The sequence below is a fragment of the Streptomyces griseosporeus genome (genome assembly GCF_014656055.1).
GTDB lineage: Bacteria > Actinomycetota > Actinomycetes > Streptomycetales > Streptomycetaceae > Streptomyces > Streptomyces griseosporeus.
This window is the reverse complement of the sequence record NZ_BNBR01000002.1, coordinates 251,164-308,371: the sequence shown is the minus strand read 5'-3', so window position 1 is coordinate 308,371 and position 57,208 is coordinate 251,164. Positions and strand designations below refer to the sequence as shown.

General features: G+C 72.0%; 51 protein-coding genes (1 of these 51 cut by a window edge). 33 read left to right on the top strand and 18 right to left on the bottom strand.

Annotated features, from left to right (window positions below; genetic code table 11):
• Positions 1-448 carry the 5' portion of a carboxymuconolactone decarboxylase family protein gene (locus IE308_RS10430; protein ID WP_190217641.1) on the bottom strand. The gene continues 62 nt to the left of window position 1, outside the view, so the window shows 448 of its 510 coding nt (coding positions 1-448); it begins with the start codon at positions 446-448; the stop codon falls past the left edge of the window.
• Positions 449-488: 40 nt separating this feature from the next.
• Here IE308_RS10430 and IE308_RS10425 point away from each other — a divergent pair, with 40 nt between their 5' ends.
• The 6 genes from IE308_RS10425 to IE308_RS10400 all read left to right on the top strand — a co-directional run bounded on the left by IE308_RS10425 (position 489) and on the right by IE308_RS10400 (position 5,304).
• Complete coding sequence (locus IE308_RS10425; RefSeq protein WP_229908816.1) at positions 489-1,049, top strand: MarR family winged helix-turn-helix transcriptional regulator; 561 nt, start codon at positions 489-491, stop codon at positions 1,047-1,049.
• A gap of 111 nt (positions 1,050-1,160) precedes the next feature.
• A complete protein-coding gene (locus IE308_RS10420) occupies positions 1,161-1,691 on the top strand; it encodes an SRPBCC family protein (protein ID WP_190217639.1) in 531 nt (176 codons plus the stop codon).
• Positions 1,684-3,303: a phytoene desaturase family protein gene (locus IE308_RS10415; protein WP_190217638.1), complete on the top strand. Its 1,620-nt coding sequence runs from the start codon at positions 1,684-1,686 to the stop codon at positions 3,301-3,303. Before IE308_RS10420 ends, IE308_RS10415 begins: the two co-directional genes overlap by 8 nt.
• A gap of 69 nt (positions 3,304-3,372) precedes the next feature.
• Positions 3,373-3,825: a hypothetical protein gene (locus IE308_RS10410; protein WP_190217637.1), complete on the top strand. Its 453-nt coding sequence runs from the start codon at positions 3,373-3,375 to the stop codon at positions 3,823-3,825.
• Positions 3,826-3,920: 95 nt separating this feature from the next.
• Positions 3,921-4,808 carry a short-chain dehydrogenase/reductase gene (locus IE308_RS10405; RefSeq protein ID WP_190217636.1) on the top strand — a complete coding sequence of 296 codons (888 nt, stop codon included), beginning with the start codon at positions 3,921-3,923 and terminating at the stop codon, positions 4,806-4,808.
• A 10-nt stretch (positions 4,809-4,818) separates the two neighbouring features.
• Positions 4,819-5,304 carry an MSMEG_6728 family protein gene (locus IE308_RS10400; protein ID WP_190217635.1) on the top strand — a complete coding sequence of 162 codons (486 nt, stop codon included), beginning with the start codon at positions 4,819-4,821 and terminating at the stop codon, positions 5,302-5,304.
• A 24-nt stretch (positions 5,305-5,328) separates the two neighbouring features.
• On the opposite strand, the gene IE308_RS10395 is transcribed toward IE308_RS10400, so the two are convergent.
• Together IE308_RS10395 and IE308_RS10390 are read right to left on the bottom strand one after the other, a co-directional pair.
• Positions 5,329-7,218: a glycoside hydrolase family 15 protein gene (locus tag IE308_RS10395; RefSeq protein WP_268256476.1), complete on the bottom strand. Its 1,890-nt coding sequence runs from the start codon at positions 7,216-7,218 to the stop codon at positions 5,329-5,331.
• A complete protein-coding gene (locus IE308_RS10390) occupies positions 7,215-10,853 on the bottom strand; it encodes an ATP-binding protein (protein WP_190217633.1) in 3,639 nt (1,212 codons plus the stop codon). The genes IE308_RS10395 and IE308_RS10390 overlap by 4 nt, the downstream gene beginning before the upstream one ends.
• Positions 10,854-11,228: 375 nt before the next feature.
• On the opposite strand from IE308_RS10390, the gene IE308_RS10385 reads away from it, so the two are divergent.
• The 9 genes from IE308_RS10385 to IE308_RS10345 all read left to right on the top strand — a co-directional run bounded on the left by IE308_RS10385 (position 11,229) and on the right by IE308_RS10345 (position 21,437).
• Positions 11,229-12,656 carry a glycoside hydrolase family 15 protein gene (locus IE308_RS10385; RefSeq protein WP_190217632.1) on the top strand — a complete coding sequence of 476 codons (1,428 nt, stop codon included), beginning with the start codon at positions 11,229-11,231 and terminating at the stop codon, positions 12,654-12,656.
• A 65-nt stretch (positions 12,657-12,721) separates the two neighbouring features.
• Entirely contained in the window at positions 12,722-14,650 is a 1,929-nt protein-coding gene (locus IE308_RS10380; protein ID WP_190217631.1) for a GMC family oxidoreductase, read from the top strand.
• Positions 14,647-15,759 carry a ferritin-like domain-containing protein gene (locus IE308_RS10375; protein WP_190217630.1) on the top strand — a complete coding sequence of 371 codons (1,113 nt, stop codon included), beginning with the start codon at positions 14,647-14,649 and terminating at the stop codon, positions 15,757-15,759. Before IE308_RS10380 ends, IE308_RS10375 begins: the two co-directional genes overlap by 4 nt.
• Positions 15,756-16,280 (top strand): hypothetical protein, encoded by a 525-nt coding sequence (locus IE308_RS10370; RefSeq protein ID WP_110626069.1) that lies wholly within the window; start codon positions 15,756-15,758, stop codon positions 16,278-16,280. The genes IE308_RS10375 and IE308_RS10370 overlap by 4 nt, the downstream gene beginning before the upstream one ends.
• Positions 16,277-17,200 carry a myo-inosose-2 dehydratase gene (iolE, locus tag IE308_RS10365; RefSeq protein ID WP_190217629.1) on the top strand — a complete coding sequence of 308 codons (924 nt, stop codon included), beginning with the start codon at positions 16,277-16,279 and terminating at the stop codon, positions 17,198-17,200. The genes IE308_RS10370 and iolE overlap by 4 nt, the downstream gene beginning before the upstream one ends.
• A 2-nt stretch (positions 17,201-17,202) precedes the next feature.
• A complete protein-coding gene (locus IE308_RS10360; RefSeq protein ID WP_190217628.1) occupies positions 17,203-18,228 on the top strand; it encodes a sugar phosphate isomerase/epimerase family protein in 1,026 nt (341 codons plus the stop codon).
• A gap of 5 nt (positions 18,229-18,233) precedes the next feature.
• Positions 18,234-19,049: an MBL fold metallo-hydrolase gene (locus tag IE308_RS10355; RefSeq protein WP_229908815.1), complete on the top strand. Its 816-nt coding sequence runs from the start codon at positions 18,234-18,236 to the stop codon at positions 19,047-19,049.
• A 20-nt stretch (positions 19,050-19,069) separates the two neighbouring features.
• Entirely contained in the window at positions 19,070-20,725 is a 1,656-nt protein-coding gene (locus IE308_RS10350) for an alpha-keto acid decarboxylase family protein (RefSeq protein WP_190217626.1), read from the top strand.
• 148 nt (positions 20,726-20,873) lie between these two features.
• Positions 20,874-21,437 carry an HdeD family acid-resistance protein gene (locus IE308_RS10345; protein WP_190217625.1) on the top strand — a complete coding sequence of 188 codons (564 nt, stop codon included), beginning with the start codon at positions 20,874-20,876 and terminating at the stop codon, positions 21,435-21,437.
• Between the two features lie 25 nt (positions 21,438-21,462).
• Here IE308_RS10345 and IE308_RS10340 read toward each other — a convergent pair whose 3' ends face one another.
• The 4 genes from IE308_RS10340 to IE308_RS10325 all read right to left on the bottom strand — a co-directional run bounded on the left by IE308_RS10340 (position 21,463) and on the right by IE308_RS10325 (position 24,506).
• Positions 21,463-21,777: a protealysin inhibitor emfourin gene (locus IE308_RS10340; RefSeq protein ID WP_190217624.1), complete on the bottom strand. Its 315-nt coding sequence runs from the start codon at positions 21,775-21,777 to the stop codon at positions 21,463-21,465.
• Between the two features lie 31 nt (positions 21,778-21,808).
• Entirely contained in the window at positions 21,809-23,056 is a 1,248-nt protein-coding gene (locus IE308_RS10335) for a M4 family metallopeptidase (protein WP_229908814.1), read from the bottom strand.
• A 42-nt stretch (positions 23,057-23,098) separates the two neighbouring features.
• Complete coding sequence (locus tag IE308_RS10330) at positions 23,099-24,046, bottom strand: endonuclease/exonuclease/phosphatase family protein (protein ID WP_190217623.1); 948 nt, start codon at positions 24,044-24,046, stop codon at positions 23,099-23,101.
• A gap of 202 nt (positions 24,047-24,248) precedes the next feature.
• Positions 24,249-24,506 (bottom strand): amphi-Trp domain-containing protein, encoded by a 258-nt coding sequence (locus IE308_RS10325; protein ID WP_110626061.1) that lies wholly within the window; start codon positions 24,504-24,506, stop codon positions 24,249-24,251.
• Positions 24,507-24,764: 258 nt separating this feature from the next.
• Between IE308_RS10325 and IE308_RS10320 the strand changes: the two genes are divergently transcribed.
• Entirely contained in the window at positions 24,765-26,144 is a 1,380-nt protein-coding gene (locus IE308_RS10320) for a DUF2252 domain-containing protein (RefSeq protein WP_229908813.1), read from the top strand.
• 10 nt (positions 26,145-26,154) lie between these two features.
• Here the strand turns inward: IE308_RS10320 and IE308_RS10315 are convergent, their stop codons facing one another.
• The 4 genes from IE308_RS10315 to IE308_RS10300 all read right to left on the bottom strand — a co-directional run bounded on the left by IE308_RS10315 (position 26,155) and on the right by IE308_RS10300 (position 29,305).
• Complete coding sequence (locus IE308_RS10315) at positions 26,155-26,604, bottom strand: DUF7144 family membrane protein (protein WP_190217621.1); 450 nt, start codon at positions 26,602-26,604, stop codon at positions 26,155-26,157.
• 28 nt (positions 26,605-26,632) lie between these two features.
• The gene (locus IE308_RS10310) at positions 26,633-27,103 is read right to left on the bottom strand and encodes an SHOCT domain-containing protein (protein WP_110626058.1); all 471 of its coding nucleotides are present in this window, start codon (positions 27,101-27,103) and stop codon (positions 26,633-26,635) included.
• A 123-nt stretch (positions 27,104-27,226) separates the two neighbouring features.
• Positions 27,227-28,582 carry a hypothetical protein gene (locus tag IE308_RS10305; protein ID WP_190217620.1) on the bottom strand — a complete coding sequence of 452 codons (1,356 nt, stop codon included), beginning with the start codon at positions 28,580-28,582 and terminating at the stop codon, positions 27,227-27,229.
• Between the two features lie 30 nt (positions 28,583-28,612).
• Positions 28,613-29,305 (bottom strand): HdeD family acid-resistance protein, encoded by a 693-nt coding sequence (locus IE308_RS10300; protein WP_190217619.1) that lies wholly within the window; start codon positions 29,303-29,305, stop codon positions 28,613-28,615.
• Between the two features lie 198 nt (positions 29,306-29,503).
• On the opposite strand from IE308_RS10300, the gene IE308_RS10295 reads away from it, so the two are divergent.
• The 3 genes from IE308_RS10295 to IE308_RS10285 all read left to right on the top strand — a co-directional run bounded on the left by IE308_RS10295 (position 29,504) and on the right by IE308_RS10285 (position 32,610).
• A complete protein-coding gene (locus IE308_RS10295; RefSeq protein WP_190217618.1) occupies positions 29,504-30,127 on the top strand; it encodes a potassium channel family protein in 624 nt (207 codons plus the stop codon).
• On the top strand, positions 30,124-31,542 hold the full coding sequence (locus IE308_RS10290; protein WP_190217617.1) for a DUF2252 domain-containing protein: 1,419 nt from the start codon (positions 30,124-30,126) through the stop codon (positions 31,540-31,542). Before IE308_RS10295 ends, IE308_RS10290 begins: the two co-directional genes overlap by 4 nt.
• Before the next feature lie 156 nt (positions 31,543-31,698).
• Positions 31,699-32,610 (top strand): YhjD/YihY/BrkB family envelope integrity protein, encoded by a 912-nt coding sequence (locus IE308_RS10285; RefSeq protein ID WP_308440106.1) that lies wholly within the window; start codon positions 31,699-31,701, stop codon positions 32,608-32,610.
• Positions 32,611-32,643: 33 nt separating this feature from the next.
• Here IE308_RS10285 and IE308_RS10280 read toward each other — a convergent pair whose 3' ends face one another.
• A complete protein-coding gene (locus IE308_RS10280) occupies positions 32,644-34,557 on the bottom strand; it encodes a glycoside hydrolase family 15 protein (protein WP_190217615.1) in 1,914 nt (637 codons plus the stop codon).
• Positions 34,558-34,821: 264 nt separating this feature from the next.
• Here IE308_RS10280 and IE308_RS10275 point away from each other — a divergent pair, with 264 nt between their 5' ends.
• The 5 genes from IE308_RS10275 (at position 34,822) to IE308_RS10255 (ending at position 40,890) form a co-directional block, all read left to right on the top strand.
• Entirely contained in the window at positions 34,822-37,479 is a 2,658-nt protein-coding gene (locus tag IE308_RS10275; protein WP_190217614.1) for a winged helix-turn-helix domain-containing protein, read from the top strand.
• A gap of 108 nt (positions 37,480-37,587) precedes the next feature.
• A complete protein-coding gene (locus IE308_RS10270) occupies positions 37,588-38,106 on the top strand; it encodes a hypothetical protein (protein WP_190217613.1) in 519 nt (172 codons plus the stop codon).
• Between the two features lie 28 nt (positions 38,107-38,134).
• A complete protein-coding gene (locus IE308_RS10265; protein WP_190217612.1) occupies positions 38,135-38,977 on the top strand; it encodes a class II glutamine amidotransferase in 843 nt (280 codons plus the stop codon).
• A complete protein-coding gene (locus IE308_RS10260; protein WP_190217611.1) occupies positions 38,974-40,602 on the top strand; it encodes an MFS transporter in 1,629 nt (542 codons plus the stop codon). Before IE308_RS10265 ends, IE308_RS10260 begins: the two co-directional genes overlap by 4 nt.
• A 90-nt stretch (positions 40,603-40,692) precedes the next feature.
• A complete protein-coding gene (locus IE308_RS10255) occupies positions 40,693-40,890 on the top strand; it encodes a DUF8691 family protein (RefSeq protein WP_110626049.1) in 198 nt (65 codons plus the stop codon).
• A gap of 20 nt (positions 40,891-40,910) precedes the next feature.
• On the opposite strand, the gene IE308_RS10250 is transcribed toward IE308_RS10255, so the two are convergent.
• The 3 genes from IE308_RS10250 to IE308_RS10240 all read right to left on the bottom strand — a co-directional run bounded on the left by IE308_RS10250 (position 40,911) and on the right by IE308_RS10240 (position 44,525).
• Positions 40,911-42,488, bottom strand: a complete 1,578-nt coding sequence (locus IE308_RS10250) for a serine/threonine-protein kinase (protein WP_190217610.1) — start codon at positions 42,486-42,488, stop codon at positions 40,911-40,913.
• Between the two features lie 165 nt (positions 42,489-42,653).
• Positions 42,654-43,343 (bottom strand): immunity protein CdiI family protein, encoded by a 690-nt coding sequence (locus IE308_RS10245; protein ID WP_190217609.1) that lies wholly within the window; start codon positions 43,341-43,343, stop codon positions 42,654-42,656.
• Positions 43,344-43,409: 66 nt separating this feature from the next.
• Positions 43,410-44,525, bottom strand: a complete 1,116-nt coding sequence (locus IE308_RS10240; protein WP_190217608.1) for an FAD-dependent oxidoreductase — start codon at positions 44,523-44,525, stop codon at positions 43,410-43,412.
• Positions 44,526-44,600: 75 nt separating this feature from the next.
• Between IE308_RS10240 and IE308_RS10235 the strand changes: the two genes are divergently transcribed.
• Positions 44,601-45,281 carry a TetR/AcrR family transcriptional regulator C-terminal domain-containing protein gene (locus tag IE308_RS10235; protein WP_190217607.1) on the top strand — a complete coding sequence of 227 codons (681 nt, stop codon included), beginning with the start codon at positions 44,601-44,603 and terminating at the stop codon, positions 45,279-45,281.
• A 32-nt stretch (positions 45,282-45,313) separates the two neighbouring features.
• On the opposite strand, the gene IE308_RS10230 is transcribed toward IE308_RS10235, so the two are convergent.
• Positions 45,314-46,234 carry an NADP-dependent oxidoreductase gene (locus IE308_RS10230; RefSeq protein ID WP_190217606.1) on the bottom strand — a complete coding sequence of 307 codons (921 nt, stop codon included), beginning with the start codon at positions 46,232-46,234 and terminating at the stop codon, positions 45,314-45,316.
• Between the two features lie 76 nt (positions 46,235-46,310).
• Entirely contained in the window at positions 46,311-46,949 is a 639-nt protein-coding gene (locus IE308_RS10225) for an HD domain-containing protein (RefSeq protein WP_190218265.1), read from the bottom strand.
• Between the two features lie 135 nt (positions 46,950-47,084).
• On the opposite strand from IE308_RS10225, the gene IE308_RS10220 reads away from it, so the two are divergent.
• Together IE308_RS10220 and IE308_RS10215 are read left to right on the top strand one after the other, a co-directional pair.
• A complete protein-coding gene (locus IE308_RS10220; protein ID WP_190217605.1) occupies positions 47,085-48,080 on the top strand; it encodes a GlxA family transcriptional regulator in 996 nt (331 codons plus the stop codon).
• Between the two features lie 271 nt (positions 48,081-48,351).
• The gene (locus IE308_RS10215) at positions 48,352-49,341 is read left to right on the top strand and encodes an aldo/keto reductase (protein ID WP_110626043.1); all 990 of its coding nucleotides are present in this window, start codon (positions 48,352-48,354) and stop codon (positions 49,339-49,341) included.
• Between the two features lie 16 nt (positions 49,342-49,357).
• Here the strand turns inward: IE308_RS10215 and IE308_RS10210 are convergent, their stop codons facing one another.
• Entirely contained in the window at positions 49,358-49,771 is a 414-nt protein-coding gene (locus IE308_RS10210) for a hypothetical protein (RefSeq protein ID WP_110626042.1), read from the bottom strand.
• Between the two features lie 170 nt (positions 49,772-49,941).
• On the opposite strand from IE308_RS10210, the gene IE308_RS10205 reads away from it, so the two are divergent.
• The 6 genes from IE308_RS10205 to IE308_RS10180 form a co-directional block, all read left to right on the top strand.
• Positions 49,942-53,379 (top strand): ATP-binding protein, encoded by a 3,438-nt coding sequence (locus IE308_RS10205; RefSeq protein ID WP_190217604.1) that lies wholly within the window; start codon positions 49,942-49,944, stop codon positions 53,377-53,379.
• A gap of 95 nt (positions 53,380-53,474) precedes the next feature.
• Entirely contained in the window at positions 53,475-53,858 is a 384-nt protein-coding gene (locus IE308_RS10200) for a cupin domain-containing protein (RefSeq protein WP_190217603.1), read from the top strand.
• Entirely contained in the window at positions 53,855-54,271 is a 417-nt protein-coding gene (locus IE308_RS10195; protein WP_190217602.1) for a hypothetical protein, read from the top strand. Before IE308_RS10200 ends, IE308_RS10195 begins: the two co-directional genes overlap by 4 nt.
• Positions 54,272-54,515: 244 nt before the next feature.
• A complete protein-coding gene (locus IE308_RS10190) occupies positions 54,516-55,949 on the top strand; it encodes a multicopper oxidase family protein (RefSeq protein ID WP_190217601.1) in 1,434 nt (477 codons plus the stop codon).
• 52 nt (positions 55,950-56,001) lie between these two features.
• Complete coding sequence (locus IE308_RS10185; protein ID WP_190217600.1) at positions 56,002-56,529, top strand: isochorismatase family protein; 528 nt, start codon at positions 56,002-56,004, stop codon at positions 56,527-56,529.
• Between the two features lie 74 nt (positions 56,530-56,603).
• Positions 56,604-57,208: hypothetical protein (locus IE308_RS10180; protein ID WP_190217599.1), on the top strand; the 605-nt coding region annotated here is incomplete at its 3' end.

Genomic DNA, 57,208 nt, shown 5'->3' with positions numbered 1-57,208 from the left:
CCACTTCGAGGGCGTTGCGCTCGGTGTAGCCGTGGGCGAGGAAGGCCGTGATCCGGTCGTCGTCCACGGCGCCGGTGGTGGCGAGGACGTCGAGCGTGAACGCCCGGATCGCCGCGAGGCGCGCGTCCTGCGGGGCGCGCTCCTCGCGCAGGGCGGTGACGAGGTCCGGGTCCGCGCCGAGCTTGCGGAGCTTGCCGGCGTGCAGGTTGACGCAGAGGTGGCACTGGTTGCGGACGGCGACCGTCATGATGACGACCTCCCGCGCGAGCGGGTCGAGGGTGGACTGCTCGAAGCTCGCGCTCATCGACAGGAACCCGTTGAGCAGCTCGGGCGAGGTGGCGAGCCGGGCCACCGCGTCGGGGACCGCCCCGCCGAACGCGTCGGCGACGGACCGCATCGCCGGCCGCGACGCGTGCGGGGCGCTCTCCAGGGTGTGGGCGGGGAACATGAAGCCTCCTAGAATGGTCAACATGGTTGACGATGATGAGATGGTAAACCAGGTTTCCCTTTCTGGGAAGGGAGTCCCCGGAGGGGAAGCCCGTGCGGGCGGGGGACAGGAGCGACGCGGCTCCGGCCCGCCCCGGCCGAGAGCTGGGTACGAGCTGCCCCTGCTGCTGTTCGCGGGGTTCCGCACCCTCATCGACGAGCTGCACACCGAGCTGGCCCGGCAGGGACACCCGGACGTGCGCCCGGCGCACGGGTTCGCCCTCCAGGCAATCGGCCCGGAGGGCAGCGCCGCCAGCGACATCGCCCGGCGCCTCGGCATCTCGAAGCAGGCGGCGGGCAAGACCGTCGACCGCCTCGTGGCCCTCGGGTACGCCGAGCGCGCCGAGGACCCGGCCGACGCCCGCCGCAAACTGGTCCGCCTGACCGCACGCGGCTTCGACATGCTGGCCCGCTCGGCCGCGATCTTCGAGCGGCTGCGTGCCGAGTGGGCCGCCGAGCTGGGGGAGGAGCGGGTGAGCGCGATGGAGGACGACCTCGGCGCGGTGGTGTCGCCCGGCGCGTTCCGACTGGACGCGGCGGGGTGGATCGGCGGCGCCATGTGACCTCCCGGCGTCGGCTCGCGGTGCCGATGAGGCTGGTTGGACCGGTGATGCGGGGGCACCCGGGAACGGCCGGCCGAGGGGCCGGCACTCCACCGTCGTACGGAGGCGCACGTGGCCGTTCGTCATCGTCTGATCAAAGCCCGGCCCGGTGTCGTGTGGGACGTCCTGGCCGACGGCGGCAAGTATCCGCAGTGGGTGGTGGGACCGTCCGGGGCGGAACCGGTGCGCGGGCAGTGGCCGCAGACGGACGCGGCGATCCGCTACGAGGTCCCGATCGGCCCGTTCCGGCTGTCCAACGAGACGATCGTGCGCCGCTGCGAGGAAGGTGCCGGGCTGGAACTGGAAGCCCACGCCGGACCGCTGGGCAGCGCGCGCATCGCCATAGAGCTGCGGCCGTGGGGCGAGCACTGCCTGGTGATCGTGGACGAGCACCCGCTCCAGGGAGCGGGCGGCCTGCTGCACAACGCCGGCTTCGAAGTGCTCATCCAGCTGCGCCACCGCGCCATGCTGGCCCGCCTCGCCCGGCTGTGCGAGAGCCGGCCGGACAACGGCCGCAGCGGCGCGGAGAACGCCGGGCCGGGGTCCGAAGGGACCGAGCCCGCGGGTTCCCCGTCCGGCGGGAGCGGGAGCGGCCATGCCTGACGCCGTGGTCATCGGGGCCGGCCCCAACGGCCTGGTGGCCGCGAACGTCCTGGCGGACGCCGGATGGAGCGTCGAGGTCCTGGAGGAGCAGGCCGAACCCGGCGGGGCCGTACGCCACGACCGCGGCGTCGACCCGGCCTTCGTGAACGACCTGTGCAGCTCCTTCTACCCGCTGGCCGCGGCGTCCCCCGTCCTGTCCGCGCTGCGTCTGGAGGACCACGGACTGCGCTGGAGCCACGCGCCCAGCGTGCTCGCCCACCCGCTCACCGACGGCACCTGCGCCGTCCTCGACCGCGACCTCGACGTCACGGCGGCGTCCGTGGACGCCTTCGCGTCCGGCGACGGCGCCGCCTGGCGCCGGCTGCACGAGCTGTGGGAGAGGCTCCGCCCCGACCTCCTGGACGCCCTGTTCACCCCGTTCCCGCCGGTGCGCGCCACGGCCCGGCTGGCGATGCGGCTGCGGGCGGCGGGCGGGCTGCGCACGGCCCGCTCCCTGGTGCTGCCCGTGCGCCGGATGGGCGAGGAGGAGTTCCGCGGCGAGGGCGGCCGGCTGCTGCTGGCGGGCAACGCCCTGCACGCGGACCTGGCCCCCGAGGCGGCCGGCAGCGGCGGCTTCGGCTGGCTCATGGCGATGCTCGGCCAGACCTACGGCTTCCCCGTACCCGTCGGCGGCGCGGGCGCGCTGACCTGGGCACTCGCCCGACGGCTGCGCTCACGCGGCGGACAGCTGCGCTGCGGGCAGCGCGTCGAGCGCATCGTCGTGCGCGGCGGCCGGGCCGTCGGCGTACGCACCGAGGGCGGCGAGACGGTGACCGCGCGCCGGGCCGTCCTGGCGGACGTGTCCGTGCCCGCGCTCTACGGCGAACTGGTCCCGGCCGAGCATCTGCCGCCGCAGGTGCTGAGCGACCTCAGGCGCTTCCAGTGGGACTTCGCCACGTTCAAGGTGGACTGGGCGCTGGACGGCCCGGTGCCCTGGCAGGCGGAACAGGCCGGGCGGGCCGGCACGGTGCACCTCGCGGACGGCGTCGACGAACTCACCCGCTTCGCCGCCCAGATCGCCACCCGGCAGGTGCCCGACCGGCCCTTCCTGCTGTTCGGCCAGATGACCACGGCCGACGCCGGCCGCTCCCCGGTCGGCACCGAGTCCGCGTGGGCGTACACCCACGTCCCGCACGAGATCCGCGCCGACGCCGCCGACGAGGGCATCACCGGGCAGTGGAACGCCAAGGACCAGGAACTCATGGCCGACCGGGTGGAACGCCAGGTGGAACGCTTCGCCCCCGGCTTCCGCGCCCTCGTACGGGCCCGGCGTGTCCTGGCCCCGCCTACCCTCCAGGAACTGGACCGCAATCTCGTCGGCGGCGCCATCAACGGCGGCACGACCGCCCTCCACCAGCAGCTGGTCTTCCGACCCCTGCCCGGCAGCGGGCGCCCCGAGACCCACGTCCCCGGCCTGTACCTGGCCTCCGCCGGCGCCCATCCGGGCGGGGGAGTGCACGGCGCGCCCGGCGCCAACGCCGCCCGCGCCGCGCTGCGCCGCCACCGCCCGCCGGGACGGGCCCGCCTGCAGCGGCTGCTGGCGAGCCGGAACCGCGCCGGGGACAGAAGATGACGGAAGGGACGCCCGCCCCGAGCCGTGTGCGAGCACTGTGAGCCGTAAGCCGACCCAAAGAGAGGACCCATGCAGGAGCACCCCGACGGCCCCGACCAGCAGCACCGCCGCCCCGACGGCGTCGACGACAAGACCGTCGAAGCCCTCGGCGCGCTCTCCAAGGCCCTGGAGACGACCGAGCGGGCCAGAGGCCGCCTGTACGACTTCCACCAGATGACCGGCACCGCCGACTTCCAGCTGGAGCACGCCGCCGACCTGCTGGCCGAGGCGGGCCACCCCGAGTGGGCGGAGAAGATCCGCGCCGAGGTCATCGGCCGCAACGTCATCCCCGGACACTGGACGTTCCAGATCGTCGAGCGCTACGACGACACGTACTACCGGCCCTTCCGGGAGCTGGAGGCGGCCTGCACACAGGAGCTCGCGCAGGGCCGCCGCCATCTGTACGAGGCCGAGCTGAAGGAGGCGCGGCGCACGCCGGGCCACCCCGCCCACGTCGCCGGGCCGCCGCTGCCGGAGGAGTGAGCCGCGGGCGCATCCGGCCGGGCCCCCGAGGCGGAAGCGAAGGGAGACCCGGCAGTGCCGCCCGGCACCCGCGACGGCAGGGAAGGGAAGCGCCGATGGACAGCCGCCCGCTCACGGACCGGACCGTGGTGGTCACCGGGGCCGCCCGCGGCCTGGGCGCGGCGCTGGCGCGGGAGGCCGCCCGGCGCGGCGCCCGACTGGCCCTGCTCGGCCACGAGGGCGCCGCCCTCAAGGCCGTCGCGGCCTCGCTGCCCGGTCCGGCGCTCGCCCTGGAGACCGACGTCACCGAGCCCGACGCGCTCGCCGCCGCGGCGCGCACCGTCCACGCCCGTCTCGGTGCCGCCTCGGTCGTCATCGCGAACGCCGGTATCGCCGAGGGCGGCCCGTTCCTGGCGTCGGACCCGGTGACCTGGCGGCGGGTGGTCGACGTGAACCTCACCGGCAGCGCCTACACCGCCCGCGCCTTCCTGCCCCACCTCCTCGCCACCGCGGGCTACCACCTCCAGGTGGCGTCGCTGGCCTCGCTCGGCGCCGCCCCGCTGATGAGCGCCTACTGCGCGGCGAAGGCGGGCGTGGAGGCCTTCGCGCACAGCCTGCGGGCCGAGGTCGCCCACCACGGCGTCGCCGTCGGGATCGCCTACCTCGGTTGGATCGACACCGACATGGTCCGGGACGTCGACGGCTTCGACGTCCTGCGCGAGCTGCGCGCGGCCATGCCGCCGCCCGCCCGCAGGCTGGACAGCGCGGAAAGGGCCGCCGACCGCCTGATCCACGCCGTGGAACGCCGTCGTACCGTCGTCTACGTGCCGCCCTGGCTGCGGCTGGTGCAACCGGCGCGGGCGGCCCTGCCCCCGGTCGTCCTGCGTGTCAGCCGCCGCCGACTGCCCCGCATCGAGATCCGGGGCCCCGTGCGCGACACCGGCCCGCTCGGCGCGGGCGGCAGGGCGGACCGGGCGGCGCGAGAACGCCGGCAGGAGGGATGACGCCCACGCCATGCAGACATTCCTGACCCATCCCGACTTCCGGCGGTCGGCCCAGGACCTCGACCGGCGCCGCCTGGGCAAACAGCGCGTCGAGGCCCTCCAGGTGCTGCGCGGCCTGACCGTGCCCGGGTACGGCTGGCGCCGGCATCCCGCTGTCCGCATGTGGACCGGGTACGAGGAGGCCCTCGTGCGCTACGGCCTCGAAGTGTGCCGTGTCTGGCGGGAGCTGGGGCATCAGGACAGCTGTGCCGCCTCCCTGGTCGCCGGCTTCGCCGCGCACCGCCCGGGACACCCCATCCGCGAGCAGCCGGAACTCGCCGAGGCCGGGGAACTGCCACCGTGGCTCGGGGACCCCGCCTTCCACCGCAGCCACCGGTCGGCCCTCGTCCGCAAGGCCCCCGACGTGTACGCGGCCCGCTTCCCCGACGTGCCGGACGACCTGCCGTATGTCTGGCCGCCCTCGGACCGCGACGCGGAGGGCGCGGCCGCCTCATGAGCCGAGGGCGGCCCCGTGGCCGGGCTACCGGGTGTCGAGCGCCCGGTCGAGGGTGAGGGTCGCGTCGATGAGGGCGAGGTGGGTGAAGGCCTGCGGGAAGTTGCCCAGTTGGCGTCCCGTGGGGTCGATCTCCTCCGAGTACAGGCCCAGATGGTTGGCGTACCCCATCATCTTCTCGAACACCAGCCGTGCCTTGTCCGTCCGCCCGGCCCTGGCGAGGGCGTCGACGTACATGAACGTGCACAGCGAGAAGGTGCCCTCGGAGCCGCGCAGGCCGTCGGGCGAGGCCTCCGGGTTGTAGCGGTAGACGAGGCTGTCGCTGACGAGTTCCCGCTCGATGGCGTCCAGCGTCGACGACCAGATCGGATCCTCGCTGCTGACGAAACCGACCGTCGCCATGCGCAGCAGCGAGGAGTCCAGTACGTCACTGCCGTAGTGCTGGACGAAGGCCCGCCGGCCCTCGTTCCACCCCTTGGCCATGACCTGTTCGTAGGCCGCGTCGCGCTCGGTCTGCCATCTTCCGCCCGCCGACGGCCAGCCCTTCGCCCCGGCGAGGCGCAGCGCGCGGTCGAACGCCACCCAGGACATGACCCGGCCGTAGGTGAAGTCCTGGCGTCCGCCGCGGGTCTCCCAGATGCCCTCCTCCGCCTGGTCCCAGTGGTCGGCCAGCCAGTCCAGGTTCGCCCGCATCGAGGTCCATCCCCCGTAGTCGCCCTGGAACCCGTGCTGGTGGGCGAAGTACATGCTGTCCAGCGCCTCGCCGTAGATGTCCAGCTGGAGCTGGGTCGCCGCGCCGTTGCCGATCCGCACGGGCCGTGAACCGGCGTAGCCCTCCCAGTGGTCGAGGATCTGCTCCTTCAGGTCGGACGAACCGTCGACCTTGTACATGATGTTCAGCGGCCCCGTCGTCCCGCCGCTGCCGGCCTGCTCCTTGACCCGGTCGCTCAGCCAGGCGATGAACGCCCGCGCCTCCTGCGTGAAGCCCAGTCCCAGCAGGGCGTACACGGAGAACGAGGCGTCACGGATCCAGGTGAAGCGGTAGTCCCAGTTGCGTTCGCCGCCCAGTTGCTCCGGCAGGGCCGTCGTCGGAGCGGCCACCACGGCGCCGCTGGGCGCGAAGGTCATGAGCTTCAGCGTGATCGCGGACCGCTCCACCATCTCCCGCCAGCGCCCGGCGTACCGCGACTGCGCGAGCCAGGAGCGCCAGAACCCCGCGGTCTCGTTGAACAGCTGTTCGTACGTGTCCAGGCGGACGTCGGCGGGTGGCCCGTCGGCGCCCATCTCCAGCATCAGGCCGCGCTGCTGACCGGCCCGCAGCGTCAGCGACAGGGACAGGTCGGCTTCCCGGTCCATGACGAAGTCGGCGAGCCGCTCGTCCCCCGGTTCACGGATGCGGTGCACGGTGAGTTCCGTGCCGTCCTCCGCGGCGAAGACCGCTCCGTTCGGCGTGATGTGCAGGTCGTGTTTGCTGCGTCCGTAGTCGAACCGGGGCGCGATGTCGACCTGGAACGTCATGCTGCCGCGCACACAGCGGATCAGACGCACCAGCCGGTGGCAGGAGGTGACCGTCGTACCGGTCACCGGCATGAAGTCGACGACCTCACCCGCGCCCGCCTCGGTCATGAACCGTGTCACCAGGACCGCCGTGTCGGGCAGGTACAACTGCTTGGTCGCATGGGTCGGGTGCGCGGGCCGGACCGTGCAGTGCCCGCCGTTGTCCTTGTCCAGCAGAGCCCCGAAGACGCTCGGCGAGTCGAACCGGGGGGAGCAGAACCAGTCGATCACACCCTCGGTGGTCACCAGCGCGGCGGTCTGCAGATCGCCGATCAGTCCGTGGTTCTCGATCAGTGGGTAACCGTCCATCAGGACTTGCCTTTCGAGCCAGTTCCGCCGGGTCCTCCCCTGCGTCCTCAGAGGAGGTGTTCGTCGTCGTCGGTGGTCTTGCGGTTCCGGTTGGCCATCTGCTCCCAGAAGATGTGCAGCTCACTGACGGGGATGCTGACCCAGGGCGCCGTGTGCCGGCTGACGGCCGGCAGGTGCCAGCGGGAGCGGCTGTGCAGGAGGGCCTGCTGCTGCCGGCAGAACAGCTCCGCCATCTCCGTCTGCGCGTTGCCGGCCTGGGGCGGGTAGGGGCACAGGCGGAACTCGCACGGGGACACACAGGTGGTGTGGGCCTCGTCCCGGTCGGCGCGGCCGACGCTGCGTTCGGGGTGCAGGCGGCTGCGGTCGTGGGTGAGACAGTGCGGGAGGCTGTTGCGGTTCGCCAGCTTCAGACGCTCCTCGATGTCGTCCGGAGTGCCGTTGCCCCGGGTCAGGTTGAGCATGACGAGGACATCGGCGAGGAGGCGCTGCGCTCGCGGGTGCAGGATGCTCCAGCCGACCGAGGGGGCGATCCACAGGTTGTGCTTGCGGTACCGCTCCGGATCGGCCGGGGTGGAACCGACGTTGTCGGTGACCTCGTTCTCGTCGATCCAGACGAACCGCTCCGGATGTCCCGTCTCCAGGGCCAGGGTCACCAGGTCGCCCGCCTCGGCGACGAACGGGTGCAGGACCTTCTCCGTGCGGTGTTCGGAGGTGTCACCGCCGCGGGCCGGGACGTCGTGCGCGCTGCCCGCCATCGTCAGCCACCGGGCGACCGATCTCGTGGGCTCCATGGGTCCGTCGGACGCCGGGTCGCCGTTCCTGGCCGGGCGGTCGGCCGGCGCGGTACGACGGCGGTGCCCGTTCGGTGAGCCGGAGCCGTGTCCGATGGTGTCGGGCAGCTCCCACAGGCACAGCGCCTGGAGCAGACAGAGCTGGGCGTACCAGTAACGACTGCAGGTGAGCATCTTCTCCGCCTGCTTCACCAGGTAGGCCCGCGTCTCCTCGTACGCCTCCGGGTGCCGTTTCCTGCGGTTCGCCGCGCTCTTGAAGCCCTGAGCCAAGGCGTTCTCCAAGGAGAGCGGCATCCGTGGGACCGGTCGGTCCGCAGCGGTGGTCAGGTTCTGCAGCCAGAGGCCCATCCGCTCCTTGGCCTCGTCACGGTACTTCTCCGAGACGGAACCGACCATCATGGGAACGAGCCAGGCCCGGAGGGTGAAATGGCGCCACCACGTGATGCGGCTCTGCTCGTACTCCGCGACGATCGAGTCGTGTTTGCGCTGCCTTCTCCTCGCCGCCTCCGGGTCGGCGGCGCGGGTCGTGCTCTCCTCATTGAGCCAGGCCGTGTAGTCGTGGTCCAGTTTCTTCTTGGCTTCCTCGCTTTTCCGCAGGTATTGGGTCATGGGGTCGGTCCCGAGGGGGAATTCCGTGCGCAGGTCGCGGAAGGCGGCATCGCCCCCGGAGGCGATCTCGTACGCGATCGCCGTCCGGACGGAAGCGGAGGGCTCGCGCGTGCCGATCTGGAAGAGCTGCTTGTAGGGCAGGGGACCGCCCCTGTGGCGGCGCTCCCTTTCCCGTAGCGCCGCTCCGAAGCGCCGCACCAGACGCAGTTTCGCGTCCGCGATGGTCCGCTGGTCCCCTCTGATGTCGAGGCCTGCCCATTGTTCGTCGAGATCCCGAGCCAAAGTGTCCTGAAGAGACACCGGGTCGACGCAGTCGATTTCCAGAGCCGCGGCATAGAGGTCGAAGTATTTCGGATCGTGTCGATCGGCTGCGGCGGCACGCAGCAGCTCGGCCAGGTTCGGCCTTGCGTCGTGGCTCTTCTCACGCCCGGGAGTCCCTCGCGTCCGGCCTGTGACGGGATCTGCCCGGTGACGGGAGAGCAGCACCAGAGCGATGAGCAGCTCACGGGACGGACCCGGGCTGCGCAGCGCCGGCCGGACGACCGCGTCGATCTCGGCGTCGGACATCTCCTTCAGCAGGCGGAAGCCCAGATAGGCCTGGAGGATGCTGTGCGGGAAGCGGACCTTGTTCTTGCAGCCGTACACCAGTCCCAGGAGCTGCCCGTCGGCGGTGTACCTCGCCAGCTCGATGCGGCATTCCACGGGGTAGTCCACCGTGTTCAGCCAGGGCGCGGACACCCCGATCTTCCGGGCGAGCACACCCCAGATCGCGTCACGCTGCGCCGGGGTGGCGACGAGGCGGGTGCCGGGCTGCACCGGTGAGGCTGGTGACTCCTCGTGTCCGACCTCGCACTTCCTGCGGCGCAGCAGATCGTCGACGTGCGCGTTGACGAAGTCGTCGAAGGGCACCTCCAGGCTGTCCTGGAACAGCCCCAGACAGGCCAGCGCCGACACGACCCACATGGTTTCCTGGCGTTCCTTGCGGTCGATCACGAGCTTGTCGAAGATGCGGCCGTCTTCGAGCGCCTGGCGATAGGTGTTGAGAAGCCCGAGACGGAGCGTGGCGCAGTCGTTGCTGCGGGTGTCCAGGCGGTCGCCCTCGCCACGCAGGGTCAGATGCTCCAGCAGACCGCACTGCTGCAGCAGTCGGGCGATCCGCAGGTAGATCGGGGAATCGGCGACCTGGGCGGTCTCCACCACCCAGTCGAGCCGCCGCTCGTCCAGCTGACCGGGCTCCCGGATCAGATACTCGAGGGCGGCCTCCTCGCTCAACGGCTCCAGGTTGGCGATCGCGGCCCGCGTGCCCTCCAGCGGTGCGTGCGGGCGGGAGGCGATGACCAGGGGCAGCTTCTGGCGGTCGGCACGGTCTATCGCCCGCCGGATGATGTTGTCCCGGTCCTCCTGGTACTTCTCGTCGAGGAGGGCCTCCTCCAGGCCGTCGGCGATGACGACGGCCTTGTCGTCGAGTCTCAGCTGCCGCCACGTCTTGTCGATGTTGCTGCCGGCGAGGACTCCCTGATCTGCCTCGTCCTGGAAGCGGCGCCGCGCCATTTCCTCGAAGTCGAGTTCACCGTCGCCTTTCATGTCGCGCAGACTGATGGGCACGGGAACGGCGTCCTGCTGCGCCAGCATCCGGGTGAGTTCCACCAGCACGGCCGTCTTGCCGACCCCCACCCCGCCGACGAGCAGATAAGGCTTGCGGGTCTTTCTGTTGCGGAGCGTCTGGGCCATTACCTGGGAAAGTTCATGCCGCCCGACAATCCGATTGACGAGGGTCCCGGCCGTGGGGACCAGCTCATGCGGTCGGGTGCGGGCCTTGTTGACGATCGGCTGCTTGGTCTTGTGGTACCAGTAGAGCAGGAAGAGCGCCAGGAGCAGGGACGCGGTCAGAATTGGGCCGGCAATGTGGTTGACGGCATCGAACCACTCGGAATCCAGTACATGATGCAGCGCTTCGTCTCCTTCAGAAGCGTGGGGCTGCTTGTCATCGTAATCCAGCTTCGACCCGTAGAAATCGTAGACGGTCAGCGCCACCCAACCGAACAGCAGAATCGTCCCGACCAGCGCATATATACGCAGCAAAGGACCAAGGGAGAAATTCCAGGAGCGCCATTCGCGATTCGGCACGATGCTCCTGCGTGCCTCCCTTTCCGTTCTGTATTTGCGCCATTTTCTGCCCACGGTCCGTGAGGCCCGGGTCCACCACCGCCTCGGGTACAGCGTGTACCACGGTGCGCTGTGGGGTCGCGCCTTGCCTTCCGGGTGGCGGATGACCTTGGTGGGCATGAGGTCCGTTCCCTCCGCACTGCAGCCTTCATTTCCATGAAAGCACTCGGGGGGTGGACCGCAACACGACCGGCGAAAGGCTGGTGACGGACCGTCAGATCGTATACGGTCGCCCGTCCGCGAGCCCGCACCTCACACGGCGATCTTGCGCATTCGCGCGTATCGTGGGATTCACGGCAGTGGTCTGCGCGCCGGACATCCAGGCAGCGCTATCAACTCGCCCTTCCAGGTTGAACATAGAAGTTCTTGAGAACGATCTGCGCTCTTTCGCGCCGGCACCGCGGCCGGCCCGGGCCGGAATCCCACGTACTCGTGGCGGCAGCCCCCATGGACGCATTCGCTTTCCGTACTCCGCTTTCGTTACGGAGTTCAACCATGCTCGAGTACACCACGTCCGGCCTGCGCGCCCGCACCCACCGGCCGGGCGACGCCCCCTCGGCGCGGGCGACCGTGCAGACCTCCCTCGCCCCGGGCGCGCTCGATCTGCGGTCCCTCGTACCGATCATGTTCGCCTTCATGCTGCGCAACATCGCCAGCAACGGCTTCGTCTACAGCGACCCCCAGGCGCCGGGCGACGTCTCCCGCGACTCGAAGCCGGGCTGCGTCATCGCCGCCCCGTCCTTCCCGGCCCAGACCCCCGGCATCGACCAGGACTACGTCTTCAACTGGGTGCGCGACGGCGCCATCACCGTCATGGAGGTCGTGCGCTCCGGCCTGCCCGCCGGCCCCGACGGGACGGTGCCGACGCTCGACGACTACGTGCGGTTCGCCGACCTGTGCCGCTCCCACGCCCGACCGCCGCTGACCCAGGGCCACTCCTGCTTCACCATCGCCGGCGAAGCCCGCCCGTGGACCGAGCAGAACGACGGCCCGGCCCTGCAGACGAGCACCGTCCTGGCCGCCTGGGACCAGCTCGGCGCCGGCACCCGCGAGCAGGCGGTCGACCTGGTCAACTCGAACGTGGCCTATCTCCTCGGCGTCTTCGAGGAGCCCACCACCAACCTGTGGGAGGAGCACAACGGGTACAGCTTCTTCGCCCGTTCCGCCCAGCTCCGCTGCTTCGAGGAAATCCAAGCCTCAACCATCGTCGGCATCGACAAGCCGGCCACGCTGCGGCCCGCCGCCGACCGGCTGCGCCGAGCGCTGGCGGAGCACTGGGACGGCGGCATGTACGTGAGCGTGCTGGCCGACCCCGGCAACGGAGCCCCGCCCTCGCCCCGGAACCCCGTCGTCGTCGGCTACGACCCGAACATCGACATCGTCCAGGCGGCCGTCTACGGGGCCGTGCCCGTCACCGACACCAAGCTGCTCGCCACGGCGGCCCGGCTGCGGTCGCAGTGGGAAGAGGGCGGCCCCGCCTTCTACCCGATCAACAAGTCCGACCGCGAAGGACGCGGCATCGGCCCGATGTTCGGCCGCTACCCGGACGACGTCTACGGCGGGGACACCGCGCACCCGCAACGCGGCGGCCACCCCTGGGCTCTGTCCACCTGCAACGTCGCCGAACTGCACTACAAGCTCGCCGCCGAGATCAGGACGAGAGACGCGGTCCCCGTGGACGACCTGTCCACCCCCTTCTTCGCCCAGTCCGGCATCGACGCGTCGACCCCGCCCACGGCCGCCGCCACCGCCCTGACGGCCACCGGTGACGCCATGGTGCGGGCGGTCGTCTACCACAGCGATCACCTGGAGCTGTCCGAGCAGTTCGACGGCACGACCGGCTACCAGCGCAGTGTCCGCAACCTGACGTGGAGCTACGCCGCCTACCTGTCCGCGATGCGAGCCAGGGCCGAGGCCGTCTGACGGCCGGCCGACCGGCCGGGCCGCTCCGGAACCGGCGCACCTGACAGAGGAGGAGTGACCGCCTCATGTACGAGAAGTTCCCCGAGGGCGCGGCACAGCGCACCGACCCCGCGGTGGCGGCCGACGATCTCTACGACGCCGTCATCGTCGGAGGCGGCATCTCCGGCGCCCTGATCGCCGCCAGGCTGAGCCAGGCGGGTCGCAGAGTGCTGATCCTGGAGGCGGGCCCGGCCGAGGATCTCACCCTGAGGGGCTACGAGGACTACCTCAACCGGTTCTACGAGGCGATCAGCAAGGACAACCAGGCCCCCTACCCGGCCCTCCCCAACGCCCCGATGCCCCGCGGCACCGACGTACGGCCCATCGTCCCGGGGGCGCCCGACGCCTCGGCCTACCTCGTCCAGAACGGCCCCTTTGCCACCGACACCACCTACACGCGCGTCCTCGGCGGCACCACCATGCACTGGGAGGGCAAGACGCTGCGGATGCTGCCCGAGGACTTCCGCATGCGGTCGCTCTACGGCGAGGGAGCGGACTGGCCGCTCTCCTACGACGACCTCGCCCCGTACTACAGCGAGGCCGAGCGCGAGATCGGTGTCTCCGCCGACGTGGAGGACCAGGCCTACCTCGGCATCACCTTCGACGACGACTACGTCTTCCCGATGAAGGGCCTGCCCCTGTCCTATCTGGACCGGACGGTCGCCAAGGACATCGACGGGATGGAGGTCGAGCTCGACGGCGTGCAGCGGCGGCTGCGGGTCCGGCCGTTCCCGCAGGGCCGCAACGGCATCGCGAACCCGGACTACGACGGAGGGAAGGGCTATGTGCCCCAGGGCGCGGTGAGCGCGTACCAGGTCGAGGTCGGCGAGCGCTGCCAGGGCAACAACAACTGCGTGCCCATCTGCCCGGTGCAGGCCAAGTACAACGCCGGCAAGACCCTCGCGGTGGCCCTGCGCACCGGCCGGGTGGACCTGGTCGGCCAGGCGGTGGCCCACAAGGTGCACATCGACGAGCGCACGCGCCGGGTGACCGAGATCGAGTACCGCCGCTACGACCGGCCCGACAGCCCCGGCTTCACGACGATGAGGGCCCGCGGCCGCCTGTTCGTCCTCGCCGCCAACGCGGTGGAGAACCCTCGGCTGATGCTCGCCTCCGGCCTGCGCGGTTCGAGCGGCCTGATGGGCCGCAACTTCATGGACCACGCCTACCTGCTGGCGTGGGGCCTGCTGCCGGAACCGGCCGGCACCTTCCGCGGCACGGTCTGCACGGGCGGCATCGCCGACCTGCGCGGAGGCCGTTTCCGCAGCCGGCAGGCGGCGTTCACGATCGACATCCACAACGACGGCTGGGGCTGGGCCCGCGGCGCCCCCATGACCGACCTGATCAGCCTGGTGGACTCCGGCAGCCGCTACGGTGCGTCGCTGCGCCAGGGCCTGGTGGACCGGGTGTCCCGGCAGCTGCAGCTGGCGTTCATGGTCGAGGTCCCCGCCGACCCGAGCAACCGGATCACCGTGAGCCCGGACTTCATCGACGCGCTCGGCAACATGCGGCCTGTCCTCACCTACGACATCCCCGAATACACCATGCGGGGCGTGGCCTACGCGCGACAGCTGTCGAAACGGATCTTCGCCCGGCTGGGCGCCGAGGACCACACCGCGTACAACCCGAACTTCTGGGGCTACGCCGTCCACGACGGCGAGGGGTACGAGATCCGCGGCGGCAACCATCTCGCCGGCACCCATGTGATGGGCCGCGACCGGACGACCTCGGTCGTCGACGCGGACCAGCGGTGCTGGGACTACGGGAACCTCTACATGGTCGGCGGGGGGAGCATGCCGACGGTGGGCACGTCGAACGTGACGCTCACGATCGCCGCCCTGTGCCTGCGCAGCGCCCGGGCCATGCTGGCCCGGCTCGACTCCGAGACCGCACCCGTCAACGTGACCTCCAACCGGCGCGACGCTGCGCCCACCTCAGGGAAGGCGGCCTGGTGACCGTGTCCACCATCGAGAACCGCGACGACCTGATCCGCTATCTCGAAGCGGCGCTGGCACTCGAACACGCCACGCTCCCCCCGTACCTGACCGCGTACTACTCCATACGCTCCACCACCAACTCCGACGCCGCCCACATCATCCGGGTGGCCGCGGTGGAGGAGATGCTGCACCTGACCCTCGTCGCCAACGTCCTGAACGCCGTCGGCGGGCGGCCCGACCTGACCCGCCCCGGCTTCGTGCCCTCCTACCCGGCCTACCTGCCGGACGGGGAGGACGACTTCACCGTCGACCTGCGGCCCTTCTCACCCGAGGCGGTCGAGACGTTCTGCAAGATCGAGCGGCCCGGCAAGGCCCCCAGCGCCGACGAACGGCTGCTGAGCGCACCCGCCGACAGGGCGCCGCTCCTCGTCTCCAGCCCCACGGCCGAGGGCATGCGCTTCTACAGCATCGGCGAGTTCTACGAAGAGATCACCGAGGGACTCGAGAAGGTGGCGGCCGACGACCCGGCGCTCTTCCGCGGGGACCCGGCCCGGCAGGTGGGCCCCGAGTACTTCTACTCCGGCGGCGGGACGATGATCGTCGTCACCGACCTGGACTCGGCCCGGCGGGCGCTCCAGTTCATCGCCGCCCAGGGTGAGGGCCTGGATTCGGGCATCTACGACGCGGAGGGCGAGCTCGCCCACTACTACCGGTTCCGGCAGCTGCAGCTCGGGCGCTACTACCAGGAGGGCGACGAACCCGGCACCCCCACCGGACCGCCGCTCAGCATCTCCTGGGACGACGTGCACAACGTCAAGGTGAGCGCCAAGCTGGCCGACTACCCGCCCGGCTCGGAACTCGCCCGCGTGGCACGGGAGTTCAACGCCGACTACGGTGCCCTCCTCGCCCTGCTCACCCAGGCGTTCGACGGGCGGCCCGCCCTGCTGCAGGACGCCGTGTGCGACATGTTCCGCCTGCGCGACGGGTTCAACCGGCTGATCTGCAACCCCCTCCCGGGCCACGACGGCCTGCACGCCGCTCCCACCTTCGAGATCGAACCCGCGGCCGGGTCCGATCAGCCGGCCGCGCGGGACGCCGGCGAGCCGACCCGGGCGGTGACACCATGACCGCCCCGTCGCTTGAGGACTTCCTGCTCCTGTCGGTCGATCTCACCGCGTTCGAGGAGACCGATCTGCTCGGCACCGGCATGGCTGAGGGCTACCTGGAGAAAGTGCGGGCCGCCTGCGGTGACGGGATCGTCGCGGCGCTCCTGGACGCCCACCGGGCGGCCCGCGCCGACGCGGCGGCCGAGAACGGAAACCAGACACGCACCCCGCTGGAGGGGGAGGCGTTCGACCGGGCGCTGCGCCACCGCGTCTTCAGCGACGACCGGCTCGGCCCGGTGGCCCGCAACATCATCAAGCTCTGGTACGCCGGGATGTGGTACGCCCTGCCGCCGGAGTGGATCGACCGGTACGGGGCCCACGCGGCGGTGGGCACCTCCACGGTCACCGCCGCCTCCTACCAGGAGGGGCTGCTGTGGCGGGCCATCGGAGCCAACCCTCCCGGGGCCAAGGCACCCGGGTACGGCTCCTGGGCCCGGCCACCCCGCATCGCGGACCGCTACCTGAAAGGGGCGAGAAGATGACCGACGTAGCGGAACGAGCCGTCCGCCTCAGCCCGGACAGGGTCAAGCTCGGCGTCTGCTGCACCCTGTGGTGGAACGACGACTTCCCCACCATCGACGCCGGTGTCTCCTTCGGGCAGGCCGTGAGCGAGATGGCGCTCGCCGGCTTCCAGGGCTGCAGCCTCGGGCACAAGTGCCCCACCGACGCCGCCGAGCTCAAGGCGGCCCTCGACCTGCGGGGCCTCACGGTGTCCGAGCCGTGGACGAGCACGTACTTCACCATCGGCAGGATGCGGCAGAAGACGATCGCCGCGTTCGAGGACACCCTGGCCCACATCAGGGCGCTCGGCGGAACAGAGCTGGTCGTGGCCGAGTTCGGCGGGTCCTCCCATCTGCTGCCGGTGGACGTGTTCGCCAACCGTCCGGTCTTCACCGACGCCCAGTGGGACGCCCTGACCTCGGGCCTGGAGGAGCTGGGCAAGATCGCCGCCTCGGCGGGGATGAGGCTCAGCTACCACCACCACATGGGCACGGGCGTGATGACCCGGGCCGACATCGACCGGCTCATGGCGTCGACCGACCCGCACCTGGTCCACCTGCTGCTCGACACCGGACACGTGGCCTTCGCCGGCGACGATCCGCTGGAGGTGGCCCGGGATCACGCCGACCGCATCGGCCACGTCCATCTGAAGAGCGTACGGGCCGAGGTGGTGCGGCGGGTGCGCGAGGAGGGCCTGTCCTTCCAGGAAGGCATCCAGCTCGGTGTGTTCACCGTCCCCGGGGACGGCGCGATCGACTTCCGGCCCATCCTGGAGGTGCTGGCCGACGCCCGTTACCAGGGGTGGCTCGTCGTGGAGGCGGAGCAGGACCCGAACAAGGCCGTGCCGCTCGCGTACGCGAAGAAGGCCCGCGCCTACCTCGCCGACATCCTGGGCTGGTGACGATGAACGCGACACTCGGACGCGACGTCTTCTTCAGCTTCTTCATGTTCACGGCCGACCTGCGGCCCCAGGACGCGCGGTACACCCGGACCCTGATCCAGCACCTCGAAGCCCTGACCGACATGGGCTACGACGGCTTCGACGTGCACATCGCCGCCCAGCCCCCGACCGTCGACCACAAGCTGGAGGTGGACCGGTACACCGACCTCAAGAAGGCCTTCACACAGGCGGGTCTGGGGGACGTCCGGTTCACCACCAACGTGGGGACCACCCGCACCTTCGACCCGACGTCGCCCTACGAGGAGCAGCGCAGGCAGGCCCTCGCCTACCTCAAGTCCCGGGTCGACATCACACGGGTCCTGGGCGGCGACTCGATCATGTCGGGGCCGTTCATCTATCCGTACGGCGCCTTCCCGGTCACCGACACCGGGGAGCCGATCTGGAGCGACGCCCTGCAGGAGTGGATGAAGCCGCGCTATCACGCGGCGCGCTCCGTCTTCGAGGAGCTGCTGGAGTACGCCGAAGCACGCCAGGTGAAGCTCGCCGTCGAACCCGTCAAGAGCTGGGAGACACCGCCACCCAACATGGTCTCCGAGGTCCTGGACTTCCTGGAGGGCCTGGAGCACCCGCGGGGCGGCGTGACCGTCGACACCGCGCAGGTCCTGATGGAGAGCCAGGGCCCGTCGGTCCTCAAGGACAACATCGCCCGAGCGGTGCGGCAGGACCGGCTCTACTACGTCCACATCTCCGCACCCGACCGGGGAGCGGTGAAGGACAGCTGGATCCCGTGGCACATCGTCTCGGAGGAGATCGAGCCGGTGTACCGCGGGCCCTACCTGATCGAAGTGTTCAACGCGATCCCGCCGTTCGACAGCTCCATGCGCATGGCGCGCCGGCGCTTCTGGCGGCCGGGCGAGGACGACCCGGTGCAAGGCGTCGAGAGCGCCTACGACGTCGCCCGTGCCGGCCTGGAGGAACTGTGCGAGCGGATCGCCCCGTCCCGGAGCGGAAGAGGCCACGCATGCTAGCCCAGGTGTCAGATCCCCTCGCCATGGTCGTGAAGCAGACGGACGACGTCCGCATCCACACCTTCGTCGCGTCCTTCACGGGCAGCAACATCGCGAACGCCACCCACATCATCGAGACCCAGAACCAGCTGGTGCTCGTCGACGGGCAGTTCCTCGCCCCCTACGCGAAGGCGTTCCGAGCCTACGCGGACAGCCTCGGCAAACCGATCGACCGGCTCTACCTCTCGCACCGGCACCCCGACCACTGGTTCGGTCTGGGGACCGCGTTCACCGACGTCCCGGTCCACGCCCTGTCCGAGACGATGACCTTCGTCCACGACCACGGCGAGGACTCCCGCAGCGACCACTGGAAGCTCGGTGACCTCCTCCCGGAGCGCATCGTCATCCCCAAGCAGGTGGCCGCCCCCGGCGAGGAGACCATCGACGGGCTCAGATACGTCTTCGACCGGGTGACGGACACCGAGATCGACTACCACCTCACCCTCAGGCTCCCCGACGTGGGCGTGTACGTCGCCCAGGACCTGGTCTACAGCGGAACCCACCTGTACCTGACGAAGCACCTCGACCACTGGATGCGGGTGCTGCAGGAGATGCTGGTCTCCGACTATGTGCTGTTCCTGCCGGGCCACGGCCTGCCGGCCGACAAGAACGAGGTCGCCCGCAACGTCGAGTACCTCGCCGCCGCCCGGCAGGCCATCGGCGACGGGCTGGCCGGCGACGCCTTCAAGAGCTTCATGCTCCAGCGGTACCCGGAACGCAGGTGCCCCGGAATCTTCGACATCTACATGCCCCGGCTGTTCGGCGGAGCGAGCGACTACTGACCCACGGAGGTGTCCCCACCATGGACACGGGCTGCACGGTAGGACGGTATCTGGTGGACCGGCTCCGCCAACTCGGGCTTGAGCACCTGTTCGCCATCGCCGGGGACTATTCGATCGAGTGGCTGAACCGGTACGTCACACCCAACGGCATCGACATCGTCGAGGAGGTCAACGAGGTGAACGCCGGTTACGCGGCGGACGCCTACGCCAGACTCAAGGGGATCGGGGCGCTGTGCGTCACCTACTCCGCGGGCGCGCTGTGTGCCGTCGGCGCCGTCGCCGGCGCCTATGTCGAGAAGGTGCCGCTCGTCCTGATCAACGGCACGCCCAGCGTCAAGAAGACCATCACCTTCGAGCAGACCGGCTTCAGCGCCCATCACTTCATCACCGGGCGCGAGACGGATCTGCAGTCCTTCGAGCACGTCACGGCCGCGGCCATCCGGGTCGACCACCCCGACCTCGCGCCGGCGCTGATCGACTACGCGCTCACCAAGTGCATCAGCGAACGGCGCCCCATCTACATCGAGCTGCTCCAGGACATGGTCGACCTGGAGTGCGAGCCGCCGCAGGGCGTTCTGCAGCCGGGCCGGGCCCTGTCGGACGAGACCAGCCTGGAACAGTCGGTCGCCCGGATCCGCGCACAGCTGGAGAACGCCGAGAACCCGCTCATCTGGCTCGGTGTGGAGATCGACCGGCTCGGCCTGCAGGACCAGGCGCTGAGCCTGATCCAGCAGCTGAACGTCCCGTTCGTCACGGAACTCCTCAGCAAGGCCGTCCTGTCGGAGGACGACCCGCTGTTCGTCGGCGTGCTCGACGGGCAGGCGTCGTCGAAGGCCGTGATCGATGTCGTCGACGCGTCCGATTTCGTCCTGGCCCTCGGTGTGTGGCTGACCGACATCAACTCGCTGGGCTGGGAACCGGACTACGGCAAGACCGCGTTCGCCTCGTTCGACGCGGTCAAGTGGGGAACCTTCTTCGCCGGCCAGGTGGCGCTGGGGCACCTGATCGACGGGATCCTGGCGGAGAAGATCGTGCCCAGAGGGCGGAAACTGCCGGAACGGGCGGCACGCGTCGCGCCCGCCGTGGGCGAGGCCGATGTCATCACCTACCAGGGGTTCTACAGCTACATCCAGCAGTACATCGACAGGAACACCATCGTCGGCGTCGACGCGAGCATGAACTACTTCGGCAGCCTGCTGCTCGACGTGCCCGACCCCGGAGGCTTCGTCGTCCAGTCGTCCTACTCGGCCATCGGATACAGTGCGGCCGCCGCGACGGGGATCTGCCTGGCGAAGAGCCCGGGCCAGAAGGTGCTGGTCTTCTCCGGCGACGGCGGCTTCCAGATGACCGCGCAGTGCCTCTCGACCCAGACCCGGTTCGGGCTCGACCCGGTCATCTTCGTCATCGACAACGGCGTCTACGCCGTGGAGCAGTGGCTCGCCGACGCGTCGGTGTTCCACACCGACAAGCCGTTCTACAAGCCCTGCGAGCTGCACCGGTGGAACTACAGCGCGCTGGCGGACGTGTTCGGCTGCCAGGGCTGGGAGGTCGGCACGTACGGAGAGCTGAGCGACGCCGTGACGAGCGCACTGCGCAACACGAGCGGCCCGTCCCTGATCCAGGTCCACGTGCCGGACAAGACGATCCCCGACAACGCGAACTGGAAGACGAACTAGCACCCGTGAGCCCCCGTCGGCCAGCCCGTCGGTCAACCCGTCGAGGGCCGCGGCCCATTCATCGCCCGGCGGTGGGTACTCACCCCTCCCGCGGCCTCGCCCTGAGGCGCGCGGTGACGGACCTGTCGTTCGGTGAAGGGGTGTTCGAGTGCGTCAGCAGCTCAAGTGGATGCTGGTCCTGCGGGGCGGCGCGGCCATGATGTTCGGGATCCTGGCCCTGATCTGGCCGGGGGTGACCGTCCTGGCGCTGGCGCTGCTGTTCGGCGCGTACGCGCTCGTGGACGGAGTCGCCCTCCTGGTCGGCGCCCTCCGCAGGGAGGGCGCCAAGGGTCACCGGTTGGCGCACGCTGTCGGAGGCGTGCTCGGCATCGCGGCCGGTCTGATCACCATCGCCTGGCCCGGTGTCACCGCGCTCGCGCTGGTCGCCGTGGTCGGCGCGTGGGCCGTGGTCACCGGCGTGGCGGAACTCTGGGCGGCGGTGCACTTCCGGCGGGAACTGCACCACGAGTGGCTGCTGTTCGTGGCAGGCGCCGCCTCGCTGGTCGCCGGAGTGCTGATCCTGGCCCGCCCGGACGTGGGGGCGATCACCGTCGCGCAGGTGCTCGGCCTCTACGCGCTGATCTCGGGCGCACTGGTGCTGGCTTCGGCCTGGCGGCTGCACGGCACGGCGTCCCCGGCTCGCTCGGCACGGCGTCACGCCCGCCACGCCTGAGCCCCGCTCACTGCTGCAGCCTGCCTCACTGCTGCGCGAAGTGCTCCTCCAGCCAGTCGACCAGGTCGGCGAACTCCTGGGACATGGCGGCGTCCGACTGCGTCAGTACGGTCGCGTGGCCGGCGTCCTCCACCGTGACCCGGTAGCTCATCGCGTCCCTCGCCCGGCCCGGCCGGCCCTCCCCGCTGGCCAGGCGGGACGTGGGGACGGCCGCCGCCACCAGCCGGGCCAGCTCCGCCGCCGCGTCCTCGGGCAGCGCATCGGTGTCCAGCACCCTGGGGGGCAGGCCGAGCCGCACGGCCGCGGCCTGCCCCCCATGGGTCGTCAGGGTCACCTTCATGATCGTCCGGCGGCCGGGCCGCCCCCGGGGATCACTTGCTCCCCTGCAGCGACGACACTTCCTTGGCCAGTCCCGACACCTGCGCGGCCAGCGCCCCGATCTGCTGGTGCAGGGCTGTCAGACCGTCCTCCCGGCCCGCGCCGTCGCTGCGGTCGGCCGCGAGGCTGCGCACCCGGGCGAGACCGACCGGCACGCCGCTGATCTGGATGCCGACCTCCTGCCATGCCGCCAGTACGGCCAGTTGCTCGGTGCTGTCCGCCCCGTAGAGCTGCCCGGCCTTCTGGTAGGTGGTGTCCGCGAAGTCCTGGAACTGGGTCTCGACGTCGGACGCCTTGAGCGACTCGTACCAGATGAGAGCCGGCGCCTGCCAGGCGAACCCGCCGATGCGGATCGCGGTCAGGTAGAACGCCTTGTTCGGGATGCCGGAGTTGATGTGCACTCCGCCGAAGTCACCGGGTTCGGAGTCCGGCAGGTGCACGAACCTGCTCATGTGGTCCGGCTGCGGGTCCCGTCCGAACAGGGCGTTGTCGAAGGCGTGGCCCGGGTTCTTCATCGAGCGCAGCGCGTCGGCGTCGACCTCCGGGGTGAAGATCTCCGCCCCGATCAGCCAGTCCGCCGCCTCGGCCGGCTGGTTCAGGGACCACTGCTTGACCAGTGACCCGAAGACGTCCGAGATCGACTCGTTGAGCGCGCCGGACTGGTTGTGGTAGGCCAGCCCCGCGGTGAACTCGGTGACGGCGTGCGTCAGTTCGTGGGCGATCACGTCGAGGGACCCGGTGAAGTCGGTGAACATCCTCCCGTCCCCGTCCCCGAAGATCATCTCGCGGCCGTCCCAGAAGGCGTTGTTGAACTTCCTGCCGAAGTGCACGTACCCGTCCTGTCGCATCCCACGGTCGTCGAGGGAGTCGCGCCGGAGCACCTGCCGGTAGAAGTCCCGCGTCTTGCCGAGCCCGTCGAAGGCCCGGGTGACGGATGGATCGCCGGACGGTGGCCCGTCCTCCACCTGGGCCACTTCGGCCCCGGGGAGGAACGTGCTGTGCTTGCAGTCGAAGACGGTCCGCCGGCCGTTCCCGGGGGCGACGGCACCGGCGAACAGCGCCCGGACGCCTCGCTCACCCCTCAGCCGCGTGGTGGTGAGCAGGGTGTTCATGGCGGCCTGGCGCACCTCGTCGTGTTCGCTCTCCAGAAGCTTGTCGAAAAGGTGCGGAGGAATGATGCAGTTGACGTGGCAGGGCTTGCTCATGGGCATGTTCGCAGGCCCGTTCGTGGGCGTGTTCATGGGAATCCTCCGGATGAGGCGGCTCGGGCCTACGGCTCGTGCCTACTGCACCTCGAGGTCGATGACGACGGGGCAGTGGTCCGATGCCTTCGGCTTGTCCTGGCCCACGCCGGGAAAGCGGGGGCCCTTGTATTTCACGGCCCGCAGTGGCATCCCCTTGCGGAATATCTCGGGCGAGGCGTCCGGGGCCGCCTGCGCGAGCGAGGTGGACGGCAACAGGTAGTCCAGCTGACGGTATTCGTCGCCGCCACTGAAGAAATGCGTCCACCGGTCGTCCTCGGGCAGCCGGGCCACCACGTTCTCGACCTGGTCCCAGTTGACGAGCTGGTCGATGCCGGAACTGCCGTCCCCGTTCGTTTCCAGATAGTCGTTGAGATCACCCAGGATCACGAACGGACTGCTTCCCGGCGCCTCGCGGCCGAAGCGGTCGAGGACGAGGTCCATCACCTTCCTGGCCTGGCGCTCCCGCTTGGCCCTGGTCTGCGCGCGTCCGCCGAGCATCGATTTGAAGTGGTTGACGAAGAGACTGACGGTCGTGGTCCGCTCCGGGCCCACCTCGACCTGCACGTCGACCTCGAGACAGTCACGCGAGAACAGTGCCGCCGTCGGGCTCGCCGGATCCATGAAGTGCTGGTTCGACCGGATACGGGTGATGGGCACCTTCGACAGCACGGCGACATCGATCAGCCGGGGATCGTTGCCGTCGACTCCGGCGACGTACGGGTACTCGGCGCGCCCGCCCAGCGCCTGGGCGCGGAAATGCTTGAGCGTGTCGACGTTCTCCACCTCTTGCAGGCACAGCACGTCGGCTCGCAGTTCCCGGACAGCCGCTCCCGTGATGGCTTTGTCGTCGACGCCCAGTTCCTCGAACCGGGTCTGGTCGACGATCCATCCCCTCGTATTGGCTGTCGCGGGGTCGACTCCCTCCTTGAACCGCCAGCGGGCGAAGAGGTTCTCGACATTGAACGTGGCCAGTCGCAGCGTAGTCACAGCCCCTCCCGAGAAAACGGGGTGGATTGATGGGCGTCGCATGGGAAAAAGCAATCATGCGCTGCTGTGACAGCGGCGGACTGAACTCGGCGCTTACCAGCCCCCTTTCCGGTGGCGGGGCCTGGCCGTTACCAGTATTCTCCCGCCGGCCACGACGGCTGGCAAACGGAGCCGACATGCCGCGCCGCGGGGTCGAAAGGCGTCAGTCGCCGTCCCCCGGCGTACGCTCCGACGGCTCCGTACTCCACGAGAACTCGATCTCCAGGTCGATCTCGCCGTCCTCCAGCTCGACCTCGATCTCGGTGCGGAGCTCGTCGGGGATGCGCACGGTCAGCGTGCCGGGGCCGAGGGCCAACTCGGCCTGACCGCCGCGCCGGAGCGCGGCCGCCAGCGCCTCCAACTGGTCCGCGGCCTGGGCGCGCGACAGCGTGCGCCGCTGCTCGAACTCGAGATCCTTCACGGAAGCCTCCCGGGTCGACGGGACCAGCGGACCCCTCCCATGGTCGCACCGCACCGCTCCCACGTCCTGGCGGGAGCGGACCACCCGCGGCCGCGTGGCCGGCCCGCGGAGCACGGGCCCGCCCCTTTCCCCGGGTGGCGGCCGACGGCAGGCGTGGCAGGCTTGAGATGCTTCCGCACCGGCCGCCGGTCGGCGATGACGTCATCCTCGGGGCTTCCCGCAGCGTGGCCGGCGACGTCCACCCCCAGGAGCCGCCCCGTGTCCACCGCACCTCGCCACCCGGGCGAGTCCACCCCCGTGCCCCCCGCCTCCGAGGACCCCGCCGCCCGGGGCCGCGCCGCCCGCGACGCCGTCCCCCTCTCCCTGCACGGCGACTGGACGCCGTCGCCGCGGCGGCGCGACCTCGTGGCCATGCTGGAGGAGGAGGCCGCGCCGCGGATCCCCGAGCTGGTGCCGATCCGCTACACCCGCATGTCCGGCTCCCTGTCCGCCTTCTACCGCGGCACCCCTGCGGTCATGGCCGCCGACCTCGCCGCCGTGCCGGACACCGGGCTGGTCGCCCAGCTGTCCGGCGACGCGCACCTGTCCAACTTCGGCCTGTTCGCGTCCCCCGAGCGCCGGCTGGTCTTCGACCTCGACGACTTCGACGAGACGCTGCCCGGCCCCTTCGAGTGGGACGTCAAACGTCTCGCCGCCAGCCTCGTCGTCGCCGCCTACGACAACGACACCCCGCAGGACACGGCCCGCGACATCGCCGCCGAGGCCGCCCGCGGCTACCGCGTCCACCTGCGCGAACTCGCGGAAGTCGGCGAACTCGACGTCTGGTACGAGCACATCGCGGCCGACGACCTGCTCCAGGAGATCCACAACTCGCTCCAGCGCGCCCGGCTCCACCGCACCCTGGACCGCGCACGGCAGACCGACAGCTCCAAGGCCATCGCCAAGCTGACCGAACCGGGCCCCGACGGCACGCCCCGGTTCGTCCACGACCCGCCGCTGATCGAACCGGTCGACGAACCGGGCCGGGCCGTCGTGGAGGAGGTCTTCGCGGACTACCGCGCCAGCCTGTCGCCGGCCCAGGCCCGGCTGCTCGACCGGTACCGGATCGTGGACGCCGCGCTCAAGGTCGTCGGGATCGGCAGCGTCGGCACGCGCTGCTTCGTCCTGCTGCTGCAGGGACGCGCCGTCGGCGAACTGCTGCTCCTCCAGGCCAAGGAGGCCGAGCCCTCCGTCCTCGCGCCCCACGTGAACGTGCCGGTCGCCCACGAGGGACAGCGCGTGGTGGAGGGGCAGAGGCTGCTGCAGGCCTTCGGTGACATCTTCCTCGGCTGGTCCACCGGGCCCACCGGCCGTCACTTCTACTGGCGGCAACTGCTCGACATGAAGGGCTCCGCCACCGTCCAGGGCATGTCCGCCGGCCTGATGCACCGGTACGCCGGGCTCTGCGGCCGGGCACTGGCCCGCGGCCACGCCCGCTCGGGTGACCGCGTCGCCGTCGCCGCGTACCTCGGCGACGGCCCCTCCTTCGAGGAGGCCGTCGCCGACTTCGCGCTCGCCTACGCCCGGCAGACCCGCGAGGACTTCACCACCTTCACCGAGGCCATCGGCGACGGCCGCCTGCCGGTCGCGCCCTCCTGACCCGCACCCCTCACCGGTCGCCGCGCGGCACGCTGTCGAAGGGGTCGCCGAAGTCCTCCTTCCGGGCGACGCACAGGGCCCAGATGATGAACCCGGACATCGTGATCATGATGACGGACCACACCGGGTAGTACGGCAGCGACAGGAAGTTGGCGATGATGACGAGGCCGGCGATGGCCACGCCGAGGACCCGCGCCCAGGTCGCCGCCTGGAACAGGCCGATGCTGACGATCACGGCCACGGCGCCCAGGGCGAGGTGGATCCAGCCCCAGCCGGTCAGGTCGAACTCGAAGACGTAGTTGCGGGTGGTGAGGAACACGTCGTCCTCGGCGATCGCCATGATGCCGCGGAAGATGTCGAGGATGCCCACGAGGGTGAGCATGACGGCGGCGAACGTCATCAGGCCCGCGGCCCACGCGTACTTGGGGGGCGACGTCCGGGGCGCATGAGTGGCGGTCATGGGGGTGCCTCGTTTCGTTGGTGCGGACTCAGTGGGCGGCGGACGTTGTCGTGGACGCGCTCGTGGCACCGGCTCCGGCGCCGACGGGTCCGGTCTCGCTCAGGACGAGAGCCTTGGCCCGGCGGAACTCCTCGTCGGTGATGTCACCGCGGGACCGCATGTCCGACAGCTTGGCGAGTTCGTCGGCGCTCGTCGGACGGCTGCTCTCGCCCGCGGTCTTCTTGATGTACGCGTCGAGCTGTGCCTGCTGCGCCTGGGCGTGGGCGATCTCGCGGTGGCCCATGCTCTTGCCGCGCGCGATGACGTAGACGAAGACACCGAGGAAGGGCAGCACGATGACGAAGATCATCCAGCCGGTCTTGCCCCAGCCGCTCAGCTCGTCGTCACGGAAGATGTCGCCGATGATCCGGAAGAGCAGGACGAACCACATGATCCACAGGAAGAACCACAGCATGGTCCAGAACATGCTCAGGAGCGGGTAGTCGTAGGCGAGTTCCATGGGGCGCTCATCTCTCTTCGCTGTTCCGGGCGGGGTCGTCCACGCAGGCACTCCTCCGCCGTCTTGAGCTGATCTCAGCGTGCACACGTCCGGTACGGACGGCCTCACCCCGGACGGGTGAGCTCACGGGCCGCCCGCGGGGCCGGGCTCGGCGGCCGGCCCACCGGCCCGGCCCCCCGTCGCCGAGGCCAGCACGGCGAGGACGAGGAGGACCACCACGACCAGCCCGGCCACCAGGGCCACTACACCGACCGTGGGGTGGTTCCACAGCACCAGGGCAAGCGCCCCCAGCCCGAGGACCACGCCGGTGGTCCACCGTCGGTGGCCGTCCAGCCAGCGGCCGGTGGTCCCGGTGTCCATGCCGGCGTCGCGCAGCCCCCGGCCCGCCGCGCCGGTGGCACGCCCGGCCCCCGAGCGCACGCCGCGGGCCACCCGGCTCGGACCGTACAGATACGCGGCCAGGGCCGTGACCACGGCAACGACCAGCAGGGTGCGGGCCGCGCTGCGCAGGAACCGTATGAAGGTGTCGTAGACCACCGCCGCGGCGTCCGCCGGCAGCGCCGAGGAGGGCACGGAGTCGAGGTAGACACGGCGTACGACCGCCAGGCCGACCAGCAGCACGATCATCATCACGGCGACGCCGCAGGCCGTGACCAGCAGCATCACGCGGTGCGCCGGAGCGATCCACACGGCGAGGGCTGCCAGCACCAGGGTGATCACCGGCAGCCAGGCACCCATGATGTCCAGCAGCCGCATGGCGTCCTGCGCCTTGGACAGCTGCTCCGTCTCGAACAGGGTGACCTGCCGGTCGGGCGTCGGGATGGCGTCGGCCTTCTCGAAGCCCTGGTCCACGAGGCGCTGCTTGACCTCGTCGACGACGGTGCCGAGGTCAAGCGTGATGGCATCGTCCTGGGCACGTACGGCCCGGCTCTCGTCCCCGGTGAGCATGCCCACGACGTTCGCGTGGGCGCGCCGGTTGGCGCCCTCCCAGGCCTGCTGGAAGACGGGACCGCTGACCACCCGCTGCACGATGCCGTGCACAGCGCTGGTCAGCGCGCCGCGCAGCGGTCCGGCCAGGGCGGCGGAGCGGTCCACGACCGCGGGTGGCGCACCCGCGTCCGCCAGCGACTTGCTCAGGGCCGCGACCACCGCGTCGACGTCCACGTTGGCCACGACCCGGGCGGTCAGCCGGTCGCTGACGACCTCCTGCACGGCCGGCTCCTCCGCCAGCGGGGCGACGGTCTCCACATACCGGTCGGTGTCGGTGACGGTGTCGTCCACCCAGGCGGCGACGAGGGCCGCCGGTGCGAGCAGCAGAGCGAGAAGCAGCAGCAGCGACGCGCCCGCGTAGCGCGTCTTGCGGTGGCGTACGGCGGCCGCGCGGCGCAGCCGCTTGTAGTGGGCGTGCTCGTCGGCGCTGAGCACGACTCCCGGGTCCGGTCCGGGCGGGGGCGACGAAGGGGACGGCTGGGAGGGCATGGGCAACTCCTCGGATGTCGGGTCCGGGCGTCACACCGCCGGCCGGCTCGCCCCGGCGTCGGAGCGGTTCTTTGCCAGCGCGGACCGCAGCGCGAAGGCCAGGACGAGTTCGGCGACCCCGAGCAGCACCAGCCACAGGCCGAGCAGCCGGGTCAGCGCCACCGCGGACTCCGACGGCAGCGCCAGCACCACCACGCCCGCCACGACCGCCAAGGCCGAGACACCGAGGACGAAGCCGCGGTGCGGCATGCCCTTGGCGGCCAGGGCCGCCCAGCCGGTCAGCATGCCCGACACCAGCCAGACGGCGCCCGTGATCAGGGACAGCGCGGCGATCGTCTGCAGCGGATGCCGCAGGCACAGCACCCCGGCCAGCACGTAGACCACCGCGATGAGCAGGCCCGCGAGCCGGTCGCCGTGCTCCCGGGCGAACGCGGCGACGAAGCGGAAACCGCCCGTCACGAGCAGGTACAGGCCGATGAGCACGGCCAGCACGTGCAGGGTCTCGTCCGGCCAGACCAGGATCAGGATGCCCGGCACCAGCGTCGTCACCGCGGAACCCAGCAGCCACGTCCAGGACCCGCCCAGCCGGGCGAGCCGTTCCTCCGGACCGGCGTCCGCCGCTTCGGCCGGCGGCCCGCCGCGGCCGCCGTCCCCGGTGGCCTCGGCGCCGTACGCCAGAGGGTCCGGTGTGGTGTGCGGTGCCGGGCCACGCGACACGGTCATGGCTCCTCCTCGGTGGACGCGGTCCGGCACCGGACCGCCTGGGCACGGCGCGTGCGGTGTCCGCACCGCCCTCGTCACGCCAGCCTCCTGCGTGTCACCGCCCGCCGGGTCACCCCTCGCGGGTGATCCGGTCCGGCCGCCCTCACGGTGGGCTGGTCCGGACAGACCCGGAGGCTCCGGAGGGACGACTGCCACGCCATGGACGAACCGGTCGCTGCCCAGCAGCAGGCCCCCGAGCGGACGCCCTCCGCGCCGGCGGCCCCGGCCCCGCGCCCCGGCCGGCTCGCGACGGCCGTCGCCCTCGCACGGGCCGGTCTCATCGCGGCCGCCCTCGTCGCCGTCTACTACCTGCTGCCGCTGGACCGTCCCGGCCAGGCGGCCACCACCGCACTCCTCGTCTGCGGACTGCTCGTCGTCGCCGGCGTCTTCGCCTGGGAGGTGCGGACCATCGTGCACGCGCCGAACCCGCGCCTGAAGGCCGTCGAGGCGCTCGCCGCCACGGTGGCGCTGTACCTGGTCCTCTTCGCCGGGACGTACTACCTGCTGGGGCGTTCCGCCGCGGGCTCCTTCAGCGAACCGCTGACCAAGACGGACGCCCTGTACTTCACGCTGACCACGTTCACCACCGTCGGGTTCGGGGACATCAGCGCCCGCTCCCAGGCCGCCCGCGTGGCGACGATGTTCCAGATGGCAGGCGGGCTCGTCGTGGTCGGCGTCGCGGCACGGATCCTCGCCCAGGCCGTGCAGACGGGGCTGCGGCGCCAGGGCGGACAGGCCGCGGTGCCACGCGCCGACGGCAACGAGACGGAGGAACCGCCATGACGACCCAGCTCACCGACGAGAGCGAGCACGCCGTCCTGTCACCCGCCGAACGCGCGGCGCACGGCAGGGAAGCCCGCAGGCGCGCCCCGCGCTCCTGCCACGGCTGGTTCGAGGCGGACGGCGACCGGCCCGACCCCGTCGCCGTGCTGGAGCGCCAGTCCGCCACCCGCGTCCCCGAGCTGGTGCCCGTCCGCTACGGCCGCATGCTCGAGTCCCCGTTCCGCTTCTACCGGGGCGCCGCCGCCCTCATGGCCACGGACCTCGGCCGCCTGCCGAGCACCGGCCTGACCGTGCAGCTGTGCGGAGACGCCCACCTGCTGAACTTCCGGCTGCTGGCCTCACCCGAGCGGCACCTCGTCTTCGACATCAACGACTTCGACGAAACCTTCCCCGGCCCCTTCGAATGGGACGTCAAACGCCTCGCGGCCTCCTTCGCCATCGCCGGCCGGCACAACGGCTTCTCCGCCTCCGAACAGGACGGCGCCGTCCGCGCCTGCGTCCGCGCCTACCGCGCCCGCATGCGGGAGTTCGCGGCGATGCCCACCCTCGACGTCTGGTACGCCCAGGACGACGCCGACCGCATGAGCGCCCTCCTCGCGTCCTCCATGAGCAAGGACGCCCGGCGCCGCACCGCCGCCGCGACGGCGAAGGCCCGCACCCGCACCCATCTGCAGGCCTTCGCCAAACTCACCCGCGTCACGGCCGACGGCCGGCGCATCGCCCCCGACCCGCCCCTCGTCACCCCGCTGCGGGACCTGCTCACCGACCCGTCCGACGACCGGCAGGAGAAGGAACTGCGCGGCGTGGTGGAGGACTACGCGCGCACCCTGTCCTCGGAGCGCCGGTTCCTGCTGCGCCGCTACCGCCTCGTCGACATGGCCCGCAAGGTCGTCGGCGTCGGCAGCGTCGGCACCCGCTGCTGGATCCTGCTCCTGCTCGGCAAGGGGGACGACGACCCGCTGCTGCTGCAGGCCAAGGAGGCGCAGGAGTCGGTGCTCGCCGCCCACACCTCGGGCCCCCGGTACGACAACCAAGGCCGGCGTGTGGTGACCGGGCAGCGCCTGATCCAGACCACCAGCGACATCTTCCTCGGCTGGACCCGAGCCGTGGGCCTCGACGGTGTCGGCCGGGACTTCTACGTCCGGCAGCTGTGGGACTGGAAGGGCATCGCCCGCCCGGACACCATGGACCCGGACCTGCTGCGCCTCTTCGCCCAGCTGTGCGGGGCGGGCCTGGCCCGGGCGCACGCCCGCTCCGGCGACCCGGTGGCGATCGCCGCCTATCTCGGCGGCAGCGACCGCTTCGACCGCGCCCTGGCCGCCTTCGCCCAGGCCTACGCCGACCAGAACGAGCGGGACGCCGACGCGCTGGCGGCGGCCGTCGCCTCGGGCCGCGTCCGGGCGGGCGCCCTGTGACGTGTCCGCGGCGCGGGAAGCGGGCCGCACGGGGCCGGTCGGCTGAACGCCCCTTGTGCCGTCCCTGGCCGGGCGCGCACCGCGGCTACGCTCGGGCCGTTCCCGTTCGCTGACGTCAAGGAGGGCAGTACGACGGCCGGCCGCGATCGCGAACGTCTGCGCAGGACACTGACGTTCTGGCTGCGTCCCGCCTTCGCCCTGCGCGTCCTCAACCGCTTCCAGCGCGTCGTCGGGTTCGACCGGTCGATGGCCCTGGCGTCCAGCGCCTTCACGGCGCTCGTCCCCCTCGCCCTCCTGGCCGGCGCCGTCCTCGGCAGCCTCGTGCACATCGATCCCGCCGAGCGGATCATCGACCGCTACGACCTCAGCGGCGCCGGCGCCGACGCCGTGACCTTCCTCTTCTCTCCCGACCAGCACGACACCGCGAGCACCGGCGTCTTCGGCGTGCTCTTCCTGACGATCTCCGTGCTGAGCTTCGCGCGCGCCGCGCAGCGGCTCTTCGAGCAGACCTGGGAACTGCGCCCGCTCAGCGTCCGCAACTCGCGCAACGGCCTGTGGTGGATCCTCGGGCTCGGCGCCTACGCGCTGGTCAGCGGCTGGATCACCGCGGTGCTGGGCGGCAGGCTCGCCGGCCTGCCGGCCCTGGCCTGCGAGGCCGTGGTGACGGCGGCGTTCCTCGTCTGGAGCGGCTCGGTCCTGTCGGCGAAGCGGATCGTCCGACGGGAGCTGATCCCGTTCGGCGTCGTCGGAGCCGTGACCACCTCGCTGTACTCCTGGGGCGCGTCCCTGTACCTGCCGCGCCTGTTCAACTCGTACGCGGACCGCTACGGCGTGGTCGGCAGCGTCTTCGCGATGATCTCGGCCCTCTTCGCGGCCATGTTCGTCCTCGTCGCCTCGGCCTCGCTGGGCCGCGAGGTCGCCGACGAGCTCGGCCGGATCCGGCAGGGCGTCCGGCCTTCGGAGCACGAGGTGCGCCAGGAGTGGGAGAGCATGGTGGAGCAGATGCGTTCCCGCTGGCGGGAGGTCCGCGAGGACGTCTCCCGCCGCAGGAAGCGCACCCGCTCCTGACCCGTACCTCCGTCAGCCCGGCGAGCGGCCGGCTCAGCCGCCGTCCGGCCCCGGCACCGTGCCCTCGTCCGGCACGGTCAGACCCACGGTCGCCGGACGGCGCGGCCCGCCGGAGCCGGGCCGCCGGCCGGGCCGGTCCAGTTCCTCGTCCAGCGCCATGGCCGCCGTGACCAGGGCGAGGTGGGTGAACGCCTGCGGGAAGTTGCCGAGTTGCTCGCCGGAGGGTCCGATCTCCTCGGCGAACAGGCCGACGTGGTTGGCGTAGGTGAGCATCTTGTCGAAGGCGTACCGGGCCTGGGCGATCCTGCCGCTGCGGGCCAGCGCCTCCACGTAGAAGAAGCTGCAGAGGTTGAAGGTGCCCTCCGAGCCGCGCAGGCCGTCGGGGGACGCCGCCGGGTCGTAGCGGTAGACCAGGCTGTCGCTGACCAGTTCCTCGTCCATGGCGTCGAGCGTGCTCAGCCAGTCGGGGTCGCGCGGCGAAAGGAAGCCCACCTTCGGCATGAGCAGCAGCGAGGCGTCCAGCACCTCGGTGTCGTAGTGCTGCACGAACGCCTGCCGCTTCTGGTGCCAGCCGCGCTCGACGATCTGCCGGAACACCGTGTCGCGCGTCCGGGTCCAGCCGAGGAGGTCGCCCGGGCGGGAGAAGTCCCGGGCCGCCTTGATGCCACGGTCGAAGGCCACCCAGGTCATCAGCCGGCTGTAGGTGAAGTTCTCCCGTCCGCCGCGCGTCTCCCAAATGCCCTCGTCGGGCTGGTCCCAGTTCTCCGTGAGCCAGTCCAGCACCTCGCTCAGCGCCTTCCAGCCGCGGACCGCCCCGATGTCCCCGCCGATGACCAGGGCGTCCGACGCCTCGCCGTAGATGTCCAGCTGGAGCTGGTCCGCCGCCGCGTTCCCGGCCCGCACCGGGTGGGAGCCCCGGTAGCCCTCCAGGTGGTCCAGGACCTCCTCCGTGAGGTAGGGGTCGCCGTCGACGCGGTACATGATCTGCAAGGGGTCGCCGCGGGAGGTCTCCCGGGCCTCGATGCGGTCGCGCAGCCAGCGGCGGAAGGCCTGCGCCTCCTCGTGGAACCCCAGATCGATCAGTGCCCGCACGGACAGCGAACCGTCGCGGACCCAGGTGTAGCGGTAGTCCCAGTTGCGCTCACCGCCGATCTGTTCCGGCAGGCCCATGGTGGCGGCGGCGATCGGGGCGCCGGTCGGCGCGTAGGTGAGCAGCTTCAAGGTGATAGCGGACCGGTTCACCATGTCCTGCCAGCGCCCCCGGTAGGTGCACGCACGCAGCCAGGACAGCCAGAAGGAGCGGCAGGCCTCCAGCTCGTCCACGACCCCCTCCAGCGAGGGACGAGCCGGGACGGGACCGTCGCCCGTCGTGCTCGTCAGCACGATCGCCGCGGCCTGACCGGCCTTCAGGGTGAAGCGGGAGACGACGTCGTCGCCGTCGGCCCGCAGCTGGACACCGGTCGTGGACTGCACGTACAGCCCGGCGCCCGAAGCTTGGAACACGGCCAAGTGGTCCTCGGACAAGGTCACTTGGTGTGTGCCGCGGCCGTAGTCGAAGCGCGGGCGGCACGCGAGGGTGAAGGGCAGGCTGCCGCGTACGACGCGGGCCACCCTGACCAGGCGGTGCCGGCCCTCGGGCACCGAGGAGTCGAGGGGCACCATGAAGTCGGCCACCTCGCCGACCCCCTCGGGCGCCATGAAACGGGTGACCAGGACGGCCGTGTCGGACAGGTACAGCTGCCGGACCGCCGTGCCGTCCCCGGACGGCAGGTCCGCGGCCAGCCGGCAGTATCCGCCGCGTTCGCTGTCCAGCAGCGAGGCGAACACGCTCGGCGAGTCGAAGCGGGGCGCGCACCACCAGTCGATGCTTCCGGCGGAGGAGACCAGCGCGGCAGTCTGCAGGTCGCCGATCATGCCGTGCTCGGCGATGGGCGGGTAATCGTTCACGGTGGCCTCCGGCTCACGGACGTGCCTGCGGCACGGTGCCGGGGCGGCCGGCACGCCCTCAGCGTGGGTGCACCCCGCCGGATGGGCATCACCCACGGCGGGTGAGACCGCACCGCCCGCGACCTGGAGCACGCCGTCGCCGCGCCGCTCCCGGCGAGGGACCACCGGCCCGGGACCAGGGCCGTTCGGCCCCTGGGTGGCGCACCGGCGGGTTGCGAGGGTGTCATGGGAGGAGAGCGCTGACCAGCCACTGCGACCCTTCGGATGGTGAGAGCTGTGGCAGCTGACGACGAGATCCCGTGGCCCCCCGCGGGCCAGGACGTCGATCCACTGGGCGATCCCTTCCTGCGGACCCGTTTCGTCCTGCCCGCGCGGCCGGTGACCTTCCTGCGCCGCCGACGCCTGGTCGAACGCCTCCACCACGCGATGACGACACCGCTCGTCCTGGTCGAGGGAGCCGCCGGCGCCGGAAAGACCCTCCTGGTCGCCGACTGGGCCGCGGACCTCGACGGGCCGGTCGCCTGGCTGACCGTGGACGAGGGCGTCCGCCGGCCCGGCATGTTCTGGGCCCACCTGATCAAGGCGCTGCACACCGCGGATGTGCCGCTGCCCGACGACATCGGCTTCCCCTCCGACGGGCGCCAGGTCGACCGCACCCTGCTCAACCGGCTGGCGGCCCGGCTCAGCGGCCACAGCACGGGCGTGACGGTCGTCATCGACGAGTACGACAAGGCCGTACCCGAGGTCTCGGAACAACTGGCGTTCGTCCTGCACCACGCCGGGCCGGGACTGCGCCTGGTCCTGGTCACCCGCACCGAACCGCTGCTGCCGCTGCACCGTTACCGGGCGGCCGGTGGACTGACCGAGATCCGCGACGCCGACCTGGCCTTCACCCCCGAGGAGGCCGTCGAGCTGCTGGAGGCGCACGGGCTGCGCCTGCCGCTCGCGGCGGCCGACGACCTGGTGGACCGCACGCGCGGCTGGGCGGCAGGCCTGCGGCTGTGCGCCTTGGCCGCCCGGCAGAGCCCGGACCCGGAGCTGTACCTGAAGGAGTTCGAGGCCGGCCACAGCACCGTCGCCGACTTCCTCCTGGCGGAGGTTCTGGAGCGGCAGCCTCCGCTGACGCAGGACCTGCTGCTGCGCGTCAGCGTCCTCGAACGGTTCTGCGCCGACCTCGCGGACACGCTGACCGGCCGCGCCGACGCCGCGCCCATCCTGGCCGAACTGCACCACGCGAACGCCTTCGTGGAGGACCTCGGGCACTCCTGGTACCGCCTGCATCCGCTGTTCCGGGAGATCCTCGGCGTCCATCTGCGGGAGCGCTGCCCCGGACTGGAGCCGGAACTGCACCGGCGGGCCGCGCACTGGCTGCGGCGGTCCGGCGCGCTGCCGGAGATGGTCAGCCACGGCGCGGCCGCCGGAGACTGGGAGTTCACCGCCCGCGCCCTCGTCGACGACCTGGCGATCGGCCAGCTGTTCACCGGCCTGTGCTCCGACGACCTGGCCGGGCTGTTCGCCGGCATGGAACCCACGACGACACCCGAGTCCGACCTCGTCCAGGCGGCCCGCGACCTCGCCCGCCACGACCTCGACCGGGGCCTGGCACACCTGCGGCACGCGAAGGAACACCTGGCCGCCGAGGACGCGGGCCTCCCCGCCGCGCAGCTCAGCTGCGCTCTGCTGGAGGCCCTGGCGGCCCGCCTGTCCGGATCTCTGAGCGGGGCCGAACAAGCGGCCCGGGCCGCCCGGGAACTCCAGCGGGAGGTCCCCGGCCACCTGCTCGACCGGCATCCGGAACTCCCCGCCCTGCTGCTGACCCACGTCGGCTCGGCGAGGCTGTGGGCGGGGCACCTCCAGGAGGCACGCGCCGCGCTCACCCTGGTCACCGGCGACCAGGGCGGAGCGTCGACCGCGGTGCCCCGGCAGGAGTCACTGGTCCACCTGGCCCTCATCGACTACCTCGACGGCTGGCCCGACAAGGCCCAGCGCCACGTGTCGGCCGCCCGGGCGGAATCCGAACGGTTCTCCCTGCCGGAGCACGCCGACTCCGGCCTCGGGGGAGTGGTCATGGCGGCCGTGGCCGTCGAACGCGACGAACTGGAGCGGGCCCGGACCCTGCTCGACCAGACGCCCGCGGGCGAGACGCCGGACCCGGTGACGGCGGCGGGCCGCTCGCTGGTGACGGCCCGGCTGCTGCTGGCCGAGGGCAAGGCACGCGCCGCGCTGGCGGCCGCCGCCACCGACGTGCCCGCCGACTTCGCCTCGCCCTGGGCTGAGGAGCACACCGCACTGGTCACCGCCTCCGCCCACTTGGCCGAAGGCCGGCCGGAAGCCGCGGCAGACGTGCTGCGCGAGCTGCGCACCGAGCAGCCGGCCTGCGCCGTCGGCATGGCACGGGCCCACCTCGCGGCCGGCGACCCGTCGACGGCCCTGGGCGTCCTCGACGCGATGCCGGGAGCCCAGCACGCCGGCCCGGCGGTGCGCGTGCGCGCGATACTGGTGCGGGCGCAGGCCGCGCACGCCGACGGCGACGAGGCCACCGCCCGCCGCCTGCTCACCGACGCGCTGCTGGCCGGCCGCCGCGACCGGCTGCGCCGGCCCTTCCGGGAGGCCGGAGCCTGGATCACGCCGCTGCTGGCCCGGACGCCGCTGCGGGAGCTGGCCGCGGGCTGGCTCACACCGGGCGAGGCGGCGCCCGGCGCGGGGGCCGAGCCCGCCCCCGTCCTGGTCGAGCCGCTGAGCGAACGCGAGCACGATGTGCTGGTGCGCCTCGCGCGGATGATGTCCACCGAGGAGATCGCCGCCGACCTGTTCGTCTCGGTGAACACGGTCAAGACCCACGTCAAGAACCTCCACCGCAAGCTCGCCGTGAACCGGCGCACGGACGCCGTACGCCAGGCCCGCCGGCTGGGACTCCTCTGACGGCGGCCCGGCATCGCCCGCCAGGGGTGAGGCCCGGCACCGCCTCTTCGGGTGCGATGGGAGCGGCGGCGGGCAGGGCGTCCGGCCGCCGTCCGGAAGGCAGCCCCCATGGTGAAGCTCGAACCGACCGCCGCCCGTGAGCGGCGCCGGGAGCGCCGCGCCCACGCCGACTACACCGGCGGCGTCTACGGCTCCCTGCTGGCCGCCACCGTGCTCATCGGCGCCGACGCGCTGGGCGACTTCCCCCGGGTGCAGGTGGTCGCGCTGCTGCTGCTGAGCGGCGTGGCCTTCTGGATCGCGCACGTGCACGCCCAGCTCTTCGGCGAGCACCTGGCACAGCACCCGCTGGACCGCCATACCGTCCTGCACGTGTGCCGGGACGAGTGGCCGATCGTCAAGGCGGCCGTCCCGCCCGCCGTGGCCGTGGCGGTCAGCCCCCTGCTGGGGCTCGACGTGCCCGGCACCCTCTGGCTGGCCCTCGGCGTGGCCCTGGCCGGGCTGGTCGGCTGGTCGCTGGCGGCGGCGAAGCGGGCCGGCGCCTCGGCCCGGCTGCTCGTCCTCACCGCCCTGGTCAACCTGCTCCTCGGCCTGCTGATCATCTCCTTCAAGCTCTTTGTGAAGCACTGAGCCTGACGGCGAAGAGAAGGGTTCCACGATGTGCCGCTGGATCGCCTACTCGGGCACCCCCATCCTCCTCAGCAGGGTGCTGTTCGAGCCGACGCACTCCCTGATCGACCAGAGCCTGCACTCCCGCATGGGCGTGGAGACGACCAACGGGGACGGCTTCGGCATCGGCTGGTACGGCGACGACACGGCAGCCACCCCGGCCGTCCTGCGCGACGTCGGCCCGGCCTGGAACAACCGCAACCTGCGGGAGGTCGCCCACCACGTCCGCTCGGGCCTGTTCTTCGCCCACATCAGGGCCGCGACCGGCACGGCCGTGCAGCAGTCCAACTGCCACCCGTTCCGGCACGGGCCCTGGATGTGGATGCACAACGGGATGATCGAAGGGTTCCGCCTGATGAGACGGGACCTCGCCGTGGCCGTCGACCCGGCGCTCTACCCCGACATCGAGGGAACCACCGACTCCGAGCTCATGTTCTTCCTCGCGCTCACCTTCGGACTGACCGACGATCCGCCAGGCGCCGTGGCCCGCATGGCGGGCCTGATCGAGGAGACGGCCCACGAGCGCGGCATCCGGAACCCGATCCAGATGACCATCGCGGTCAGCAACGGTGACGGGCTGTGGGCCTTCCGCTACTCCAGCGAGGGCCGCTCACGGTCGCTGTACTTCAGCACCGACGTGGCCACCCTGCGCGGCCTGCACCCCGACGCCGCGTTCCTGCAGAACATCTCGGACGAGACCCGCCTCATCGTGTCCGAACCGCTCGGCGGACTCTCCGGCGCCTGGAACGAGGTGCCGGAGAACAGCTACGGCCTCGTCCAGCCGGGCCGGGACGCGCTGCACTCCTTCCACCCGGTGAGGCCGGCGCCATGAAGCACTGGCGGGCCCTGATCGTGCTCGGCACCGCCCAGTTCCTGATGGTGCTCGACACCTCCGTCATGAACGTCTCCATCAGCCAGCTCGTCGAGGACTTCGACACGGAGGTCACCGCCATCCAGGCGGTCATCACCCTGTACGCGCTGGTCATGGCCGCGTTCATGCTCATCGGCGGCCGGCTCGGAGACATCCTGGGCCGACGCCGCATGTTCCTCGTCGGACTCGTCGTCTACGGCGTCGGGTCGGCCCTGACCGCCGCGGCACCGACGCTGTGGGTGCTCACACTGGGCTGGTCCGTCATCGAGGGGCTCGGCGCGGCCATGGTGCTGCCGGCCATGGCCGCCCTCGTCGCGGAGTCGTACCGCGGCCGGGACCGGGCCGTCGCCTACGCGGTCATCGGCGGGCTCGCCGGAGCCGGCATCGCCATCGGCCCGCTGCTGGGCGGCTGGGTGACGACGTACCTGACCTGGCGGCTGGTCTTCGCCGGGGAGGTCGTCCTCGTCGTCGCCATGCTGCTGTGCCACCGGGTGATCGCGACACCCGCCCCGAGCGGCCCGCGGCCCGGCCTGGACGGCGTCGGAGCGGTGCTCTCCGCGGCCGGACTGGGGCTGGGCGTGCTCGGCGTCCTGCAGAGCAGCACCTGGGGCTGGGTGCAGCCGCGCAACCCTCCCTTCACGGTCTTCGGTCTCGCCCCGACCCTGTTCGTCGTCGCGGCGGGCGTGGCCGTCCTGGACGCCTTCCGCCACTGGGAGCGGCGCCGCGAGGCCCGGGGCGCCGACCCCCTCGTCCACCTGTCGCTGCTCGGCAGGCCGGTGCTGCGGTCCGGCCTGCTGACGCTGCTCAGCCAGAACCTCATCCTGCTCGGGCTGTTCTTCTGCATCCCGCTCTATCTCCAGGTCGTGCAGGGGTTCGACGCCTTCGAGACGGGCCTGCGCCTGCTTCCGGTGTCCGCCACCATGCTGGTGACGTCCCTGTCCGCGTCCTCGCTGGGCCGGGTGATCGGCCCGCGCCGGGTGGTCAGGATCGCCCTGCTGATCCTGACGGCGGCCGTGGTGTGGCTGCTGGCCACGATCGACCCGGCCATCGACGACGCCCAGTTCGCCGGAGCCATGGCCGTGCTGGGCATCGGCGTGGGCCTGCTCGCCTCCCAGCTGGGCAACGTCGTCCAGTCCGGCGTCGGGCAGGACGAACGCAGCGAGGCCGGAGGGCTCCAGTTCACCGCACAGAACCTGGGCTCGGCCCTGGGCACCGCCCTCATCGGCTCGATCCTGGTCGGTGCGCTGGCCCACGCCTTCACCGCCCAGGTCGCGGACGACCCGCGGCTGTCCCAGGCGGCCCGCGACCAGGTCGGCGTCGCCCTGGAGGCCGGGATCACCTTCGTGCCGACCGACCAGGTCCGCACCGCCGCCGAACGGGCCGGCCTGCCGCCGTCGGAGGTCGAAGCCGTCGCCGACTCCTACGCCGCCGCGCAGCTGGACGGCCTCAAGGCGGCGATCCTCGCGACCGGGGGAGTGGCCTTGGCCAGTTTCCTGGTCACTCCCCACCTGCCGACCGCCGACGGGAACCGCCGGCGCCGGCCGTCCGCCGAAGCCCCCGTGCCCACCGGCCGCAGGGTCACCTGATCCGGGTGAGGCCCGCACCGCCGGGAGGGCGCAGGATCGCTGGAAAGGGCGCCGTCGGCCCGTCCCAGCAGGCCGTGGGAGGTCAGACCCGTGCGCTATGAGATCCGCGTCGAGGGAAACCTGTCGGACACGCTCGCCAAGGCATTCCCCGAACTGGGCCACGTGGTGATGTCGGGCGAGACCGTCCTGTACGGCACCGTCATCGACGAGGCCCACCTGTACGGCCTCCTCGCACGCTGCCGCTCCCTGGGCCTGCACGTCGTGGAGATGCGCCGCCTGCCCGAGTGACCTAGGGGGCGGGCCGGCCGTCAGTGACTGCGGCGCAGCCGGGAGGGCGCCCCCGCCGACTGCGCGCCCTCCTCCCCGAGCGACAGGGTGTCGTCGTCCGTCAGCTCGACGACGTACACATGCCCCTTCTCGCAGGTCAGCAGGGAGGCGGAGCGATCGGTGGGGTGGCTGGTGACCGCTTCGAGGACGGCGGTGCCGCCGCGTACCTCGCGCAGTTCGAGCGCCTCGGTGCAGCCCACCTCGCGGCGCGTGCCGACCTCGCTGACATGGCTGACCTGCTTGCCGGCCAGCTCCCCGACCGCCGCCGCGTGGAGGGTCAGCGTGACCTCGAACGAGTCGGTGCGCGGTGCCAGTCGTCCGTCGGCGGCGGGGTTGCCCGGCCCGGAGCCGGTCCAGACGCCCAGCCAGCGCGCGGGGAGCGCCGACGCCGTGACCGCCACGGACGGCGCAACGGACCCGCCCACCTGCGGGCCTGTGCCCCCCTGCCCGCCGTGCCCGCCGAACGGGTCCAGCAGCGACACCACCAGCGCCGCGACCGCCGCGACGCCGACGACGGCGGTGACGACCCACGCGGTACGCGCCCCGCGCTTCGCCGGGGAAGGCGCCGACCGCTCGCCGCCGCCCGCCATGGCGTCCGTGAAGGCGGCAGGGGGCGACGGAGGCCCGAACACCCCGACGGGCCGTCCCGGCCCGCCCGCCCCCACCAGGCGCGCGACCTCCGCCTCGCGGGCGGCGAGATCGTCGGCGAGTCCGGCCGGCAGCGCATGCCTCCAGCCCGCGTCGGGGCGCCGCGGCAGCAGCTCGGTGAGTTCCCTGCCGAGGGGACGCCGGTCGGGATCCTTCGCCAGGCAGCGCGTCACGACCGGCAGCAGTCCCGGGGGCAGCCCGTCGAGGCGAGGCTCCTCGTGCACGACGCGGTACAGCAGGGAGGCCGCCGAGACGTCCTCTCCCGGGTACTGGAAGGGGCTGTGCCCCGTCGCCGCGAACACCACGACGCAGGCGAGGGCGAAGACGTCCCCGGCCGGGTGCACGACGCCCTGGGCGATCTGCTCGGGCGGGAGGTAGCCGGGGGAGCCGATGACGCCGTTGCCGCGGGTGTGCCGTGAGTCGTCGGCCGCCCGGGCGATGCCGAAGTCGATGAGCATCGGCCGCTCCCGGGCCAGGAGGATGTTCGACGGCTTCACGTCCCGGTGCGTGAGCGCGCAGTCGTGTACGGCGGTGATCGCGGCGGCGAGTTCCCCGGCCAGCGCGCGCACGCTCACCTCGGGCAGCGGCCCGTGCCGGCCGACCCGGTCGGCGAGCGAGGGCGCGGGGACGTACTCGGTCGCGAGCCACAGGGGGCGCCGGCCGGGCGGGCTGAAGTCCACGACGGAGACGGTGAACGGCGAGCGTACGAGGTCGCTGTTGCGTATCTCCCGGGCGAACCGGGCCTCGAAATCGGCCCCTTCGGCGAGGTCCGGTCGGACGACCTTCAACGCCAGCGGCCGCCCGGCCGGGGTCCGCGACAGATAGACCTGCCCCATCCCTCCGGCGCCGAGGCGTGCCAGCAGCGGATACCCCCCGACCGTCGCCGGATCGGTCGCGTCCACCGGTCTCATGCTCCCCCTCACGATTCCGCCGGCCCGAGGGTGGTCGGGCGGCCAGCAGCATACGTAGTCGACACAGGATCATGCCGGGTGGAGAGCAGTCGTTCCGGCGGGCTCCGTCCGGGAGGGCGTCGTGCGCTCCGCCCTGTGGCGCGGCGGCCGCCGGCCACGACCAGGTCAGCCGATTCCCCCGTAGGTGACCGTCCGCCCGGGAGCGAGTGCGTCGGCGACGCGCCGGGCGAGGTGCTCGCCCTCGGCTTCCAGACGCTCGTAGGCGCCCTCGCGGGCGGTGTCGTCCCGGTCCCTCAGCCAGGTCTCCATCACCGAGTCGATGTCCTTCGCCCACCGGTACAGCTCCCGCACCAGGTCCTCCGGCAGGCCGAGCGCGGCGGCGGGATCGTCCGGGGCGAAGTCGCCGAAGCCGTCGGCGCGCAGAGGGAACCACTTGTACTGCCCCTCCACCACGACATGGCGAGGGTGCGGAGGCGTGCCGTGCGCGTCGGCGGTCCAGTGCAGCTGCCGGCATCCCCAGCACACGAACTTCGCGGTGCGGTGCTGTTCGTCCCAGAAGCGCACCACCCAGCCGGGACCGAGATGCCGGGCCAGGTCCTGGGCCGCTGCCAGCCCCCGCTCGGCATGGCGGCGCAGGGCCGGCCTGTCGGTGAACCCGCCGCCGGGGCGTGCGCGGTCCCAGCCGCGGAGGCGTTCGGCGAGGTCGTCCGGCAGGCCGAGCCGGGGATCGTCCAGCGCGACCTCGTACACGAAGTCCTCCGGGTCCGCGGAGGCACCAGGGTCAGTGGTGGACAGGGGTGACGCGCCGCCGTGGGCACGCACCAAGAGGTGGAGCGGATCGTCGTCTCGGCTCATGGGCGGTGATTCTCCCCCTGGTCCGGCTCGACGGCTGGTGAGCCCCCCCGCCCGGCTCGGCACAGGTCAGTCTCCGTCGGGCTGGAAGAACGCGAGCATCTTCCGGGCGGCGTCCGGCGACGCCAGCAGGGTGTGCAGGTCCGCGGACATCCGGGCGGCAGCCGTGCTCCGTTCGAACATCTCGCGTTCGTACTCCTGGACGGCGGCGGCGAAGTCGTCGGGGTGCGCGGCCAGCGCGAGACCGAGCAGCGCGCCGTCGAGCAGCGCCATGTTGGCGCCCTCGCCCACCGGCGGCATCAGATGCGCGGCATCGCCGACCAGCGTGACGTCCGGCCTCGACGGCCAGGTCAGACCGACCGGCAGAGCGGTGATCGACCGGGGTACGACCGTGTCGTCGCACGCCTCGATCAGCGCGGTGAACCGCGGGTGCCAGCCAGGGAGCAGGTCGATCAGCCGTGCCTTGGCGGCGGCCGGGTCGTCGAACGGGATCCCGCTGGTGGCGAACCAGTCCTCGGGGGTGTTGTAGAAGCCGAGGCCGATGCGCACACGGCCGTCGCCGTTGCGCTGCGCCGCCAGGGATATGCCGCCGCCGAGCACCCAGTGCGTGCCGCGTCCGACCATCGCCGCGAGGTCGGGGTGCGTGCGATCGATGTCGGGAATGCCGACCTCCACGACGTGGTGGCCGAGATGCGCCGGGCGCGCGTCGGTCAGCAGCGGCCGGACCCGGGAGTTGGCGCCGTCCGCGCCGACCAGCAGGTCGTACGGCGCACTGCCGCCGTCGGCGAAGTGCAGCGCGCCGTCGGCGGCGTGGACGAAGGCGTGCCCCCAGCGCACGGTGCCGTCGGGCAGGGAGTCCAGCAGCAGGTCGCGCAGGTCGGCACGGTCGACCTCGGGCCGGGCGAGCGGGGCGTCGTCGGGTGTGTCCTCCTGGAGCAGCAGGGTGCCGTCCGGTTCGAGCAGGCGCATGTCCTGGCCCTCACCGCGGGCGATCGCGTAGAACTCGTCGATCAGGCCGGCCTCGCGCAGCGCCCGCTGGCCGGAGTGGATGTCGAGCATGCCGCCCTGGCCGCGGGCGTCGCGTGACGCTTCCCGTTCGTACACGACGGCGTCCATGCCGTGCACGTGCAGCACGCGGGCGAGCGCCAGGCCCCCGAGACCGGCTCCGACGATGGCAATGGTCATGGCTGTCGCCCTCTCCTTCGATACACCGTATCGGACGATACAGTGTATCGATCAATGCGATGTATGGTGGGCGCCATGTTGGTGTGGGAGAGACCGGAGCCGCCGGATCGCCCCGTGCCGGCCCCGCTGAACCGCGAGCGGATCGTGCGCGCGGCGATCGAACTGGCCGACGCGGACGGCCTGGAGGCGGTGTCGCTGCGCAAGGTCGCCACCGCGCTGGGCGTGGGGCCGATGCGGCTGTACAGCTACATCGACAGCAAGGAGGAGCTGCTCGACCTGATGGTCGACGCGGCCTATGCCGAGATCCGTCCGGCCGGGGACACCTGGCGGGAGGTGCTCCGGTCGCTCGCCGAAAGCACCCGGCAGACCGTCCACGCCCACGAATGGCTCGCCGACCTGCTCGGCGGCCGACCGCAGCTCGGCCCGCACGCGCTGGCCCGGGGAGAGGCCGTGGTGGCCGCGCTGGACGGCGTCGACGTGGACGACGTCATGCCGGTGGTCGGCGCGGTCGACGCCTATGTGATCGGCGCGGTACGCCGGGAGATCGCCGGGCGCCGTGCCGAGCGGGCCACCGGGATGGACGAGAGGCGCTGGCAGGCGGCGCTCGGGCCCTATCTGGAGCGGACGTTCGCCACCGGCCGGTTCCCCGCCCTCGCCACGGTGGTGCGCGACGCCGAGCACCTGGACGCCGACGCCACCTTCGCGATGGGGCTCGACTTCCTGCTCGACGGCATCGAGGCCCGCATCTCGCGGTGACGGGCGCCCGCCGAAGGGTCCGCCCCCGGTCTCTACTCCTCGGCCACGCGGATGATCGTGCGCCCGGGGACACGCTCGCGCGGGGCGAAGGCCTCTGCCGCTTCGGCCAACGGGCGCACGGCCCCGACCCGTACGGACAGCCGGCCGTCCCGCACGCGCTGGGCCAGATCGGCAAGCCGCGTCCGGTCGGGTTCCACCACGAAGAAGAGGGCCCGTCCGTCCTGAGGCCGCACCTTGGGCGGGTGGGCGATCGTGACGAGCGTGCCGCCGGGCCGCACGAGCGCGGCCGAACGGTCGAGGACGTCCCCGCCGATCACGTCGAACACCACATCGACCTGACCGATGTCCTCCAGCCGGTCCGCCCCCAGGTCCAGGAAGGCGTGCGCGCCCAGGGCGAGCGCGACGTCCCGGTCGGCGGCGCGGCCCGTGCCCACCACCCGGGCTCCCGCCTCACGGGCGAGCTGCACGGCGAGGGAGCCCACGGCGCCGGCAGCGCCGTGGATGAGGACGGTCTGGCCGGTGGCGAGGCGCGCGTGGTCGAAGAGCCCCTGCCAGGCGGTCAGCCCGGAGATCGGCAGCGCGGCCGCGGTCGTGTGGTCGATGTCGGCGGGCAGCGGGGCGAGATTGCGGGCCTCCACGGCGACGTACTCGGCGAGCGAGCCGTCGCGGGCCCAGTCGGCCAGCCCGAAGACCCGCTGTCCGACGGTCAGGCCGGTGGTGCCGTAACCCAGCTCGGTCACGACACCCGAGACCTCGTGCCCGGGCACGCTCGGCGTACGGTCCCGGCCGGCGCGGTCGGTCCAGGTGGCGGGCCAGTCCAGTTCGCCCCGGGTGAAGCCGGCGGCGTGCACCCGGACGACGACGTCGTTCTCGGCGGCGTGGGGCGGGGGCAGCTCTTCCAGGGCCAGACCTTCGACTCCGGCTTCGCGGTCCCGCACGGTGATGGCTAGCACGGGCATTCCTTTCGTGAGGTGCTGATGTGTTGAAGTGCTGAGGTGCTGACGTGTTGAGGCACCGAGGTGCTGAGCGTCACTGGGGCCAGGGAGCGTCCATGACGCGCCGCACCATGGACCCGCGACGGAAACCGGGAACGAAATGCTCGAGAACGTCCGCGTTGACGGTTCCGTACGTCGTGTCCGGACGGTTCTTCAGGCCTTCGACGAAAACCTGCAGGAACTCCTTCTTGAAATCGCCGCGCGGATGAACGGCGACGATCTCCTCGACCTGGCCGCCGTCCAGCCGGTCCAGCCCCCAGCCGATCGCGTCGGTGAGCACACCGAACGTCGTGGCGGCGATCTCCCCGCCCATCCGGCCGGGAATCCCGGGCGTGGTGTGCAGGGCGATCGCCAGCCACACCACCTCGGCGGCGTGCTCGGGGAAACCGCGCTCCAGCAGAAAACTCCGCGCGTGGTCGGCACCGTCGAGCTCGAAACGCTGCTCCGCGTCGGAGAACGGCGTCAGCAGACCCGCGTCGTGGAACATCGCGGAGACGTAGAGCAGCTCCGGGTCGGTCTCGATGCCCCTCGCGCGTGCGTGCAGGGAACCGAAGAGGAAGACCCGCCGGGAATGGTGGAGGAGCAGGGGGCCGGCCGTGTCCCGGAGGAAATCCGTGGCCTCCGCGACGGCCCGGGTGTCGGGGATCTCGATCCCCGCGATGGTGTCGGTCATGAAGTCGGCGCCTTCCGGTGCGATGGGCTGCGGGTGGACCGTGCGTCCGTTCTCCACGGTGCCGACGGTCAGGGCTCCGGCGCCGCATCCGTCCGGCCGTGAACCCCTCGAATCCGGCCATGCCAGGATGGGTCCGTGCTCCCGGACTCGCATCGCGTGGTGATCCTCGTCTACGACGGGGTCAAACTGCTCGACGTCGCTGGACCCGCCGACGCGTTCGCGGAAGCGAACAGGCTGGGCGCCGACTACCGGATCGCCCTCGTCTCGGCGACCGGCGAGGACGTCACGTCCTCGATCGGCATCCGGATCACCGTGGAAGGCGGCGTCGCTGCCGAGCCGCACCCCGACACGTTGCTCGTACCCGGCGCGGACCTCTACCCCCGCACCCCCGTCACGCCCGACCTGGTGGACGCCACCCGTGACCTGGCGGCCAGGTCGGACCGGGTCGCCTCGGTGTGCTCGGGAGCCTTCGTCCTGGCGGCCGCGGGTCTTCTCGACGGCAAACGCGCGACCACTCACTGGAAGATCACGGGCGAACTCGCCGCCCGCTGCCCGAAGGCCCGGGTCGAACCCGACGCCATCTACGTCCGCGACGGCACGACCTACACCTCCGCGGGCGTCACCGCGGGCATCGACCTCGCGCTCGCCCTCATCGAGGAGGACCACGGCCCCGACGTGAGCCGGGAGGTGGCCCGTTCCCTTGTCGTCTACCTCCAGCGGGCGGGCGGCCAGTCGCAGTTCTCCGCACCGCTCCAGGGCCCTCCGCCCCGCTCACCCGCACTACGGGGCGTCGTCGCCCGCGTCACCGCCGACCCCGCCGGCGACCACTCCCTGGCCGCGCTCGCGACCCACCTGCACATCAGCCCCCGCCATCTGACGCGGCTGTTCCGCGAGGAACTGGGCACCACCCCGGCCCGGTTCGTCGAGTCCGTCCGGTTCGACATCGCGAAGTCGCTGCTGGACCAGGGCTACACCGCGACGCAGGCGGCCTCCCTGTCCGGCTTCCCGGGGTACGAGAGCCTGCGCCGCGTCTTCGCACGCGAACTGTCCATCAGCCCCGCCGCCTACCAGCGCCGTTTCGCCACCGCCCGCCGAGCCCAGAACGGGGCAGCCGCCGCGGGACACGGCTGAGCCCGCGCACGTCGGCGGCGGGCACGCGGCCGGCCGGTGGGGACCCGGACCCAACGGGCGCGTCCGGGTCACGTCGCACCGCCGGACGGCCGGCTTGCGTTGGAGCGCACTCCAGGTCGTAACGTCGCAGACGCCAAGCGGCGTGAGGGGCGCGAAGCCCGTCTCCCCTCGCATCTCACGGGTTGCCGGGCAGTGTGATCCGTTGCTGGATGGACGAGGGCTTCGCGCCGCCCAATGACGAATGAGTGACGCGGGAAAGGTGGGACAAGGCATGCTGAAGCGCAGTCTGCGGGAGCTCCAGGTATCGGCCATCGGCCTGGGGTGCATGGGAATGTCCGCCTTCTACGGCTCCGCCGACCGGGAGGAGGCGATCGCGACGATCCGGCGCGCCCTCGACCTCGGCGTGACCTTCCTCGACACCGCCCAGATGTACGGGCCGCTCACCAACGAGTCCCTCGTCGGCGAGGCGATCCGCGGGCACCGCGATGAATACGTGATCGCTACGAAGTTCAACTACCGGATGGACAACGCCGTGCCGGGCGACATCAGCACGGTCGGCCCGCAGGACGGCTCGGCCGAGCACGTCCGCAGCTCGGTCGACGGCTCCCTGCAGCGTCTGGGCACCGATTACATCGATCTGTACTACCAGCACCGGGTCGACCCCAAGGTCCCCATCGAGGAGACGGTCGGCGCGCTGGGAGAGCTGGTCGCCGAGGGCAAGGTGCGCCACATCGGCCTGAGCGAGGCGAGCGCGGAGACCATCCGGCGCGCGCACGCCGTGCACCCGGTCACCGCGGTGCAGAGCGAGTACTCGCTGTGGACGCGGGACATGGAGGCCGAGGTGCTGCCGGCCTGCCGTGAGCTGGGCATCGGCTTCGTGCCGTACTCGCCGCTGGGCCGTGGGTTCCTCGCCGGGCGGTTCACCTCGCCCGAGGACCTGGACGTGGACGACTGGCGCCGCCAGAACCCTCGCTTCCAGGACGAGAACCTGGAGGCGAACCTGCGGCTGGCGGCGAAGGTGAAGGAGATCGCGGCGGAGAAGGACGTCACGCCGGCCCAGCTGGCGATCGCGTGGGTGCTGGCCCAGGGCGACGACCTGGTGCCGATCCCCGGCACCAAGCGCCGCACCTACCTGGAACAGAACGCCGCCGCGGTCGACATCACGCTGAGCCAGGACGACCTGGCCCGCATCGACGCCGAACTGCCGGAGGCGGCGGGGGAGCGGTACGACGAGGCGGGCATGCGCTCGGTCAACCGCTAGGGCCGACGGGCCGCCATCACGTGCCGTAGTAGGCGGCGTAACGGGCCGAGTGTTCCGTCACGGAGAAGTCCTCGAAGTCGCCGGCCGCCTCGCAGGCGAGCAAGCGCTGAAGCGCGGCTTCGGCCTCCGGCAGGCGCCGGGACGACAGGTACGCCTTGGTCTCGGCGAGTCCGCCGCCGCACAGCAACTGGACGTCGATCGAACAGTCGGCGTCCATGCCGGCGGTCTTGGCCTTCCAGATGAGCAGTACGTCGCCGAGATCGCCGGCGTTGAACAGCTGCACGCAGCACAGCTTCATCAGCTCCGTGTCGCCCTCGCCCTGAGCCCGCTGCTCCAGCCGGATCCGCACGCCGAGCAGTCGGCGCACCTCGTCGAGGTCCGCGCCGACCGGGTGAAGGCCATGGCGGTGCAGCCACTCTTCCTCGTCCATCGGCCATGTCCCTTCTCCGTGGCGGCGACCAGCGCGGCCGGTCGACTGGATCATGCCATGTGGGTCTGCGCTGGTCCGAGCCGTGAGGGGCGCTCTCGCGACCGGGCTCGGGCGCGCCTACGCTCGGAGGCGGGGCAGGCACCGGCCTGCTCCGCCGAAGGACTGTGACCGTGGTCGCGGAGTACCCGTTCGTGGGACGCGCGGACGTGCTGTTCGAGCTGCGCCGCGCGCTGGAGAGGGCCGCGGCCGGACGCGGCGGGCTGGTCACGCTGACCGGAGCGGCCGGCGCCGGCAAGACCCGTACCGCCGAGGAGGCCGCCGCCCGCGCGGACGGCCTGCGCACGCTGTGGAGCTGGTGCCCGCCGGAGACCGCCACCACCGCCTACCGGCCCTGGGCTCGGGTACTACGCGCCCTCGTCGCCGACGACGTCCGGTGCGGCCGGCTGGCCGCGGCCTCCCCGCCGCTGCGCGCCCTCCTCACCGGCGCCACGGCCGACGTCCTGCGCGGCGCCGACCCCGAGACGGCGCGCCTGAGGCTCACCGGCGATGTGGCCGAGCTGCTGGCCACTGCCGCCGCACGAACCCCGCTGCTCCTGGTCCTCGACGACGTCCACGCCGCCGACGCCTCCTCGCTGCGCCTGCTGCTGGAGACCGCCGACGCCACCCGCGGCGCGCCCGTACTGCTGCTCGCCACCGCCCGCGACGACGACGCCGCGTGGCGCGACCGGGCCTGGGCCCGGGCCCAGTTGCTGCGCCGGGGCCGCACCCTGCCGCTGGGTCCGCTGCCGGCCACGGACGTCGCCGCGCTCGTGGCGGCCGCCACCGGTACGCCCCCGGCCGCGGACGCCGTCCGCTCACTGGTACGGCGCACCGGCGGGGACGCCTTCTTCGTCACCGAACTGCTGCGCGCGGGCGGCTGGGACACGGAGACGGCGGCGGTCCCGCAGGCGCCCGCGTCAGACCACGGCTCGGGCACGGCGCCGGTCGTGGCGGGGAACGCGGCACCCGACGCGAGAACCACTCCGGCGGGGACGTCACCCGTCGCCGTACGCGCCGCGGTCGCCGCACGGCTCGCCGAACTCACACCGCGCGCCGCCCACCTGCTCGCCGTCGCCTCCGTTCTCGGCACCCGCTTCCGGCTGGATGTGCTCGCCGAGACCGCGGGAGTGCCCCTGGCCGAGGTGCGCGCGCTGCTCGCCGAATCCGCGGGCGCCGGTCTGACCGCCGACCCGGACGCCGCCCGCGGCGCCTTCCGCCACGACCTGCTCCGCGAGGCCGTCCACGCAACGCTCTCGCCGGGCGAGCGCGCCGCCCTGCACCGCACCGCCGCCACGGTCCTGGCCGGCCACGCCCGCCGCGGCCGCGACACCGGCCCGGCCGAGGTCGCCCACCACCTCCTCCGGTCGGGCCCCGGCCACGAGGCCGAGGCCGCCGCCTACGCCCACCGGGCCGCGCGGCAGGCGGAGGGGCTGTACGCCTACGAGGACGCGGTGCGCTGGTACGAGCGTGCGGCGGAGTGCCTGGCGCAGACGGAAGCGGTGTCGGCGGAGGACGGTGCGGATGCGCTGAGGACCGTCGGACGGTTCGGCACGGAACGCCGTACGGTGTCGGCGGGTCGCGGTGTGGACGCCCCCGCAGCGACGGCGCCCACCGGCCCACCCCCGCCACCCCCGGCCGACCCCACCACCGTCACCCTCATCGACGTGCTCACCGGCCTCGGCTCCGCCCGTTTCGGAGCCGGCGACTGGCAGGCCGCGCGTGCCGCACTGCTGCGGGCCGCGCGCCTCGCCCGGGACGCCCGCCGCCCCGAGCAGCTGGCCCGCGCCGCCCTGGGGCTGGGCACCGGCCCCGTCGGTTTCGAGGTCGACCTCGAAGACCGTGAGCAGCTGGACCTGCTCACCGAGGCCCGTGCCGCGCTCGCCGCCGCCCCGGCCCCGAGCGCGCTGCGCGCCGCCGTCACCGCCCGCCTGTCCCTCGCGTCCGCCCTGGTGGAACCCGAGGCGCAGCGCGTGGCCTGGGCGGAGGAAGCGGTCGGCGAGGCGCGGGCTGCCGGGGACCCGGCGACGCTCGGACCGGCGCTGGCCGCGCTGTGCGACGCCCGCCCCGGGCCCGACCACTGCCACGACCGGCTCGCCCGCTCCGCCGAGATCATCGCCGTCGCCCGCGCCCTCCCCGAGACCGTGCTGGAACTGCTGGGCCGCCGCCACCGCCTGCTCGCCCTGCTGGAGACCGGCGCGTTCGCCGACGCGGACGCCGAGGCGCTCGCCTACGAGACGGCCGTACGACCGCTGCGGCGGCCTCTGTACGCCTGGTACGTGGCGTTGTGGCGCGGTGCGCGGGCCTTGATGGAAGGCCGGTACGACGACTGCGCGGCGGCCGTCGAGGAGACGGAGGCGATCGGCCGCGCGGCCGGCAGCGCCAACGCCGCGCTGCTGGCCGGCACCCAGCGCTGGTGCCTGTACACCGAGACCGGCGACCGCGAGGCGCTGGACCGGCTCCTCGCGGGGATGCCACCGCTGGACCGGCTGCCCGGACTGTGGCCCCGGGTCACGCTGGCGCTGCTCGCGGCGCAGGCGGGCCGTACGGACGAAGCGGCACGCAGGCTCTCGGCGGTGGCGCCCCGGCTCGACGGAGCCGCCCGCGACAGCGAGTGGCTGCCGATGCTGGCCCAGGCGGCGGAGACGGTCAACCACCTGGGCACGCACCCGGCGGCGGCCCGGCTGTACGCCCTGCTCGCCCCGTACGCGGGCCTGTGGGTGGTGGAGGGCATCGGCGCGGCGGTACGCGGCCCGGTCGACCGGCATCTGACGCTGCTGGCCGCGGCCCTGGACGACCCGGCCGCGTACCAACGCCACCACGACCGCGCCCTGTCGTCGGCCCGCGAGGCCGGCGCGGTGGCCCTGGCCGACCGGATCGCTGGGGAGGGGCGGGCAGCGGCGGGCGCGGTGGCGGCCCGCACACACACGGCCCCCACGCCCGACCCCGCCGATCCCCTCCACTCCCCGGCACAGCGACCACCCGCGCCCTCACCTCGCGAGCCCGCCGACGACCCCCCGTTCTTCCTCAGGGAAGGAACCCTCTGGCATCTCCGCTACGGCGGCCGGGACGCCCGCGTGCCCGACTGCAAGGGACTCCGGGACATCGCCGTGCTGCTCGCCCGGCCCGGAAGGCCGGTACCGGCCGTCGAACTGGCCGCACCCGGCGGCCCCCGCCCCACCCCGGCCCCCGACGACCTCCACCCCGAGGGCGACACCGGCGAGATCCTCGACGCGACCGCCCGGACCGCCTACCGGCGCCGGCTGCGGGAGCTGGAGGAGGAGGCCGAGGAGGCGGACGCCGCCGGCGACGGCGCGCGCTCGGAACGGGTCGCCGTGGAGCGGGACGCACTCGTCGCGCAGTTGTCGGCCGCGTACGGCATCGGCGGGCGCGTCCGCCGCTCCGGTTCGCCCGTCGAACGGGCCCGTACGGCCGTGACCGCGCGCATCCGTGCCGCGGTACGCCGGATCGCGGTCGTCCACCCGGAGCTGGGACGGCATCTGGACAGCGCCGTCCGCACGGGCACCCTGTGCGTGTACCAGCCGGAGAACACCCCGGCCTGGCGGGTGTGAGGCCGCCCCTCACACCGTGCCGCCCGGTGTCACGCCTGCCCGGGTGACGACGTCGTACGACAGGACGTACGACCCCGAGCGCGAAGGCGGACACCATGCCACGCACCACCAAGGCCGAAGCCGAACTCCGCGTCGACGAAGCGGTCATCGAGGGCCGGTACGCCGAGGTCGGCCCGTACACCGTCGGCTACGAGACGATGAAGCAGGACCTTGACCCGGCCCCGCTGTTCCGCGGGCTGCCCGGCGACCGCTGCCAGTGCCCGCACTGGGGGCAGGTCCTCACCGGCAGGATCGTCTTCCGGTACGCCGACCACGACGAGGTGTTCCACGCGGGCGACGCCTACTACGGCGCCCCCGGACACCTCCCGCTGCTCTTCGCCGGCACCGAGATCGTCGAGTTCAGCCCCACCGCCGAGTTCAAGCGCACGATGCAGGTCATCGCACGCAACCTCGCACAGCTGACGGAGGCGACGTCATGAGCACCGCTCCCGACCCGGCACGGGTGAAGGAACTCGCCGACCTGTTCGTACGGTTCCTGCGGACGAACACCGCGCCCGACGGCCTCTTCACCGACGACGTGCTGCTCGACCTGAGCCTGCCGCAGTGGCGGCTGCAGACCCGCGGCCCCGACGAACTGGTCGCCGTCCGCCGCCGCAGCCACCCCGACCTCGGCACGGTCCCGCGCCACCGCGTCGACGCCACCCCGACGGGGCTGGTCCTGGAGTTCGAGGAGCAGTGGGAGGACGCGCAGGGCCGCTGGTACTGCCGTGAGCTGATGCGGGCCGAGGTCCGCGACGGCGCGATCAGCGAGGCGTCCGTGTACTGCACGGGCGACTGGTCCCCGGCCACCCAGGCCGCACACGCGCGGGAAGTGACACTCCTGCGACCGTGACCCGGTCATACACGTCCGGCATGGTGCGGCATACGCGAGTTTTGATCTTCTATGCCTATATTGCACCCTTATGGGAGATGCTCGCAGAATCAGCCGTCGGTCGGTGGTCAAGGCGTTCCCCGCCGTGGGACTGGCGGCGGTGTCGGGAGGGTTCCTTGGAGCGCGGCGCGCGGCCGCCGCGTCGCCGTCCTTCCCACAACCGCCGGTGTCGACCGCCCGGTCCCTGCCCGGCGGGATGTCGCCGGTGCTGGAGCAGACGCTCGACGTCCGGTTCACGGACGTCTCCGTACCGGGCTACGGCCGGATCACCACCCGTACCTACAACGGGGCGCTCCCCGGCCCGACCCTGCGCGTGCGGGGCGGCCAGACCCTGCGGCTGACGCACATCAACGGCCTCCCGCCCAACCCGCCCCACACCGGCGGCCACAACACGCCGCACCACCCCAACAGCTTCAACGTGCACACCCACGGCATGCACGTCTCCCCGTCCGGGATCGCCGACAACGTCCTCCGCGAGTTCGCACCGCGCACCCAGGACGAGGCGGACGCCGGCGTACCGGAGCCGCGCTACCTGACGGTGATCCACGTGCCGGCCGACCACCCCGCGGGCACCTACTGGTACCACCCCCATCTGCACGGCGCCCTCGCCGAGCAGGTCGTCGGCGGCATGGCGGGTGTGATCGTCGTCGAGGGCGACGTCGACGAGGTCCCCGAGATCAAGGCGGCCGCCGACCTCGTCGTATGCATCAACGAGCTGAAGGTCAAGGACGGCAAGGTGCCGGCCTTCACCTCCAATGGCTGGCTGGCCGGCATCCGCTCCACGTTCGCCGTCAACGGCGCGGTCAACCCCACCCTTCGACTGCGGCCCGGCGAGGTCCAGCGGTGGCGGCTCGTCGCCGCGACCGCCTTCACCGAACTGCGGCTCCAGGTCACCGGCCGCCGCGGAAGCCTGCCGCTGCACCAGATCGCGCAGGACGGCGTGACTTTCGCACGGCCCGTGTCCCGCAACGCCCTCGACCTGGCCATGGGCAACCGCGCCGACGTGCTGGTCCGGGGAGCGGAGCCCGGCACGTACGAACTGCGGGCCGAGGGCGTTCCCGTACCGCTGATGACGATCGAGGTCACCGGAGAGCCCGTCGAACCGCAGATGCAGCTGCCGGACTCGCTGCCGCAGGGCAGGCCGTTCCTCGACGAGCGGGACATCGACAACCCGGACGCCGACCGGGAGCTGATCTTCCACGCCGACCATGGCGTCTTCCCGGGCCCGTTCCCGAACGCCTTCCGCGTCCTGGGCACCGGCGCCACGCCGGCCGCCGACCCCGACGGCGATCTCAGACACGACCCGGCCTACGGCCTGTTCGACCCCGGATACGTCAACCACACCCTGCGCCTGGGCGCCGTGGAGCGCTGGACCGTCCGCACCGACGAAAGCGTGCCGGCGCACAGCCATCCCTTCCACCTGCACACCAACCAGGTCCTCCTCACCCACCGCAACGGCCGACGGCTCGACCCGCCGGTCTGGCACGACACCATCGGCCTGACCGGCGGCAGACCCGGAGAGTCGGCCACCTTCCTGGTCAGGTACGAGGACTTCACCGGCCGCAGCATGGCCCACTGCCACCAGCTCCAGCACGAGGACCTCGGGATGATGCAGACCGTCGACTACGTGGAGGGCTAGGGATTGCACCGTACGACGGCCGGTCGGCCGGCTGCCGCATACGATCAGTGCCATGACCTCCGCACTCGTCCTCGTCGACCTGATGCCGCGCATCGTGGCGCTGCCGCTCGCACCGCACTCCGGTGAGGAAGTCCTCGCGCGCTGCCGCTCGCTGGCCGGGTCCTTCCGCGCGAGCGGACGGCCGGTGGTGATGGTCAGGGTGGAGCGGCCGCAGGTCGCGGAGCAGCCGCCGGGCAGTGACTTCGCCGACGGCCTGGTGCATGACGGCGACATCGTGGTGGTCAAGCACACCATCGGCGCGTTCTACGGGACGGATCTGGACGAGCAGCTGCGCAAGCGCGGTGTCGACACGCTCGTCCTTGCCGGGCTGGTCACCACGATGGGCGTCGAATCCACCGCGCGTGCCGCGGCCGACCACGGCTACGAGGTGGCGTTCGTCGCCGACGCCATGTCCGGATTCACCACCGACGAGCACCGGTTCGCGGTGGAGAGGACGTTTCCCCGCTTCGGTGAGGTGCGCACCTCTGCGGACTTCCTGAGCGACCTGCGGAATCCTCGGGAGCGTCATACGAACGGATGACTGGAATCGCGCACCACCCCCACCGCGCCCACGATGAACACACATCGACCAGGCCAGGCGCGAAGGAAGACAGGATGCTGCGAGACCACCCCGGCCGCGGCCGCCGAGCCGTCGCGGCGGCCCTCGGCTGTGCGCTCTGCGCTGTCGCGCTCACCGCGTGCAGTGACTCCGAGGACAACAGCTCCTCGCCTTCCCGGACGCCGCGCAGCCCTGACGCTGCATCGTTCTCGGGGCTGGCGCCGTCCGCCATGGCCTCCCGGGCGGCTTCGGCGATCGCCTCCGCCAAGGCTTCGGCTTCCGCGGCGGCCTCTTCCGCGCGGGCCCGCGCCTCCGAGTTCGAGGCGTCCGTCGACGCCCAGATCGCCCGGGGCAGTGCGACCGCGGAGAAGGAACTGAAGGACGTCGAGGGACGCGGCAACGCGGTCTCCGAGGTGGGTATCAAGGGCCTGCCCAGGAACGAGACCAGCGGGTTGCTCGGCGTGATGGTCACGGTCACCAACAAGACCGGCACCAAGGCCTCGTACGCCGTGCAGATCGACTTCGACGACCAGTCCGGGAAGGTCGTCGAGACACGCTTCCTCAGCGTGGAGGACCTCGACCCGGGTGAGAAGCAGCAACCCATCGTCTTCAGCCGGCAGGCCGGGGACGCACAGCTCACCCCCCGTCTCGCCAAGGCGCA

What these genes read in the sequence shown, in the direction of transcription:
- IE308_RS10425 (WP_229908816.1), top strand. Translation starts at nt 489, where the DNA reads ATGGTAAACCAGGTTTCCCTTTCTGGGAAGGGAGTCCCCGGAGGGGAA.
- IE308_RS10270 (WP_190217613.1), top strand. Translation starts at nt 37,588, where the DNA reads ATGGTGAAGCTCGAACCGACCGCCGCCCGTGAGCGGCGCCGGGAGCGC.
- IE308_RS10390 (WP_190217633.1), bottom strand. Translation starts at nt 10,853, where the DNA reads ATGCCCACCAAGGTCATCCGCCACCCGGAAGGCAAGGCGCGACCCCAC.
- iolE (WP_190217629.1), top strand. Translation starts at nt 16,277, where the DNA reads ATGACCGACGTAGCGGAACGAGCCGTCCGCCTCAGCCCGGACAGGGTC.
- IE308_RS10245 (WP_190217609.1), bottom strand. Translation starts at nt 43,343, where the DNA reads ATGAGCCGAGACGACGATCCGCTCCACCTCTTGGTGCGTGCCCACGGC.
- IE308_RS10335 (WP_229908814.1), bottom strand. Translation starts at nt 23,056, where the DNA reads ATGAACACGCCCACGAACGGGCCTGCGAACATGCCCATGAGCAAGCCC.
- IE308_RS10305 (WP_190217620.1), bottom strand. Translation starts at nt 28,582, where the DNA reads ATGCCCTCCCAGCCGTCCCCTTCGTCGCCCCCGCCCGGACCGGACCCG.
- IE308_RS10225 (WP_190218265.1), bottom strand. Translation starts at nt 46,949, where the DNA reads ATGACCGACACCATCGCGGGGATCGAGATCCCCGACACCCGGGCCGTC.
- IE308_RS10380 (WP_190217631.1), top strand. Translation starts at nt 12,722, where the DNA reads ATGTACGAGAAGTTCCCCGAGGGCGCGGCACAGCGCACCGACCCCGCG.
- IE308_RS10300 (WP_190217619.1), bottom strand. Translation starts at nt 29,305, where the DNA reads ATGACCGTGTCGCGTGGCCCGGCACCGCACACCACACCGGACCCTCTG.
- IE308_RS10195 (WP_190217602.1), top strand. Translation starts at nt 53,855, where the DNA reads ATGAGCACCGCTCCCGACCCGGCACGGGTGAAGGAACTCGCCGACCTG.
- IE308_RS10415 (WP_190217638.1), top strand. Translation starts at nt 1,684, where the DNA reads ATGCCTGACGCCGTGGTCATCGGGGCCGGCCCCAACGGCCTGGTGGCC.
- IE308_RS10350 (WP_190217626.1), top strand. Translation starts at nt 19,070, where the DNA reads ATGGACACGGGCTGCACGGTAGGACGGTATCTGGTGGACCGGCTCCGC.
- IE308_RS10200 (WP_190217603.1), top strand. Translation starts at nt 53,475, where the DNA reads ATGCCACGCACCACCAAGGCCGAAGCCGAACTCCGCGTCGACGAAGCG.
- IE308_RS10400 (WP_190217635.1), top strand. Translation starts at nt 4,819, where the DNA reads ATGCAGACATTCCTGACCCATCCCGACTTCCGGCGGTCGGCCCAGGAC.
- IE308_RS10370 (WP_110626069.1), top strand. Translation starts at nt 15,756, where the DNA reads ATGACCGCCCCGTCGCTTGAGGACTTCCTGCTCCTGTCGGTCGATCTC.
- IE308_RS10235 (WP_190217607.1), top strand. Translation starts at nt 44,601, where the DNA reads ATGTTGGTGTGGGAGAGACCGGAGCCGCCGGATCGCCCCGTGCCGGCC.
- IE308_RS10385 (WP_190217632.1), top strand. Translation starts at nt 11,229, where the DNA reads ATGCTCGAGTACACCACGTCCGGCCTGCGCGCCCGCACCCACCGGCCG.
- IE308_RS10250 (WP_190217610.1), bottom strand. Translation starts at nt 42,488, where the DNA reads ATGAGACCGGTGGACGCGACCGATCCGGCGACGGTCGGGGGGTATCCG.
- IE308_RS10405 (WP_190217636.1), top strand. Translation starts at nt 3,921, where the DNA reads ATGGACAGCCGCCCGCTCACGGACCGGACCGTGGTGGTCACCGGGGCC.
- IE308_RS10210 (WP_110626042.1), bottom strand. Translation starts at nt 49,771, where the DNA reads ATGGACGAGGAAGAGTGGCTGCACCGCCATGGCCTTCACCCGGTCGGC.
- IE308_RS10275 (WP_190217614.1), top strand. Translation starts at nt 34,822, where the DNA reads ATGGTGAGAGCTGTGGCAGCTGACGACGAGATCCCGTGGCCCCCCGCG.
- IE308_RS10260 (WP_190217611.1), top strand. Translation starts at nt 38,974, where the DNA reads ATGAAGCACTGGCGGGCCCTGATCGTGCTCGGCACCGCCCAGTTCCTG.
- IE308_RS10315 (WP_190217621.1), bottom strand. Translation starts at nt 26,604, where the DNA reads ATGACCGCCACTCATGCGCCCCGGACGTCGCCCCCCAAGTACGCGTGG.
- IE308_RS10295 (WP_190217618.1), top strand. Translation starts at nt 29,504, where the DNA reads ATGGACGAACCGGTCGCTGCCCAGCAGCAGGCCCCCGAGCGGACGCCC.
- IE308_RS10240 (WP_190217608.1), bottom strand. Translation starts at nt 44,525, where the DNA reads ATGACCATTGCCATCGTCGGAGCCGGTCTCGGGGGCCTGGCGCTCGCC.
- IE308_RS10310 (WP_110626058.1), bottom strand. Translation starts at nt 27,103, where the DNA reads ATGGAACTCGCCTACGACTACCCGCTCCTGAGCATGTTCTGGACCATG.
- IE308_RS10340 (WP_190217624.1), bottom strand. Translation starts at nt 21,777, where the DNA reads ATGAAGGTGACCCTGACGACCCATGGGGGGCAGGCCGCGGCCGTGCGG.
- IE308_RS10290 (WP_190217617.1), top strand. Translation starts at nt 30,124, where the DNA reads ATGACGACCCAGCTCACCGACGAGAGCGAGCACGCCGTCCTGTCACCC.
- IE308_RS10185 (WP_190217600.1), top strand. Translation starts at nt 56,002, where the DNA reads ATGACCTCCGCACTCGTCCTCGTCGACCTGATGCCGCGCATCGTGGCG.
- IE308_RS10215 (WP_110626043.1), top strand. Translation starts at nt 48,352, where the DNA reads ATGCTGAAGCGCAGTCTGCGGGAGCTCCAGGTATCGGCCATCGGCCTG.
- IE308_RS10410 (WP_190217637.1), top strand. Translation starts at nt 3,373, where the DNA reads ATGCAGGAGCACCCCGACGGCCCCGACCAGCAGCACCGCCGCCCCGAC.
- IE308_RS10360 (WP_190217628.1), top strand. Translation starts at nt 17,203, where the DNA reads ATGAACGCGACACTCGGACGCGACGTCTTCTTCAGCTTCTTCATGTTC.
- IE308_RS10265 (WP_190217612.1), top strand. Translation starts at nt 38,135, where the DNA reads ATGTGCCGCTGGATCGCCTACTCGGGCACCCCCATCCTCCTCAGCAGG.